The following is a 56464-nucleotide window of genomic DNA, read 5'->3' as shown; positions in this document are numbered from 1 at the left end:
TGGTGACCTCGTGGGTTTCAGCGTACTGGTGCAGGTTCATGGTGGGCCTCCTGGATCCGGACGTGTCTGAAATTTCAGTGAATCACGCCCCGCCCCCTGCTCAAAGTGACAAAAACGCCTAACTAGCTGCGATTTAACCCCTGCCGGCTCAACGCTTGCGGCTGGCTCAAGGCCAGGCTCAGCCCGAGTTCGAAGCGACTGCCGAGGCCCGGATTGGACTCATGCTGCAAGCGTGCGCCCATCAGCTCGGCCAACTGCCGGCAGATCGCCAGGCCAATGCCCAGGCCGCCATACTGTCGTGTCATCGAGCCATCGACCTGGAAGAAGCGCTGATAGAGGTTGGCCTCATCGAGGCTGTCGAAACCGATGCCACTGTCGCTGACACTGATGGTCAAACCGATCAGGTGAGGCCCCAGCAGTTGCCCCCTGACCTGCAGCATCACCCCACCCTGATGGGTGAACTTGATGCCGTTGTCGAGCAGGTAGCTGATGCACAGCGCCAGCTTGTGCCGGTCGCCGACCACCATATCGGGCAGGTCAGCCGGGGTATCCAGGCTCAGGTACAAGCCCTTGGCCAGGGCAGATGCTGCGTACTTGGCACGCAGGTCCTGCACCAGTGCGCGCAAGCAGAAGGGCGCGTTGTGTGCGCTCAGTCGCCCGGCCTGCAGCTCGGTAAGGATCAGGATGTCGTCGACCATGCCCATCATGTCCTGGGCCGCGGCACTGGCGGTACGCTGGTACTGGGCCAGTTCCCGTTCCAGCGGCAGCGTCTGCATCAATTCCAGCGAGCCGATCACGCCATTCATCGGCGTACGCAACTCGTGGGTCACGGTGGCCAGGAACTCATCCTTCAGGCGGTTGCTATGGGCCAATTGCTGGTTCAGGCGTTCCAGGGTCTGGCCGGTCTCGCGCAGTGCCTGGGCCTGCTGGTCGCGCATGCTGTTGATCCGATCGGCCAGGGCAAGCGACAGCAGGCCCACCTCCAAGGCCGAGCCGATCTGGCTGGCATACATGGTCAGGAACACATTGGGCAGGTAGCCAAGCACCATCAGGGTGTTGACCAGCCCCCCGAGCAGGAACGCCGACCAGGCGATGATGAAGTAGCGCGCTACCCGCAGGCCCCGGCGCCAGGCGAACACCCCGGCGGCGAAGATACTCACGGTAAACAGCAGGGCCAGTGCGGTAGCCAGGCGCAAGGCAATGGCGTAGCTGCTGGTGAGCGACAGCAGCATGACCAGCACACCGCCGGCCATCAGTACCTTGAGGAGGTTATCGAATACCCGGCTGTGCTGGCCCAGTTGCAGGAAACTGCGGGCGAACTGGCAGCCGAACAGACCTGCCGCCCCAATGAACATCGGCGTGGCGGCGTTGGCCCACCAGGGGTTGTCGGGCCAGAAATAGGCCACGCCCGCACCATTGACCGATACCTGGTACAGGCCGAACGAGGCGATATAGAGGATGTAGTAGAGGTAACTGGTGTCACGTACGCTGAGGTAGATGAACAGGTTGTACACCAGCATGCCCAGCAACACGCCGTAGATCAGGCCGAGGACATAGAGACGGGTGGGTTGTTCTTCCAGATAGGCCTTGGCAGACCACAGGGTCAGCGGTGCCTGTACCGAGCCCTGGCTGTGCAGGCGCAAATAGGCGGTGGTGGTTTGCCCGGGGACAAAGGGCAGCTCGAAAAGGAAGTTGTTCTGCTCGATCTGGCGACTGGCATAGGGCAAGGCATCGCCAGTGCGCTGCGCCAGGCGGAAGGTACCGCCAGCATCCGGCAGGTAGAGTTCCAGATGGTCCAGTGGCGGATAGGCCAGCTCCAGCAACCAGCTGCGCGGGGCGGCCGAAGGCAGGGCGGTATAGTGCAAGTCGAGCCTGATCCAGAACACCGATTTTGAATAACCGGCATTGAGCACGTCAGCCTGGTGCCGACGAAAATGCTCGCTGAACGCCGGAGCGCTCACCTGCGCGATGCTGGAATTACCCTCGCGGTCCTCGAACACGTGCATTTCCCGACCCAGGGGCAGGCTGCGCGTTGAATCGTCGAAATCGACCGCCCCGGCCAGCAGTGGCAACCAGCCCAGCACAACAATCAGCAAATAGCGCATACAGCCCCAGCATGGTCTGTCCCGGTCATGTCGCAATGGCCTCCCATCCGTTTGAGGCGACGCAATCCGGCAGTAACCGTTATCGGTAGATTCGAGCACTCTAGCATAGCTTTTCAGGGCTGCCAGAGGCTACCTAAAAATTTGAACGAAAGGCTCTAGAACGGCACTTTCAGCGATTTACAACCACACTTCCTGACCACTTGATCAAAAAACCTGGCTGCAGGGACAGACCCGACAAAAGCGTTTGGTGGTAAGCTCGCGCACCATGAATAACTACAGCTCCCGCCCCGTTGTCCTCTGTCTCTCCGGCCACGACCCCAGTGGCGGCGCCGGCTTGCAGGCAGATATCGAAGCCCTGATCGCCCAAGGCTGCCACGCCGCTCCCGCCGTGACCGCCCTGACCGTGCAGGATACCGTCAATGTCAGTGACTTTCGCGTGCTCGACCGCGAGTGGGTACTGGCCCAGGCTAACGCCGTGCTCGCCGATTCCACGGTAGCGGCGGTCAAGCTGGGCATGCTCGGCTCGCTCGACATGGTCGACACCGTCGTCGAACTGCTCAGCGCCCACCCTCACCTGCCCCTGGTCTGCGACCCGGTGCTGCGCGCCGGTGGCGGTGGCCGCCTGGGCAAGGACGAGGTCGGCTACGCCATGCGCGAGCGGCTGTTGCCACTAGCGACCATTGCCACGCCGAACCTGCCAGAGGCCCGCATACTCGCCGAACTGCCCGAAGGCACTGCCGACGAATGCGCAGAAAAACTCCTGCCCTTCGTCAGACACCTGCTGATCACCGGCGGTCACGGTGACGAACACGAAATCCACAACCGTCTTTATAGCCGCGATGGCCAGCGTCATACCTGGACCTGCCAACGCCTGCCCGGCAGCTACCACGGCTCGGGCTGTACCCTGGCCAGCGCCCTGGCCGGCCGCCTGGCCCTGGGTGAGCAGTTGCAAAGCGCCGTGCGCTCGGCCCTGGACTACACCTGGCGCACCCTGCGCGATGCCGAACAACTGGGCAAGGGCCAATACGTGCCGCGTCGCCTACCCCTGGATTTCTGTTCCTGAACCCGAGGCCCCGAGATGAAGCTACGCGGTCTGTATGCCATCACCGACAGCCAACTGTTGGCCGGCAAGTTCCTGCCTTACATCGAAGCGGCCCTAGACGGCGGTGTGGCCTTGCTGCAATACCGCGACAAAAGCCAGGACGAGGCTCGCCGCCTACGTGAAGCCGAGGCCCTGGCCAACCTGTGCAGCCGCTACAAGACCCGCCTGATCATCAACGACGATGCCGAGCTGGCCGCACGCCTGGGTGTCGGCGTCCATCTGGGCCAGACCGACGGCCCGCTGACCCCAGCGCGCACCTTGCTCGGGCGCGAGGCGATCATCGGTTCGACCTGCCATGCACAACTGGAGCTGGCCGAACAAGCCGCCCGTGAAGGTGCCAGCTATGTCGCCTTCGGCCGTTTCTTCAACTCCGTGACCAAGCCGGGCGCGCCAGCCGCCGACATGGTCTTGCTGGAGCAAGCCCGTACCCGGCTCAAGTTGCCGATCTGCGCGATCGGCGGCATCACCCTGGACAACGCCGCCCCGCTGGTCGCCCACGGCGCCGACCTGCTGGCGGTGATTCATGGCCTGTTCGGCGCCGATAGCACGCAGGAAGTCACCCGCCGTGCCCGCGCCTTCAACGCCCTGTTCGCATCTGCCTGATTGAGAGAGCCCATCATGTCTCGTTCCGAAACCCTGTTTGCCAACGCCCAGAAGCACATCCCCGGTGGCGTCAACTCGCCGGTGCGGGCATTCAAGAGCGTTGGCGGCACGCCGCTGTTCTTCAAGCATGCCGAAGGCGCCTATGTCACCGACGAAGACGACAAGCGCTATGTCGACTACGTGGGTTCCTGGGGCCCGATGATCCTCGGCCACAGCCACCCTGACGTGCTCGACTCGGTGCGCAAGCAGCTGGAACACGGCCTGTCCTACGGCGCGCCTACCGCCATGGAAACCGAAATGGCCGACCTGGTCTGCTCGATCGTGCCGTCGATGGAAATGGTGCGCATGGTCAGCTCCGGCACCGAAGCGACCATGAGCGCCATTCGCCTGGCCCGTGGCTACACCGGCCGCGACAGCATCATCAAGTTCGAAGGCTGCTACCACGGCCACTCCGACAGCCTGCTGGTCAAGGCCGGCTCCGGCTTGCTGACCCAGGGCGTTCCCAGCTCCGCAGGCGTGCCGGCAGCCTTTGCCAAGCACACTCTGACCCTGCCGTTCAACGACATCGACGCCGTCGAGAAAATGCTGGCTGAAGTGGGTCAGGAAGTGGCGTGCATCATCGTCGAGCCTGTGGCCGGCAACATGAACTGCGTGCCACCGGCACCGGGCTTTCTCGAAGGCCTGCGTACCCTGTGCGACAAGCACGGCGTAGTGCTGATCTTCGACGAAGTGATGACCGGTTTTCGCGTTGCCCTGGGCGGCGCCCAGGCGCACTACGGCGTGACCCCGGACCTGTCGACCTTCGGCAAGATCGTCGGTGGCGGCATGCCGGTTGGCTGCTTTGGCGGCAAGCGCAAGATCATGGAGCAGATCGCGCCACTGGGCCCGGTCTACCAGGCTGGCACCCTGTCGGGCAACCCGCTGGCCATGGCCGCCGGCCTGACCACCCTCAAGCTGATCAGCCGCCCGGGCTTCCACGACGAGCTCAGCGCCTACACCAGCAAGTTGCTCGACGGCTTGCAACAGCGCGCCGATGCAGCCGGCATTCCGTTCGTCACCACCCAGGCGGGTGGCATGTTCGGCCTGTACTTCAGCGGCGCCGACGACATCGTCACCTTCGATGACGTGATGGCCAGCGATGCCGAGCGCTTCAAGCGCTTCTTCCACCTGATGCTCGAGGGCGGCGTGTACCTGGCGCCAAGCGCCTTCGAAGCCGGCTTCACCTCGATCGCCCACGGCGAAACCGAGCTGAAGATCACCCTGGATGCTGCCGAGCGGGCGTTCGCCAAGCTCTGATCGCTTGAACCATCGCGGGGCACGCCCGCTCCTACAATTACCGGTGTAGGAGCGGGCGTGCCCCGCGATAATGCCTCTCATCACAGAAAATCGAGTAAAGACTTTGTAAGGTAGGCGTTGCTTATCCCATAATGTGCCACCAGACACTTTGGCCGCAGCTTTGCAGAGGTAAGTCGATCCCCATGAACCGCACCGGCCGCGCCCTCGCCCTGGGCTGCCTGTTGCTTCTTCAGCCCCTGCTGGCCTCGGCAGGCGGCAACTCGTTGCTGATTCCGGCAACGGGCCGCTGCACCCTCGATTCCCAACCTGAAGACCTGCCCCAGGCCCTCGCCGCGTGCCAGCAAGCCGCCCAGGCAGGCGATGCCCAGGCCCAATACGAATTGGGTGAGTTCTATTACCAGGGCACCTACACCCCGCGCGACCTCAATCAGGCGCTGAGCTACTTCGAGCAGGCGTCGCTGCAAGGCCACGCCGAAGCGCAATATCGTCTGGGGACCATGTTCTACAAGGGTGAAGGCGTTGCGGCCAACAATGTACAGGCGTACATCGTGCTGAAAATGGCCGCGGTCAACGGCGCCGAAGACGCCCTGGACCTGGCCGACGAAGTGTCGGAAAAAATGCCGCGCGATGAGCTGGAAATGGCGACCCAGGTACTGGGGCAGATTTTCCGCAAGTACCTGCTTGAGCTGCAGACCGCCGAAGGGCGCACCCCTTTTTCACCACTCCCCTGAACAGCCCGCCTACTTCTCCGGCATCGGCATCGGAAACGGCATCACGTTGCCCACGCCCCGGGCCTCGCTGATTTTCGGCGTTCCCAAGCGCTCGACCTCATCAATGCGCACGATCGAATGCATCGGCACGAAGCTGCGCACCACGCCTTCGAACTGGGCCTTGAGTTTTTCTTCACTGGGATCGACCACGACTTGGGTGCGCTCGCCGAAGACAAACTCTTCTATCTCCAGGAAACCCCACAGATCGCTCTGGTAGATCTGCTTGGCATACATCTCGAATACCTGGCCCTGGTTGAGAAAGATCACTTTGTAGATAGGCGCTTCACGTTTGGTCATTTCGAAGGGGCAGTCACAGGTTGTAAAGAAAGCGCAAACTATAACATAGGGCCCGGACCGACAATGCTAGGATCCGCCGCCTCGGCACCCTATAATGCGCGGTTCTTCGAATTACCAGATGATCTCCCATGGCCAAGAAGCTTTATATCGAAACCCACGGTTGCCAAATGAACGAGTACGACAGCTCGCGCATGGTCGATCTGCTGGGCGAACATCAAGCCCTGGAGGTCACTGCGCGTGCCGAAGACGCCGATGTGATCCTGCTCAATACCTGCTCGATCCGCGAACGCGCCCAGGACCGGGTCTACTCCCAGCTGGGCCGCTGGCGTGAACTAAAGGACCAGAACCCGGACATGGTCATCGCCGTCGGCGGTTGCGTGGCCAGCCAGGAAGGCGAGTCGATCCGCAAGCGCGCGCCCTATGTCGATGTGGTGTTCGGCCCGCAAACCCTGCACCGCCTGCCCGAAATGATCGACGCTGCGCGGACCACGCGCCTGCCCCAGGTCGACGTGTCGTTCCCTGAAATCGAGAAGTTCGACCACCTGCCCGAACCCCGCATCGACGGCCCGACCGCTTATGTCTCGGTCATGGAAGGCTGCAGCAAGTACTGCACCTTCTGCGTTGTGCCCTACACCCGCGGCGAAGAAGTCAGCCGCCCGTTCGACGACGTGCTGGCCGAGGTGATCCACCTGGCCGAAAACGGCGTGCGCGAAATCACCCTGCTGGGGCAGAACGTCAACGGCTACCGCGGCCAGACCCACGACGGCCGGCTAGCCGACCTGGCCGAACTGATCCGCGTGGTCGCCGCCGTCGATGGCATCGACCGCATCCGCTACACCACCTCGCATCCGCTGGAGTTCTCCGACAGCCTGATCCAGGCCCACGCCGAAGTGCCGGAGCTGGTCAAGCACCTGCACCTGCCCGTGCAATCGGGTTCCGACCGCGTGCTGGCGGCGATGAAGCGCAACCACACCGTCCTCGAATACAAGTCCAAGCTGCGCAAGCTCAAGGCTGCCGTGCCGGGTATCTGCATAAGCTCGGACTTCATCGTCGGCTTCCCGGGCGAAACCGAGAAGGACTTCGAACAGACCATGAAGCTGGTGGCCGATGTCGGCTTCGACTTCTCCTACTCCTTCGTCTACAGCCAGCGCCCGGGCACCCCGGCCTCCGACCTGCCCGACGAAACCTCGGAAGAGGTGAAAAAAGAACGACTCAAGGCCCTGCAGCATCGCCTCGACACCCAGGGCTTCGAGATCAGCCGACAAATGGTCGGCACGGTCCAGCGCATCCTGGTCACCGACTACTCTCGCCGCGACCCGGGCCAGTTGCAGGGGCGCACCGAGAATAACCGTATCGTCAACTTCCGCTGCGACAATCCGAAGCTGATCGGCCAGTTCGTCGACATCCATATCGACGACGCACGCCCTCACTCGCTGTTCGGCTCGCTGGCCCATTGACCTGTCCAGCCGGGCCGCAACACTGGCCCGGCGACCCTTGATCGTTTCAGCGCTTTCGCCCTGCAGCGGCTAGGGTTATCCTTGAGACCATATCCATTGCCGTCGGGCGGCTGAAAAACAACCTTGAACGCACCCATAGAACCTCATCGTTTCATCCTCGAGCCCTTCGAGGCCCATCGCTTCGCCAATCTGTGCGGGCAATTCGACGAGCATTTGCGCCTGATCGAACAACGCCTGGCCATCGAAATCCGCAACCGCGGCAATCAGTTCGAACTGATCGGCGAACCCAAGCACACCTCCTCTGCCGAGCAACTGCTGCGCCGTCTCTATCGCGAGACCAAGGCAACCGAGCTCTCGCCGGAAATGGTCCACCTGTTCCTGCAGGAGTCTGCAGTCCAGGAGCTGGAAAACCCGGCGGTGAACGAAGTCAGTGTTTCCCTGCGCACGCGCAAGGGCATGATTCGTCCGCGCGGGCTGAACCAGCAGCGCTACGTCAAGGAAATCCTCGGCAACGACATCAACTTCGGCATCGGGCCGGCCGGCACCGGCAAGACCTACCTGGCCGTTGCCTGCGCGGTCGATGCGCTGGAGCGCGAACAGGTGCGCCGCATCCTGCTGGTGCGCCCAGCGGTCGAAGCGGGCGAAAAGCTTGGCTTCCTGCCAGGCGATCTGGCCCAGAAGATCGACCCGTACCTTCGCCCCCTGTACGACGCGCTGTATGAAATGCTCGGCTTCGAACACGTGGCCAAGCTGATCGAGCGCCAGGTGATCGAGATCGCCCCGCTGGCCTACATGCGTGGCCGCACCCTGAACAACAGCTTCATCATCCTCGACGAAAGCCAGAACACTACCGTCGAGCAGATGAAAATGTTCCTGACCCGTATCGGCTTCGGCTCCACGGCGGTGATCACCGGTGACATCACCCAGGTCGACCTGCCGCGCGGCACCAAGTCGGGCCTGGCTCATGTGATCGAAGTGCTCAAGGGCGTGCCGGGTATCAGCTTCACCCACTTCCAGCCCAAGGACGTGGTTCGCCACCCGCTGGTACAGCGTATTGTCGAAGCCTACGAGCGTTTCGACAGCCAACAGCAGGGCAACAGTGAAGGCACCCGACGCGATGCTTGAACTTGACCTGCAACGGGCCACGGATGCCGCTGCCCCTGATGACGCACTCTTTCGCCGCTGGTGCGAGCTGGCTTTGCGCCAGCGCACTGCCGACTCGGAAATGACCATCCGCCTGGTGGACGAAGCCGAAGGCCGTGAGCTCAATCACACCTACCGGCACAAGGACTACGCCACCAACGTGCTTTCCTTCCCCGCCGATGTTCCCGACGACCTGCTCGACATTCCCCTGCTCGGCGATCTGGTGATCTGCGTGGCCGTGGTCGAGCGCGAGGCCGCCGAACAAGGCAAGACCCTCGAGGCCCATTGGGCACATCTGGTGATTCACGGATGCCTGCACCTGCTGGGCTACGACCACATCGACGACGATGAGGCCGAGGAAATGGAAGCACTGGAACGAGAGTTGCTAGCCGAACTGGGTCACCCGGATCCGTATGCCGACGACGAACACGACGCACCCCACACTGATATCAGCAAGGAACACGAGTAACCGCCATGAGCGAAGATCGATCGAGCAACGGGCAAAAGTCCTGGCTGGGCAAACTGACCCAGGCTTTTGCCCATGAGCCGAAAAACCGCCAGGAGCTGCTTGAGCTGCTGCGCGAAGCCCACCAGAACAAGCTGCTCGACAGCGAGGCGCTGACCATTGTCGAAGGTGCCATCCAGGTGGCAGACCTGCAAGTACGCGACATCATGGTGCCGCGCTCGCAGATGATCAGCATCAAGGCCACGCAGTCGCCACGCGAGTTCCTGCCGGCGGTGATCGACGCTGCGCACTCGCGCTACCCGGTGGTCGGCGAAAGCCATGACGATGTCCTGGGCGTGCTGCTGGCCAAGGACCTGCTGCCACTGATCCTCAAGGAGAATGGCGACAGCTTCAACATCAAGGACCTGCTGCGCCCGGCCACCTTCGTGCCCGAGTCCAAGCGCCTGAACGTGCTCCTGCGCGAGTTCCGCGCCAACCACAACCACATGGCCATCGTCATCGACGAGTACGGCGGCGTGGCCGGCCTGGTTACCATTGAAGACGTGCTCGAGCAGATCGTCGGCGATATCGAAGACGAACATGACGTCGAGGAAGACAGCTACATCAAGCCACTACCAAGCGGCGACTTCCTGATCAAGGCACTGACCCCGATCGAGAACTTCAACGAGTTTTTCGACAGCCAGTTCTCCGACGATGAGTTCGACACTGTCGGCGGCCTGGTAATGAGCGCCTTCGGCCACCTGCCCAAGCGTAACGAGACCACCGAAATCGGCCCGTATCGCTTCCGCATTCTCAACGCCGACAGCCGCCGGATACACCTGCTGCGTCTGACCCCTATCACCCGTTAAGGACAACCATGCGCTGGATCACCCGCCCCGGCTGGCCCGGTAACCTGCTGGCCGTGGCGGCTGGCGCAATCACCACCCTGGCCCTGGCGCCGTTCGACATCTGGCCGCTGGCATTGCTGGCGGCCGGCCTGTTCTACCTTGGCCTGCGCGAGCTTAGCCCACGCCAGGCCCTGGGCCGCGGATGGTGCTTCGGCTTTGGCTTGTACGCCGCTGGCACCAGTTGGATCTATGTCAGCATCAACACCTACGGCGGCGCGACTCCGCTACTGGCAACCGGTCTGCTGGTGGCGTTCTTTGCCGCTATCGCCTGGTTCTTCGCCCTGCCCGCCTGGGTCTGGACACGCTGGCTGCGCCGCAACGAGGCGCCCCTGGCCGATGCCCTGTGCTTTGCGGCCTTGTGGGTAGGCCAAGAGGCATTCCGCGGCTGGTTCCTCACTGGCTTCCCGTGGCTGTACTCCGGCTACAGCCAACTCGATGGCCCACTGTCTGGCCTGGCCCCGATCGGGGGCATGTGGCTGATCTCCTTCTGCCTGGCCCTGTGTGCAGCCTTGCTGTGCAACTTGCCACGCCTGCGTGAACGCAAGTCCTTCCTCGTGGTGGCCATTGCCTTGCTCCTGGCGCCCTGGGCCATCGGCCTGGCCCTGAAGAATCACGCCTGGACTGCACCTGCCGGCAAGCCCCTGACCGTCGCCGCCCTGCAAGGCAACGTCGAGCAGGAAATGAAGTGGAACCCCGAACACGTCAATGCTCAACTGGCCCTGTACCGGGACATGAGCTTCAGCTCCAAGCCCGTCGACCTACTGGTCTGGCCGGAGACCGCTGTGCCGATCCTCAAGGACCAGGCGCAGGGTTACCTGGACATGATGGGCAATTTCGCCGCCGAACGTCATTCGGCACTGATCACCGGCCTGCCGGTACGGGAAATCGTCCACCAGCAGCGTCGCTACTACAACGGCATTACCGTGACCGGCGAAGGCGATGGCACCTACCTCAAGCAAAAGCTGGTGCCGTTCGGTGAGTACGTTCCCTTGCAGGACATGCTCCGTGGCCTGATCGCCTTCTTCGACCTGCCCATGTCGGACTTTGCCCGGGGCCCGTCGGATCAACCGCTGCTGCAAGCCAAGGGCTATCAGATTGCCCCGTACATCTGCTACGAAGTGGTCTACCCGGAATTCGCCGCCAGCCTGGCAGCGCGCAGCGACATTCTCCTGACCATCAGCAACGACACCTGGTTCGGCACCTCGATCGGCCCGCTGCAACACTTGCAGATGGCGCAGATGCGCGCGCTGGAAGCGGGTCGCTGGATGATCCGGGCCACCAACAACGGCGTCACCGGCCTGATTGATCCGTTCGGGCGTATAACGGCGCAGATCCCGCAGTTCGAACGCGGGATCCTCTACGGCGAAGTGGTACCGATGCAGCAGCTCACTCCGTACCTGCAGTATCGCTCCTGGCCCCTGGTGATCCTCTGCGCGCTGTTGCTGGGCTGGGCCTTGCTCGCCAGCCGCATCGCCAAGACCGTCTAGTAAAACATCCGGTAGCCGAGCAGGCCGACTGCCTCGTTGAGCAGTTGGCCGCTCCGCCAGATCGACCTGCTCTCTGGCAGCCAGCCACCGAACGGTCGCGCATGATCGCGCCCAAGAAAGCCCACCGGGGCCGGCACCACCTCGAAGCCGGCCCGCTCGAAGCTCCAGCGCGAGCGTTGCATATGCCAGGCCTGAGTCACCACCACCACACGCTTGATACCCAGGGGCTGAAGCATTTCGGCGCTCATCTGTGCATTTTCCCAGGTTGTGCGGCTGCGCCCTTCCTGCCAGCGCACCGAGACACCCAGATCGCGCTGCAGGGCATCGGCCATCAACTGCGCCTCGCTGGGCGGGGTACCAAAATGCAGGCCACCGCTGGTCAGCAGTGGCAAACCTGACGCCTTGGCCAGTTGCGCGGCATAGCGCATGCGCTCCATCGCCACGTCGGTAGGCTGGTCGACATCGCCCCAGGCCGGATCGCCGCGCTCGCGCCCGGCGCCCAGAATGACAATGGCATCTGCCCGCTCGGCCAGATGTGCCCACTGCGCCAGGCCCAGCGCAGGCTCGGTCTCCAGCAAACGCGCCGACCGCTCGACGACCACCGGCAGGCTCATCAGCCACAATCCACCCAGGCCCAGCGCAAAGCACAGGGCAGACAGGCGCGGCCACGACCTGCGCAACCACCAGGCGGCAAGCAGCAGCAGGAACAGGATGCCAGGCGGCAGGATGAGTTGTTTGATCAGGTAGCGGATCGGCACGGGACACCTCCATGGAGGTGCGCAGCCTAAGACGATCGGCACCTGGCAACAAGCGTAGTCAGGCGCCGATCATCATAGATTTTTCGAAATTGGCGCACTCCGCATTGCGCCTGGGAATCCGAACGGCTATTTGAATTGCAGCGTCCTGGATTTTGCCGTGGTAGTGGAGCGCGTCTTGTCCTTGAGCCAGACGACTCTGGCCGAAGGTGGCGGCTCCGGTGATAGCTGTGCGCCAGCGCGTCCATGCCCGCCCTCTGGAAGGGAGTCCAGATAGGCTTTGATAACATCGAATTCAGCGCGGCTAAGACCACGCAACTCCAATTCAGCAGGCACTTCATCGCGTAACCGAACGGCGGTTCTAGCGACATCCAGGGCCAGCCCCAGACGGTCGATCAGCCGTTCGTAAAGCTCCGGTTTTGTTGCTTGTAGCTGCGACTCTCCCATCCGTTCACCTCATTGAAGATAAATATATCTCCCCCACTCCTGAGCTTAGCGTCACTCGCAAAAGCAGCAGGGCGCCGCGACCAACGGCCCGCAGCGCCGCGCCCAGTGCAATCAGGGTTTCCCTCGGTGGACGGCGGTCATGTATGCTAGGGCGTTCACCCTTTTGACACCGGATTGCCGATGCAGCGTTTTTTCGCTGCCTGGATAAGGTCTCCCATTTCTCAGCGCAAAGTAGCCATGCACGAACTCTATCAGCCCCGCGAAATCGAAGCCGCCGCCCAATCGTTTTGGGACGAGCGAAAGTCTTTTGAAGTCAGTGAACAGGAAGGCAAAGACACGTTCTACTGCCTATCGATGTTCCCGTACCCAAGCGGCAAGCTACACATGGGCCACGTGCGCAACTACACCATCGGTGACGTGATTGCCCGCTACCAGCGCATGCTGGGCAAGAACGTCATGCAACCGATGGGCTGGGACGCCTTCGGCATGCCGGCCGAAAACGCCGCGATGAAGAACAACGTCGCTCCGGCCAAGTGGACGTACGAAAACATCGACTACATGAAGACCCAGCTCAAGAGCCTGGGCCTTGCCTTCGACTGGTCGCGCGAAGTCACCACCTGCAAGCCTGACTACTACCGCTGGGAACAGTGGCTGTTCACCCGCCTGTTCGAAAAAGGCGTGATCTACCGCAAGAACGGTACCGTGAACTGGGACCCGGCCGACCAGACGGTACTGGCCAACGAGCAGGTCATCGACGGCCGTGGCTGGCGTTCGGGCGCGCTGATCGAGAAGCGCGAAATCCCGATGTACTACTTCAAGATCACCGACTACGCCGACGAGCTGCTGGAAAGCCTCGACGAGCTGCCGGGCTGGCCTGAACAGGTCAAGACCATGCAGCGCAACTGGATCGGCAAGTCCCGCGGCATGGAAGTACAGTTCCCCTACGATCAAGCCAGCATCGGCCACGCCGGCGCACTGAAGGTGTTCACTACCCGTCCCGACACCCTGATGGGCGCCACCTACGTGGCCGTTGCCGCCGAGCATCCACTGGCCACCCAGGCCGCCCAGGGCAACCCGCAGCTGCAAGCGTTCATCGACGAATGCAAGAGCGGCAGCGTCGCCGAAGCCGACGTCGCCACCCAGGAGAAAAAGGGCCTGGCCACCTCGCTGTTCGTCGAGCACCCGCTGACCGGTGAAAAACTGCCGGTATGGGTCGCCAACTATGTATTGATGCACTACGGCGATGGCGCGGTAATGGCCGTTCCGGCCCATGACGAACGTGATTTCGAGTTCGCCAGGAAGTACAACCTGCCGTTCAAGGCAGTCATTCGCACCAGCCTGGGCGATGACGTGCCGGCCGAGTGGGATGCTGCCTGTGGCGAACACGGCATGCTGATCAACTCCGGTGAGTTCGATGGCCTGGACTTCCCGGGTGCCTTCGATGCCATCGAAGTGGCCCTGATCAAGAAGGAACTCGGCAAGTCGCGCACCCAGTTCCGCCTGCGCGACTGGGGCATCAGCCGCCAGCGCTACTGGGGCTGCCCGATCCCGATCATCCACTGCCCGTCCTGCGGCGACGTGCCGGTCCCTGAAGACCAGTTGCCGGTCACCCTGCCTGAAGACGTGGTACCGGACGGCGCCGGTTCGCCATTGGCACGCATGCCTGAGTTCTACGAGTGCACCTGCCCTAAATGCGGCACGGCGGCCAAGCGTGAAACCGATACCATGGACACCTTCGTCGAGTCGTCCTGGTACTTCGCTCGCTACGCCTCGCCAAACTACGAAGGCGGCATGGTCGATCCGAAGGCTGCCAACCACTGGCTGCCGGTAGACCAGTACATCGGCGGTATCGAACACGCCATCCTGCACCTGCTGTATGCGCGCTTCTTCCACAAGCTGATGCGTGACGAAGGCCTGGTCACCTCCAACGAGCCGTTCAAGAACCTGCTGACCCAGGGCATGGTCGTTGCCGAAACCTACTACCGCGTTGCCAGCAATGGCGGCAAGGACTGGTTCAACCCGGCCGACGTCGAAATCGAGCGCGATGCCAAGGCCAAGATCATTGGCGCCCGCCTGAAGACCGACGGCCTGCCGGTCGAGATCGGTGGCACCGAGAAGATGTCCAAGTCCAAGAACAATGGCGTTGACCCACAGGCGATGATCGATGCCTACGGCGCCGACACCTGCCGCCTGTTCATGATGTTCGCATCGCCGCCCGACATGAGCCTGGAGTGGTCCGACTCCGGGGTGGAAGGCGCCAACCGCTTCCTGCGCCGCGTCTGGCGCCTGGCGCAGGCCCATGTGACTCAGGGCTTGCCAGGCAAGCTCGACGTCACGGCCCTGGACGACGCCCAGAAGGTGATCCGCCGCGCCATCCACGCGGCCATCAAACAGGCCAGCATCGATGTCGGCCAGCACCACAAGTTCAACACCGCCATTGCCCAGGTAATGACCGTGATGAACGTACTGGAAAAAGCCCCGCAGGCGAGCGAGCAAGACCGCGCCCTGCTCCAGGAGGGCCTGGAAACCGTCGCCCTGATCCTCGCCCCGATCACACCGCACATCAGCCATGAGCTGTGGCTGCGCCTGGGTCACCAGGATGCCGTGATCGATGCCGCCTGGCCGACACTGGACGAAAACGCCCTGGTCCAGGACAGCATCGTTCTGGTCATCCAGGTCAACGGCAAGCTGCGCGGGCAGATCGAAATGCCGGCCGGCGCCAGCCGTGAGGACATCGAAGCCGCCGCCCGCAGCAACGAGAACGTCGTGCGTTTCACCGAAGGCCTGAGCATCCGCAAGGTCATCGTGGTACCGGGCAAGCTGGTCAACATCGTCGCCAACTGACAGGACTGCGGGCCCGCATGAACGGCGGGCCCGCACACAGAATCGGCCCAAAAGGGAGCTACAAGATGATCAAACGCAATCTGCTGGTGATCGGCCTGGCCGTCATGCTCAGCGCCTGCGGTTTCCAGCTGCGCGGCACCGGCCAGACCGAACTGGCCATCAAGGAACTGGACCTTAGCGCACGCAACGCCTACGGCGATACCGTGACCCAGCTGCGCCAGGCCCTGCAGAGCAGTGGCGTCAACGTACACGCCGGCGCACCGTACAAACTGATCCTGACCAATGAGCAAGAATCGCAGCGGGCAGCCTCCTACGCGGGCGGCTCCGGTCGCTCTGCTGAATACGAGCTGACCACCGTGCTGAGCTACTCCATCGACGGTCACAACGACACCAACCTGCTGAACGACAAACTCGAAGTGCGCAAGATCTACGTGCACGACGGCAACAACATCACCGGCTCCCAGCAGGAAGCTTCGCAGGCCCGCAAGGAAATGCGTCGTGAACTGGTGCAGAACATGCTGGTTCGCCTGCAACTTCTGACCCCGACCCAGCTCGAGGTGCTGCAGCACAAAGCCGACGAGCGCGCCCAGGCCCAGGCCGACGCCGTGGAAGCGGCCCGCCGCGCCCAGGAAGAGACGCCTCAGCAGTCGCCTCTGCAGTTGCCGGCCAACTGAGCCTGAACGGGGCACTTCGGTGCCCCGACTGCGACCATGAAACTCTCTCCCGCCCAACTCAGCAAGCACCTGCAAGGTAGCCTCGCACCGGTCTACGTGATCAGTGGCGACGATCCGCTGCTGTGTCAGGAAGCTGCCGATGCCGTGCGCGGTGCCGCGCGCCAGCAAGGCTTCGATGAACGCCAGGTATTCAGTGCCGACGCCAACTTCGACTGGGGCACCCTGCTCCAGGCCGGCGCCAGCCTGTCACTGTTCGCCCAGCGCCGCCTGCTGGAGCTGCGACTGCCCTCCGGCAAGCCCGGCGACAAGGGGGCTGCAGCCCTGATCGAATACTGCTCCCGGCCGGCCGAAGACACCCTGCTCCTGATTAGCCTGCCCAAGCTCGACGGCAGCGCGCAGAAGACCAAATGGGGCAAGGCGCTGATTGAAGGCCAACAAGTCCAGTTCATCCAGATCTGGCCTGTCGATGCCCAGCAACTGCCGCAATGGATCAATCAGCGCCTCTCCCAGGCCGGGCTCTGCGCCCAGCGTGATGCAGTGGACCTGATTGCCGCCCGGGTCGAAGGCAACTTGCTGGCCGCCGCGCAAGAGATCGAAAAGCTCAAGCTGTTGGCAGAGGGCAACCAGATCACGGTCGAAACCGTACAAGCAGCCGTGGCCGACAGCGCCCGCTTCGATGTCTTCGGGCTGGTCGATGCGATCCTCAACGGGGAGGCGGCTCATGCCCTGCGCATGCTCGAAGGCTTGCGCGGCGAAGGGGTCGAGCCACCGGTGATTCTCTGGGCCCTGGCCCGTGAGTTGCGCCTGCTGGCCAGCCTGGCCCAGCAGTTCAGCCAGGGCGTGCCGCTGGACAAGGCCTTCAGCCAGGCGCGGCCACCGGTCTGGGACAAGCGCAAACCACTGATGAGCAAAGCCTTGCAGCGCCATTCGGCGCAGCGCTGGAGCCAGCTGTTACAGGATGCCCAGCGCATCGATGCGCAAATCAAGGGCCAGCTCCAGGGTTCGCCCTGGACCAGCCTGGCGCGGCTTTCCTTGCTGATGGCGGGGCAGCGGCTGGCATTACCGGCCGAGTGAAAGCAAATCGCCCGATGGGAGCGGGCTTGCCCCGCGATACTTTCACCCCTATATTCGCGCTACCACCCACCCGGAGGTCTCCCCAATGAGCAAGAAAACCAGGCCCAACAAGGCCAAGTCACTCATCGCCCAACCCCTGTTCCGCTCCCGTCAGGAGCAACCAGGCAAAGGCAAAGGCAGCTACCGCCGCGAAGCCTTCCAATCGAGAGATTGGGAGGCTTCTTACTTTTTGGCCGCATAAAGGCAAGAATCCGGCAGGCATGATATGGTCGGCACCTGACCTGAAATACCTGGACCTGTGCATGCCCCTTTGTCTTTCCCGTCGTTGGCAGCCTCGCCAACTGATTGCCGCCTCCAGCCTCATCTTCCTTGTCGCCTGCGCGGAAAAACCCACCGCCGCCGATGCGCTGCCGCTGGCTCCCGCCCAGCCCGCCCCGGTCGTGACCGTGCCCAACCCCGCCGTCGACACCAGCAGCGAAATCCAACCGCTGCAAACCTTTGGCCAATGGCAGGCAGGCTTCCGTCAGCAAGCCCTGCAAGCAGGCATCAAGCCCACGACCTTCGACAGCGCGTTCCTTGGCGTCACGCCGGACATGGACGTGGTCAAGGCAGACCGTAGCCAGCCGGAGTTCACTCGCCCTGTATGGGAGTATCTGGACGGTGCGCTGTCGCCCCTGCGCGTTCGCAATGGCAAGGCGTTGCTGGAAAAACATGCTGCCCTGCTCAGCCAGATCGAACAACGCTATGGCGTCGACCGCGATGTCCTGGTTTCGGTCTGGGGCATGGAAAGCAACTTCGGCCAGTTCCAGGGCAACAAGTCGGTAATCCGCTCCCTGGCCACCCTGGCCTATGAAGGCCGTCGCCCGGCCTTTGCCCAGGCCCAGCTGATCGCTGCCCTGCAGATTCTGCAAAACGGCGATATCCAGCCCGATGCCATGCGCGGTTCCTGGGCTGGCGCCATGGGCCAGACCCAGTTCATTCCCACCACCTACAACACCCATGCCGTGGATTTCGACGGCGACGGGCGCCGGGATATCTGGAACAGTGCGGCTGACGCCCTGGCTTCCACCGCTCATTACCTGCAGAGCTCCGGCTGGAAACGCGGCGAGCCCTGGGGCTTCGAGGTGCAACTGGAGCCCGGCTTCGATTACTGGCTGGCCGATGGTGCCCAGCGCAAGAGCGTAGCCGAGTGGATGCAGCTGGGCCTGAAGCTGCCTGCCGGCGTACGCCTGCCCGCCGGCAGCGAGCAGCTCTCCGCTGCCCTGCTGCTGCCTGCGGGCTATCGCGGCCCGGCATTCCTGGTGCTAGACAACTTCCGCGCCATTCTCAAGTACAACAACTCGTCGTCCTACGCGATGGCGGTCGGCCTGCTCAGCCAGCGCTTCACGGGCTCGGGCTATATCGCTGGCAGCTGGCCGAAGGACGATCTACCCCTCAGCCGCAGCGAGCGTGTCGAGCTGCAGACCCTGCTCAGCGCCAAGAACTACGACGCCGGCACTGCCGACGGCATCATCGGCGCCAACACCCGCAAGGCGATCCGAAGCGCTCAACAAGCACTGGGCTGGCCCGCCGACGGCTATCCGACCCACAAGTTGCTGGAAAGCCTGCGCCAGCGCTGAACAAAAACGCCCCTTCAACGGGGCGTTTTTTATTGCGCGAACAGATCTTGTCGCAGTTGCAGTCGATGACGGTCGGCATCCAGGTGCACCTGGGCGCCCAAGGGCAGGGTCAGGTTGGGATCGCAGTGCCCGCTGCGCCAGCCGGCCAGCACCGGAATCTGCAACGGCTCGAACATCTGCCTGAACAGCGGCGCGAGTTGCGCCGGATCCAGGCCTGCAAAATCACCCACCAGCACCCCGCGTAGCCCCTCGAACTTGCCGGCCAGGCGCAACTGGGTCAACAGCCGGTCGATGCGGAACAACGGTTCGTTGACGTCCTCGATGAACAGGATGCCGCCCTGGCTGTGCAGTTCGGCCGGTGTGTTCAGGGTGGCGCAGATCATCGCCAGATTACCGCCGATCAGACGGCCTGTAGCAGCCCCAGGAACGATTGTGCTCAACGGGTAGGCCTTGGGGTGCTCCAGGGAGTCACCGCGCCCGAAACGCCCACCGATCAGCTTGAACAGTGAGGACACCGTCGGCTCCTGCTTGTCGGCCAACAGCTCGGACTTGAGCATCGCGCCATGGAACGTTACGAAGCCGGCATGCCGGGCGATGGCACTGTGCAAGGCGGTGATGTCGCTGTAGCCCACCAGCGGCTTGGGATTGCGTCGCAGCAGCTCATAGTCGATGCCGTCGAGCAGACGCATGCTGCCATACCCCCCTCGCAGGCAGATGATGGCGTCGACATCCGTGGCGGCAAACGCTGCATGCAGGTCTTCCAGTCGTCGGGCGTCACTCCCGGCGAGATAGCCCTCGGCTTCAGTCACACCTGGGTAAACCCGGCACTGGTAGCCCCGCGCCTTGAACCACTGGATGGCCTTGAGCGTATCGAGCTGGGCGGGACCGGCCGGGGCGATGATCGCGATACGGCCATCGTCGGGCAGTGCCTTGGGCAACCGCAGGCTGCAGGCCTGCGACTCCTGTTGATAATCGGCGGGAAGGTTCATCCAGACATCTCCTTGCATGGACCGGGCAAACAAAAATGCCGATGTCGCTGGTCAGCGGACATCGGCATTCGGGGCGCCAGCATTCGATCAGAGCTTGATCTTGGCCTCATGTGCCTGCTGGTCGGCATGGTACGAGGAGCGTACCAACGGACCGGAAGCCACGTTCTTGAAGCCCATCTTGTAGCCTTCCTCGGCGAACCAGGCGAAGGTGTCCGGATGCACGAAGCGCTGCACCGGCAGGTGGCTGCGCGAAGGCTGCAGGTACTGGCCCAGGGTCAGCATATCGATGTTGTGCTCGCGCATGCGGTGCATCACTTCGATCACTTCTTCGTCGGTCTCGCCCAGGCCCAGCATCAGGCCAGACTTGGTCGGCACGTGCGGCACCAGTTCCTTGAACTTCTGCAGCAGGGTCAGCGACCACTGGTAGTCGGAGCCCGGACGCGCGGCCTTGTACAGGCGCGGTACGGTTTCAAGGTTGTGGTTGAACACATCCGGTGGTGTTTCGGCGGTAATGGCCAGGGCCACGTCCATGCGTCCGCGGTAGTCCGGCACCAGGGTCTCCAGCTGCACGCCCGGCGACAACGCACGGATCTCGCGGATGCAGTCGGCAAAATGCTGGGCACCGCCGTCGCGCAGGTCGTCGCGGTCCACCGAGGTGATCACCACGTACTTCAGGCGCAGGTCGGCAATGGCGACGGCCAGGTTCTTCGGCTCGTCCACATCCAGGGGCTTCGGACGACCATGGCCAACGTCACAGAATGGGCAACGGCGGGTGCAGATGTCGCCCATGATCATGAACGTCGCGGTACCACCGGAGAAGCACTCGCCCAGGTTCGGGCAGGAAGCCTCTTCACACACACTGTGCAGTTTGTGCTTGCGCAGCAGTTGCTTGATGCGGTCGACCTCTGGCGAAACCGGGATACGCACGCGGATCCAGTCAGGCTTTTTCGGCAGTTCGTCGGTGGGGATGATCTTTACCGGGATACGCGCAACTTTCTCTGCGCCACGCAGCTTGACGCCCGCTTCGACCTTGGGGCGTGGCGCTGGTGTCACGGTTTGCACTGGTTCTTGCACAACAGTAGTCATATTCAGAAGATTCCGCCCGTAAGGGTCGTCTGCTCAGCATAGTCGAGGTGCTTGACCAGCTGCCCGCGCAGCCTTGCCCTTACCTCAGAGAGTTCGATCGGGCCTGCCTGGTCGCTCAGCTGGGTCATGGCCAGCCCCGCATACCCGCAGGGGTTAATCCGGTGGAATGGCGCAAGGTCCATGTCCACGTTCAGGGCAAGGCCATGGAAGGAACAGCCATTGCGAATCCGCAAGCCGAGGGAGGCGATTTTCGCCCCATCGACATAAACGCCCGGCGCATCGGCCTTGGCCGCCGCCTCGACGTTGTAACTGGCGAGCAATTCGATCAGGCAGCGCTCCATGCGACTGACCAGATCGCGCACACCGAAACCCAGTCGGCGCACGTCCAGCAACAGGTAGGCCACCAACTGGCCCGGCCCGTGATAGGTCACCTGGCCTCCGCGATCAGTCTGCACCACCGGGATGTCACCCGGTATCAGCAGGTGCTCGGCCTTGCCCGCCTGGCCCTGGGTGAACACCGACGGGTGTTCCACCAGCCAGATTTCGTCGCCTGTTTCAGGGCCGCGCTGGTCGGTGAACCGACGCATGGCCTCGAGCACAGGTTCGTAAGGCAGCAGGCCGAGTTCGCGAAAGCCGAGGCTCGCCGGCATCACAGCACCATTTTCACGATTCCGGTAGCGCGCAAGGCGCTATTGATATTGTGCAGCTGGTCTTCACCGGTAGCGACGATGTGCAGCTGCACGGTGGTGTACTTGCCTTCCTTGCTCTGGCGTTCGGCCAGGGTCTTGAGATCGACCTCGGCGTACTTCTTGAGGATCTCGATCACCGTGTCCTTGAAATTGACCACGGTGTCGCCGATTACCTTGATCGGGTAATCAGCGCAGGGGAATTCGATTTTGTGCGACTTGACGTCAGGTTCGGTCATGGCGGTAACGGCCTCGTAAGCCGTGGCAACAACAACGCCCCCGCGTGTGTTGGCGGGGGCGTGGCAGGTCACGATATCAGTTGAACAACCCGTAGAAGAATAGCCGAATGCTATCCCAGACTCGACGGAAGAAACCACCTTCCTCCACAGGCTCCAGTGCGATCAGGTCAGCGCTGTGAACCACTTTGTCATCCAGTTTGACTTCCACTTTACCAATCACGTCACCTTTGGCGATCGGTGCCATCAGTTGTGGGTTCATGGTCATGCTTGCGGCCAGGCGTTTCAATTGGCCTTTAGGCAAAGTCATGCTCAGGTCGTTGGCCAGACCGGCCTTGACCTGGCTGGTGGTGCCCTTCCAGACCGGCGCCTGGGCAAGCTCGGTACCCTTCTGGTAGAAGGTCTGGGTTTCGAAGAAGCGGAAACCGTAGGTCAGCAGCTTCTGGGTTTCGGCGGCACGCGATTGCTCGCTGTTGGTGCCGAAGACCACGGCGATCAGGCGCATGCCATCACGTACGGCCGAAGACACCATGCAGTAGCCGGCTTCGTCGGTGTGGCCGGTCTTCAGGCCGTCGACGGTCTTGTCGCGCCACAGCAGCAGGTTGCGGTTAGGCTGCTTGATGTTGTTCCAGAAGAACTCCTTCTGCGAGTAGATCGCATAATGAGCCGGGTCTTCGTGGATGATCGCGCGGGCCAGCACGGCCATGTCGTGAGCCGAGGAGTAATGCTCGGGGTTCGGCAGACCGGTCGGGTTCATGAAGTGGCTGTTGGTCATGCCCAGGTCAGCGGCGGTCTTGTTCATCATGTCGGCGAACGCGTCTTCGCTGCCGGCAATGTGCTCGGCCAGGGCGACGCTGGCATCGTTGCCCGACTGGATGATGATGCCGTGCAGCAGGTCGCTGACGCTGACCTGGGTGCCGACCTTGATGAACATGCGCGAACCACCGGTACGCCAGGCGTTTTCGCTGACGGTGACCGGGTCGTTCTCGCCGATTTGCCCGCGACGGATATCCAGGGTCGCGATGTAGGCAGTCATCAGCTTGGTCAGGCTGGCCGGCGGCAAACGCTCGTCACCATTGTTCTCGACCAGGACATTACCGCTGGAAGCTTCCATGAGCACGTAGGACTTGGCTGCCAGTTGCGGCGGCGACGGCATCATCTGCTCTGCCGCAAACGCAGCAGGGGTGATCATCAGCGGTACAAGCAGGCAAAGGCGTTTGGCAAAGCTGGTTATGTTCATCCGTCTCTCGAAATGGCTAATGGGCTCATGCCCTTATGGGCAAAACGTCTTCAGGCGCTGGGCCTTGCGAGCAAAACCGCCATTGTACATGGCGGTCAGGCCCGCTTGCATGACAAACCGACCAGTCCCCCCGGTCAGTCCGCCGTCACAACTTTTGGCTGGCCAAGGTTGGCCAGGCGCACACTGTCCTGCATCTGCTGGGCTTCGCCCTGGCTGTTGATCGGCCCCAGGCGCACCCGATGCAGGGTCTGCTGGTTACGCACCACCGAACTGATGAAGACCGGCGCGCTGACCATGCTGCTCAACTTGGAGCGCAACAACTCGGCGGCGTCCGGGTTGGCGAAGGCGCCGACCTGCAAGTAAAGACCATTGGCGGCCTGCGTACTGTTACGGGCGACCTGGAGCGGTACCACCGCGGCGGCATGCTGCTGCGGTGGCGGTGTCCATTGCTCGACCGTGCCGGTGCTGGCTGGCAGCGACTGGGTCTGGGCCACCTGGGGCTGATTGAGCACCATCGGCGCCGGCTGGCCGCGCTGGGCCCACCATTGTTGGGGGTCGATGCCCTCGACACGCACGCGAGCGGTACCGGTTTCGGCATAGCCGAGCTTCTTCGCCGCCGCATAGGACAGGTCGATGATGCGATCGGAGTAGAACGGACCACGGTCATTGACCCGCAGGATCACACTGCGCTGGTTGTCCAGGTTGGTGACCTTGACGTACGCCGGCAGCGGCAGGGTCTTGTGTGCCGCACTCATGCCATAGAGGTCGTAGACCTCACCGTTGGCGGTGTTCTGGCCGTGGAACTTGGTGCCGTACCAGGAGGCCGTACCTTCGGCGCGGTAGTTGCGCGACTCCTGGATCGGGAAGTAGGTCTTGCCCAGCACGGTGTAGGGGTTGGCCTTGTAGTTGCCAGTGTGCACGGTCGGCGTGGCATCGGGAATCTTCGACACGTCGACGTCCCACCAGGGCGCACCATCCTTGTGGGCACGGTTGATGTCCAGGCCTGGCTTGGCCTTGACCACCGTGGTGCTTTGAGGTGCCGGCTTGCTCGAAGAGCAACTGGCCAGCAACAGGCCCAGGGCCGCACAGCCGATCAGTTTGAGAGAGGTATCAGAAAACAATACGCGCATTACTTGGCGCCCCGTGCTTGAACCAGCAGGTCCGATAGCTGATGTACCGCCATGGCGTACATCACGCTGCGGTTGTAGCGAGTGATCGCGTAGAAGTTCTTCAGGCCCAGCCAGTATTCAGGGCCATTGTCACCTTCGAGCCGAAAGGCGGTGACCGGCAGATCATCGCGCAGCGCATCATGACTCGACCAGCCCAGTGCCCGCAACTCCCCGACAGTCTTGACCGCCTCTATACCGGGGCTCAGCCCCTCATCGACGCGTGTGCCAGTGACGCTGGCGCGGCTGACCACCTGCTCGCCCGCTACCCAGCCGTGACGCTTGAAATAGCTGGCGACACTGCCGATGGCATCGTCCGGGTTGTTCCAGATGTTGATGTGGCCATCACCGTCGAAGTCCACGGCATAGGCGCGAAAGCTGCTCGGCATGAACTGCGGCAGGCCCATAGCGCCGGCATAGGAGCCCTTGAGCGTCAGCGGATCGACCTGCTCTTCACGAGACAACAGCAAGAACTCGCGCAACTCCTTGCGGAAAAACTCGCTGCGCGGCGGGTAGTCGAAACCCAGGGTCGACAATGCGTCGATCACCCGATAGTTGCCGGTGTTGCGGCCAAAGAAGGTTTCAACGCCGATGATCGAGACGATCACCTGGGCCGGTACGCCGTACTCTTTCTCGGCGCGTGCCAGGGTTGCCTCGTGCTGGCGCCAGAAGTCGACACCGCGCGCCACACGGGCGTCGGTGAGGAACATCGGGCGATAGTCCTTCCAGGGCTTGACCCGCTCGGCGGGCCGGGAAATGGCATCGAGGATCGACTGCTTGCGCTGAACATCGCGAAACACATCCATCAGCTGTTCGCCGGCAAAACCGTAGTCGCGGGTCATCTCGCCGACGAACTCGGCCACCTGGGGTGAGCCGTCATAGTCCCCGGCGGTCGCCTGCTGTACCCCTCCGAGCAGGCCCACCAGGCCAACCCAGGGCGCGCAACGTGCGGCCCAGCCACGCATAAATTGCATGTAATTCTTCACCTTATTCAAACCTGTGCAATCCATTTGCGGTGCGTGTGGATCGACATTAAAACCCCAAACGCTGACAGCAGCGTCACTAACGAAGTTCCGCCATAACTAATGAAGGGCAACGGCACGCCCACCACGGGCAACAAGCCGCTGACCATACCGATATTGACGAACACATAAACAAAGAAGGTCATGGTCAGGCTGCCGGCCAGCAACTTGCCATAGAGCGTCTGGGCCTGGGCGGTAATCACCAGGCCACGGCCGATCAGTAGCAGGTAGATCAGCAGCAGCGCGCAGATCCCGACCAGCCCGAACTCCTCGCCCAGCACTGCGATAATGAAGTCGGTATGGCTTTCCGGCAGGAAGTCCAGGTGCGACTGCGTACCCAGCAGCCAGCCCTTGCCGAACACGCCACCGGAGCCGATGGCGGCCTTGGACTGGATGATGTTCCAGCCGGTGCCCAACGGATCGCTCTCTGGGTCGAGAAAGGTCAGCACCCGCTGCTTCTGGTAGTCGTGCATGACGAAGAACCACATGGCCACCGCCACCGGAACCGCAGCGGCAACCACGCTGACGATCCAGCGCCAGCGCAGCCCACCCATGAACAATACGAAGGCGCCCGATGCCAGGATCAGCAAGGCTGTTCCCAGGTCGGGCTGGCGGACGATAAGAATGAATGGCACGCCGATCATGATGAGGCTGATCACCACATGCTTCAGGTGCGGCGGCAGCGAGCGCTTGGCCAGGTACCAGGCGATGGTCGCCGGCATGATGATCTTCATGAACTCCGAAGGCTGGAAGCGGATCACCCCGGGGATGTTGATCCAGCGCGTGGCGCCCATGGCGTTGTGGCCCATGACGTCCACTACCACCAGCAGAATCACCCCGCAGACATACGCCAACGGCACCCAGCGGGCCATGAAGCGAGGCTCAAGCTGGGCAATGACGAACATCGACACCAGGCCGATACCAAAGGAGCTGGCCTGCTTGAGCAGCAAGTCCCAGTTCTTGCCACTGGCCGAATAGAGGACGAACAGGCTGCCGGCCGCCAGGGTCAGCAGCAAGATCAGCAAGGGACCGTCGATATGAATGCGCTGCAGGAAGCTGGCGCGACGGCGCATCACGTCCTCGCTGGAGAGCATGCGGTCGAAATTACTCTTCACGGGGCCGATTCCTGGGCAATGGGCGGGTTGGCGTATTCAGGCTTGAGGCGGCCATCGGGGCCCAGCAGCCAGGCATCCATGACCTGACGCACCACGGGCGCTGCAACGCCGGAGCCGGACTCACCGTTCTCGACCATCACCGACACCACGATCTTGGGGTTGTCCGCCGGGGCGAAACCGACAAACAAGGCGTGGTCGCGATGGCGCTCCTGCAACTTGTTGCGGTCGTACTTCTCACCCTGCTTGATCGCCACCACCTGGGCGGTACCACTCTTGCCGGCGATCCGGTACTGCGCGCCGATCGACGCCTTGCGCGCCGTACCGCGGGCACCGTGCATCACCTGCTCCATGCCGTGGGTGACCTTGTTCCAGTCGGACTTGTCACGCAGCACGATATCCTCGATAGGGTTCTCATCCACAGGCGGCAAGCCCTCGATGGTCTTGGCCAGGTGCGGACGGTTCCACTTGCCCTTGCTGGCAATCAGCGCGGTGGCCTGTGCCAACTGCAACGGCGTGGCCTGCATGTAGCCCTGGCCGATCCCCAGAATCAGGGTTTCGCCGGGGAACCAGGCCTGCCGGCGGGTGGCACGCTTCCATTCGCGCGACGGCATCAGGCCAGGCGACTCTTCGAACATGTCCAGCGACACCTTCTGGCCGATACCAAAACGGTTCATGTAGGTCGACAAGCGGTCGATGCCCATCTTGTGGGCCAGGTCGTAGAAGTAGGTGTCGTTGGAGCGCATGATCGCCGTATCCAGGTCGACCCAGCCGTCACCACTACGGTTCCAGTTACGATACTTGTGATCGTAATTGGGCAATTGGTAGTAACCGGGGTCGAACACCCGGCTCGAAGCCGTCACCACGCCGCTGTCCAGGCCGGCAATGGCCACCGCCGGTTTGATCGTCGAGCCTGGCGGGTACAACCCGCGCAGCACGCGGTTGAACAGTGGACGGTCGATGGAGTCACGCAGCTCGGCGTAGGCCTTGAAGCTGATGCCGGTCACGAACAGGTTCGGGTCGAAGCTTGGCTGGCTGACCATCGCCAGGACTTCCCCGGTGTTCGGGTCGAGCGCGACAATTGCACCACGGCGCCCGGCCAGTGCAGCTTCAGCGGCCTCCTGCAGCTTGATGTCCAGGCTCAGGACAATGTCCTTGCCAGGAATCGGGTCGGTGCGCTTGAGCACCCGCAGCACCCGGCCACGGGCGTTGGTCTCGACCTCTTCATAGCCCACCTGGCCGTGCAGTTCCGGCTCATAGAAGCGCTCGATACCGGTCTTGCCGATATGGTGAGTGCCGCTGTAGTTGACCGGATCCAGGGTCTTGAGCTCTTTCTCGTTGATCCGCCCGACATACCCCACCGAGTGCGCGAAATGCGCGCCTTGCGGGTAATGCCGCACCAATTGGGCGACCACCTCTACGCCGGGCAGGCGGAACTGGTTCACGGCGATACGAGCGATCTGCTCTTCAGTCAACTCGAACAGGATAGGTACCGGTTCGAATGGCCGACGCCCCTGACGCATGCGCTTCTCGAACAGGGTACGGTCGTCGGGCGTCAGCTCCAGCACTTCGACGATAACGTCCAGCACCTGCTGCCAGTCGCCGGAACGCTCCCGGGTCATGCTCAGGCTGAAGCTTGGGCGGTTATCGGCGATGATCACCCCGTTGCGGTCGAAGATCAGCCCACGGGTCGGCGGAATCGGCTGCACATGCACCCGGTTGTTTTCCGATAGCGTCGAGTGATACTCGTACTGGATCACCTGCAGGTAATACAGGCGCGCGATCAGGACGCAGATCAGCAGGACGATCGCCACGGCACCGACCACGACGCGACTGCGCACCAAACGGGCGTCTTTCTCGTGATCCTTGAGGCGAATCGGCTGCGTCATTGAAAGGCTTACAGGTTCATTTGTGGTAAGGGTGCCCGGACAGCACGGTCCAGGCGCGGTACAGCTGTTCGCCGATCAGTATCCTTACCAATGGGTGCGGCAGGGTCAGCGGCGACAGCGACCAGCGCTGCTCGGCACGTGCGCAGACTTCCGGCGCCAGCCCTTCCGGGCCGCCGACCATGAAGTTCACGGTACGCGAGTCCAGCCGCCAGCGATCCAGTTCGACCGCCAGTTGCTCGGTACTCCAGGGCTTGCCATGGACCTCCAGGGTGACAATCCGTTCCCCTGGCTGGACCTTGGCGAGCATGGCCTCGCCCTCCTGACGAATCAGGCGGGCGACATCGGCATTCTTGCCCCGGGTATTGAGCGGTATTTCCACCAGCTCCAGCGAAAGCTCCGAGGGCAGGCGCTTGGCATACTCATGCCAACCGTCCTCCACCCACTTGGGCATGCGCGAGCCGACCGCGATCAGACGCAGACGCACGACGCTTCCTTATTCCCGGTCTTTGAGGTTTTCGGAGTAGGCGTGGGTGTTGTCCGGGCTGTGGTGCTTGCCATCGGCGGCGCGGCTCTGCTCGGCCCCCATCCACAGGCGCTCCAGGTCGTAGAACTGGCGGGCAGCGGCGGTCATCATGTGAACGATGACGTCGTTCAGGTCCAGCAGTACCCAGTCGCTGTCGCCCTTGCCTTCTTCGCCCAACGGCTGAACGCCCTTGGCCTTGACCGCTTCACGGACCTTTTCCAGCATGGCGCTGATCTGGCGGTTGGAGGTACCGGTGGCGATGATCATGTAGTCGGTCAGACTGTGTTTTTCACGCACGTCGATGACCTGGATGTCCTGGGCCTTGACATCGGACAGGGCGACCTTGGTCAGCTCGACCAGTTCTTCGGCACTGATGGCACTGTGTTTTTGCTTGGTCATATAAAACTCATTCAACTCGTAATGTAGGGGGTGCTTCGCAGCACCCTCAGTTCGGCGCACGGTAGAGGTTGTGCGCATCGATGTAGGCCAGTACTGCGTCCGGCACCAGAAACCGCACCGACTTGCCGCTGGCCAGCAGCTGTCGGATCTGCGTGGCTGACACCGCGAGCGGGGTCTGCCAGACGAATGCAATATGTCCCGCCGGCCCTACCAGGGCCTGCGGATCACTGACTGAGCGTGCGGCCAGCAGGTTGCGCAGGGCATCCGGTGGCTCGACGTCGGCATCCGGGCGTTGCAGCACCAGGATGTGGCAGTGTTGCAGCAATTCTTCCCAACGGTGCCAACTGGGCAGGCCGCAGAACGCGTCCCAGCCCAGCAGCAGAAACAGTTGATCCGAGGCGGCCATTTCGGCGCGCATCGATTCCAACGTTTCAATGGTGTACGACGGCGTATCGCGCAACAGCTCGCGGGCATCGACCGTCAGTGTCGGTACCCCCTCGACCGCACAGCGCACCATCGCCAGGCGATCCTCGGCCGATACCTGCGGGGTATCGCGGTGTGGCGGACGAGCGTTGGGCATCAGCCGCAACTCATCCAGCGCCAGCACCTCGGCCACCTCTAGCGCGCTGCGCAGGTGGCCGATGTGCACCGGGTCGAATGTCCCGCCGAGCACGCCGATACGCCGGGCGAGCGACATCGTCGAGACAGGGGCGAGCGGTTTGCGCTCGGCCAAGTCAGAGCGACTCCTGTCCGCGTAGTTGACCGTCGCCGATCACTACGTACTTTTCACAGGTCAAGCCTTCCAGGCCGACTGGGCCACGAGCGTGCAGCTTGTCGGTGGAAATACCGATCTCCGCCCCCAGGCCGTACTCGAAGCCGTCGGCGAAGCAGGTCGGGGTGTTGATCATGACCGAGGACGAATCGACCTCGGCAGTGAAACGCCGGGCCTGGCCTTGATGCTCGGTGACAATCGAGTCGGTATGGTGCGAACCATAGTGATTGATATGCTCGATGGCCTGGTCCAGCCCATCGACCACACGGATCGACAGGATTGCCGCCAGGTATTCGGTATTCCAGTCTTCTTCGCTGGCCGGTACGGCATCGATGATGCTGCACGTGCGTGCACAACCGCGCAGTTCGACGCCTTTTTCGCGGAATTGGCGGGCCATTTCCGGCAAGAACTCGGCAGCAACCGACTGATCGACCAATAGGGTTTCCATCGCGCCGCAGATGCCATACCGGTAGGTCTTGGCGTTGAAGGCGATGCGCCGGGCCTTGTCCAGCTCGGCATGCTCGGCCACATAAACATGACAGATGCCGTCCAGGTGCTTGATCACCGGCACGCGCGCGTCGCGGCTGATACGTTCGATCAGGCCCTTGCCGCCGCGTGGCACGATCACATCCACATACTCGGGCATGCTGATCAGCGCACCGACCGCTTCGCGATCAGTGGTTTCGACCACCTGCACCACGGCCGATGGCAGGCCGGCCTCGGCCAGGCCGCGCTGAATGCAGGCGGCAATGGCACGGTTGGAGTGGATGGCCTCGGATCCGCCACGCAGGATGGTGGCGTTGCCGGACTTGAGGCACAGGCTGGCGGCGTCGATGGTCACGTTCGGACGGGATTCGTAGATGATCCCGATCACACCCAGCGGTACGCGCATCTTGCCGACCTGGATACCTGACGGCCGATAGCTCATGTCGCGGATCGCCCCAACCGGATCCGGCAGGCTGGCCACCTGGCGCAGGCCGACGATCATGCCGTCGATACGGGCGGGAGTCAGCGCCAGGCGCTCGAGCATGGCCGGCTCGAGGCCATTGGCACGGCCGGCGGCCAGGTCAAGCTCGTTGGCAGCCGACAACTCGTCGCGGGCAGCATCCAGGGCATTGGCGGCCGCTTGCAGCGCGCGGTTTTTCTGCGCGGTGCTGGCACGGGCAATAACGCGCGCGGCCTCACGGGCGGCGCGACCCAGGCGGGTCATGTAGTCAAGAACGGACTCAGTCATGGGCTCAGTGGTCTTGGCGAAGGGGAAAATCGGATGATTATAACTGTCGCGCCGCCCCGCGCCCAGCAGTGACAGGCGGATGGTCAAAAACAGTGCCAGGCGGGGGCGGGCCTGGCCCGAGATCGTGGGGTGTCAGGTGCGTCCAATCGCGGGGCAAGCCCGCTCCGACAGGCCGCGATGCTATCATCCAGCCCCTGCCAACCACTGAACCACCAGCATGCCCGACTCCGCCCCCTGCCCGTCCCGGGCCTTGCCCGACAGCTTTTTCGACCGTGATGCCCAGGAACTGGCCAAGTCGCTGCTGGGCAAGATCATCCGTCATCGCCACGGCCCCTACTGGCTGTCGGCGCGGATCATCGAGACCGAGGCCTACTACTGCAGCGACAAGGGCAGCCATGCCTCCCTCGGCTACACGGAAAAGCGCAAGGCACTGTTTCTCGATGGCGGGCACATCTACATGTACTACGCCCGCGGCGGCGATTCGCTGAACTTCAGCGCCCACGGCCCGGGCAATGCGGTACTGATCAAGTCGGCCTTCCCCTTCGTCGATGCCATCTGCGATGCCAACGGCCTGGCGCAGATGCACCTGAACAATCCCGATGCCAGCGGCCAGCCACGCCCCATCGAGCGCCTGTGCGCCGGCCAGACCTTGCTGTGCAAGGCCCTGGGCCTGAAAGTGCCGCAGTGGGACGCCAAGCGCTTCGACCCGGAGCAGCTGTTCGTCGAAGACTGCGGTATCAATGTGAAACACATTATTCAGACCACCCGCCTGGGCATTCCCAACGGCCGCGATGAACATCTGCCCTACCGATTCGTCGATGCCGAATTCGCCCGCCATTGCACACGGAACCCGATGCGTCGGGGCCAAGTCGAAGGCCGGGACTACTTTCTACTGACACAAGGAAACTGACACGATGGGCCAATGGCTCGACAGCCTGACGAGTTGGCTTGGCGCCAACCCGCAATGGCTAGGCTTGGCGATTTTTCTGGTGGCCTGCGTGGAATGCCTGGCGATTGCCGGCATTATCGTGCCGGGTACCGTATTGCTGTTCGCCGTGGCGGTGCTGGCCGGCAGTGGCGCCTTGTCACTGGGTGAAACCCTGATGCTGGGATTCTTCGGCGGCCTGCTGGGTGATGCGATTTCCTACACCCTGGGACGCAAGTTTCACCAGAACATCCGCCGCCTGCCCTTGCTGCGCCACCACCCGGAGTGGATCGGCGGTGCCGAAACCTATTTCCAGCGCTATGGCATTGCCAGCCTGCTGGTTGGGCGCTTCATCGGGCCCCTGCGGCCCATGCTGCCAATGGTCGCCGGCATGTTCGACATGCCCCTTCCCCGTTTTATCGCCGTCAGCCTGATTGCCGGAGCCGGTTGGTCGGTGGCGTATCTGCTGCCGGGCTGGGCGACCGGTGCAGCCATGCGCCTGCCCCTGCCCGAGGGTTTCTGGCTCGACGCCGGCATCATCGCCGCCGGCCTGGCCGTGCTGCTGGGCGCGAGCATCAACTGCAGCCTGCGCAGCATGCGCCGCGGCACCCGGGTGATTGCCGGGCTCAGCCTGCTGGCCCTGACGGGACTGTTTGTCGGCTGGCCGTACCTGCATGAATTCGACCAGGGCCTGATGACCTTGATCCAGGAGCATCGCAGCAGCGTCATTGATGGCAGCGTGGTACTGATCACCCGCATGGGCGATTTCCGCACCCAGTTCTTCCTCGGCGGCCTGCTGGTCGGCCTGCTGCTCCTGGCGCGCCAATGGCGCCCGGCGATCTTTGCCGGCGCCACCCTGATCGGCACCGCCCTGGCCAATGGCAGCCTGAAATGGCTGTTCGCCCGGGCCCGTCCTGAGGTCCTGACCGATCCGCTGACCACCTACAGCATGCCCAGCGGGCACAGTTCGGCAGCCTTTGCGTTCTTCCTTGTGCTGGCAGTGCTGGCCGGGCGCGGCCAACCTGCGCGCATGCGCCTGACCTGGATTCTGTTGGGCTGCCTGCCTGCGCTGGCGATTGCGCTATCGAGGGTGTACCTGGGCGCTCACTGGCCGACCGATATCCTTGCCGGAGCCATGCTCGCCTGCTGCGTATGCGCTACCAGCCTGACCCTGATCCAGCACCGTGAGCCGCTTGCAGCCCTGCCGTTGAAGGTCTGGTGGTTGATCCTGCCGGCCTGCGTTGCCTTGCTGGCCTTCTTCAGCCTGCACGCCCTGCCCCATGCCTTGGTGCGCTACCAGTACTGAGGCTCAGGCGAACAGCTCGCCCTGCAGTCGATCGAGCAACGCCTGGATGGCATCCAGGCGTTGCTGCGCAGCGTCGATGGCCAAGAGATCGAGTTTGTCTTCTTCAACGAATGGCAGCAGGTAGGCCAGCTGGTTGGCCAAGGATTGCTGGCCCTGGACCTGGGACGGCATGTCCAGCGCGGCCACCATCGGATGCTCGCCCAAGGCCTTGAGCAAGGCCAACAGATCGTCGTCCTGATCGCGCAGCGGCGTATCGGGCAGCTCTTGCAGCCAGTGCACCTGCGCCAGCAACAGCTGGTCTTTTTGCACCTGCGCCTGCTCTACGCGAAAACGCCGAGTGCCCTCGACCCGAATGCCGAGCAAGCCGTTGTCCTGCTGCTGAAAGTCACGAATCAGCGCCTCGCATCCAATCGAGGCATAGCCTTCAGGTGCCTTGCCGACCTGCTCGCCTTCGAGAATGCAAACAACACCAAACCCGCCGCCCTGCTTCATGCAGCGACCGATCATGTCCAGGTAGCGCGCCTCGAAGATCTGCAGATCGAGAAAGCAGCCTGGAAACAACACTGTATTGAGCGGAAACAGGGGTAACGTCATTGCAACTCCTTACACAACCAGGCTGACCGCCAGGGGCAGGAACACCGCGGTGGCGACCCCCATCAGGCTCATCGCGAGTGCCGCAAAGGCCCCGCATTCATCACTTTCCTGCAGCGCCACCGAGGTACCCACCGCATGGGCGGTCACCCCCAGGGCCATGCCCCGGGCCTCCGGGCTGTGCACGCCACAACGCGACAACAGTCCGGGACCGAAAATCGCCCCGATCACCCCGGTGATCAGCACGAATACCGCGGCCAGGGCCGCCACGCCGCCAATCTGCTCGGCCACCAGCATGGCGATCGGCGAGGTCACCGACTTGGGCGCCATGGTCATCAGGATCATGTGTTCGGCGCCAAACCACCAACCCAGCAGCAGACAGGCGCCCGTGGCAAACACCCCTCCGATTACCAGCGTAGTAAAGGTCGGCCAGAACAGTTGGCGAATCCGCCGCAGGTTGAGGTAGAGCGGTACCGCCAGGGCAACCGTCGCCGGGCCGAGGAGAATGCTCATGATTTCGGTGCTTTTGCGGTATTCGCTGTAGGTCACGCCACAGGTCACCAGTACGCCAATGACCACGAGCATCGACACCAGTACCGGTTGCAGGAAGATCCAGCGCGTTTTCTCGTAGGCGGCCAGCACCAGTTGGTAAGCCCCCAGGGTGATGCCGATACCGAACAGCGGATGGTGAATGACGGCGTCCAGGGCGCCGCTCCAGTCCAGGTTCATGGCTGCTCCTCGCGCTTGCCCTGACGGGCGATGAGCTTTTGCATCAGCACACCGACAAATGCCAGGGTGAACAACGCCGAAAGCACCAGGGCACCGACGATGGCCCAGAAGTCGGCGGCGATATCCGCGGCATACACCATCACCCCCACCGCCGGCGGCACCAACAGCAACGGCAGATAGCGCAACAGGCTGTTGGCGGCCTCGCTCAGCGGCGCCCCCACCTCGCCGCGCACCATCAAGAACACCAGCAAGAACAGCAATCCAAGAATCGGGCCGGGCAGAAAAGGCACAAACAGGTGATTGATCGCCGTCCCAAGCAATTGAAACAACACCAGCCAGGTCAAACCACGCAACAGCATAAGTATCTCCTTCGGGCCTGGCGGCCATTATAAGCACGCTAACGACCTGTCTATAACCTGATATTCGCCGAAAACATGCCGACTTGACCGCTTTCTGCAGGCGTGCTGATCTTAGGCCGTTCGAATCTGCCTACGTCATAAGAAATCCAAAGACAATCAGGAGAGTCACAATGCCCTTTGTACCTGTTGCAGAGCTTTCGCAGTACGTTGGAAAGGAACTGGGACGTTCCGAATGGCTGACCATCGATCAAGAGCGCATCAACCTGTTCGCCGAGGCCACAGGCGACTTCCAGTTCATCCATGTAGACCCGGTGAAGGCGGCAAAAACGCCATTTGGCAGCACCATTGCCCATGGCTTTCTCACCCTGTCGCTGATCCCCAAGCTGATGGAAGACATCCTGGTCCTGCCGGAAGGCCTGAAAATGGTCGTCAACTATGGTCTCGACAGCGTGCGCTTCATCCAGCCCGTCAAGGTCGACAGCAAGGTCCGACTCAAGGTCGACCTGGCCGACGCCACCGAGAAAAAACCCGGCCAGTGGCTGCTCAAAATCACCGCCACCCTGGAAATCGAAGGCCAGGAAAAGCCCGCCTACATCGCAGAACCCCTGACCCTCTGCTTCGTCTGAGCCTGCCCGGTACTGAAACAGCCCAGGTGGCTGTTTCAGTCGGCGCATTCTGCGGCATACTCGGGGCCTCACCCGCCTGGACCCCGTCATGCGCCCACTTGTTCCTCTTGCCCTGACCTTGCTGCTCGCCGCCTGTGGCGATGGCGAGCCCCTGTCTCCACCGGATGCACGCCTGCCCGATGGTGGTCGCTTCCGGGGCCAGGTGGTCGAGGGTCTGCTGCAAGGCGAAGGACGTATCGACTACCCCAACGGCAGTTGGTATGCCGGCAACTTCCTCAACGGCCAGTGGCACGGCCAGGGCGAATGGCACGGCAGCAATGGCGAGGTCTACCGCGGTCAGTTCAAGCAAGGCCTGTTCCATGGCCTGGGCACCCTGAAAACTCCAGGCAGCAGCTATACCGGCGGCTTCAAGCTCGGCCGGCGCGATGGCGAAGGTACCCTGAAGGAAAATGGCCTTCTGTACCGCGGCCAGTTCAAGGACGACCAGTACAACGGTGCGGGTCATCTGGAGCTGGCCGACGGCAGCCAGTACCAGGGCCTGTTCGCACGCGGCAAACCCAACGGCGAAGGCATTCGCAGCGATGCCAGCGGCAACCAGTTCAGCGGGCGTTTCGTCAACGGCCAACTCGAAGGCAGCGGCACGTTCAACAGCGCCGAAGGCGACCAGTACATCGGTGCCTTTCGCGACAACCGCCTGGAAGGTCGTGGCCGCTATGAAAGCGTCGACGGTGATGTTTGGATCGGGCAATTCAAGGACGGCACCCTCAATGGCAAGGGCGAACTGATCGGCAGCGATGGCAGCCATTACAAGGGCAACTTCCGTGACTGGCGCTTCTCCGGCAACGGTCGCTTGCAGTTGGCCGATGGCAGCCTGTATGTCGGCGGCTTTGACAATGACACCTACCATGGTCGCGGCCGCCTGACCCTCACCGACGGCAGCAGCCAGAGCGGCGACTGGATCAACGGCCTGCGTGTGCGCGACGAGCAGGGCCGGCTGCTGCCCGACCCGCTGGAGCTGGCGCTGCTCAATCAAGGACCGCTGCTGGAGCAGGCCTTGACCGGGGTGCCGGCATCCACCCCGCAGATCGAACTGTACAGCCTGACCCTGGCCGGCGACGGCAAGCAAAGCGTATTCCTGCGCGAGGCCGACTACGTCAGCAACATGCTCAAGAGCCGCTTTGGCGCGACAGGGCAGATCAATCTGGTCAATCATCGCGACCACCTCGCGGATCGGCCCATGGCCACCCGGGAAAACCTTGCCCGTGCCGCTCGCACCCTGGCCGAACGCACGGGCCCCGAAGACCTGGTGTTCATCTACCTGACCACCCACGGCAGCCACGAGCACGAACTGGTGCTCGATCAGCCACGCCTGCAACTGGCCGACCTGCCCGCCGATGCCCTCGCCAGTACCCTGGCGCCATTGAAAGATCGCGACAAGATCATTGTCATCTCGGCCTGTTATTCAGGGGGCTACATTGATGCGCTCAAAGACGACAAGACGTTGATCATGACCGCCTCACGAGCGGATCGGGTGTCGTTCGGCTGTTCCGAAGAAGCCGATTTCACCTACTTCGGCGACGCCCTGTTCGCCCAGGCCCTGAACCAGACCGACGACCTGCAACAAGCCTTCGACCTCGCCAGCGCCAGCGTTGCCGAGCGCGAAGCGGTCGAGGGCTTCGAAGCCTCCGAGCCGCAAATCTGGGCCCCCAAGGACGTAGTGGCACATTGGCAACGGCTGCGCCAGCAGCAGGCGCGCAAAGCCCTGCAGAGCAAAACGACAAATGAGACAGGGCATGCAAAAAATGCCAGCTACCACTAAGCTGACTGTATCAAGGGAGAGACATCATGTACTTGACGCCTCAGCATATCCTGCTTGCCGGAGCCACCGGTCTAACCGGTGAACATCTGCTCGATCGGTTGCTCAACGAGCCGACCGTCAGTCGAGTACTGGCCCCTACCCGCCGTCCGCTGGCCGAGCACCCGCACCTGGAAAACCCGGTGGGAGATCCGGCGATCTTCCTCCCGCAACTGGCCGGTCGCGTCGACATCGCGTTCTGCTGCCTGGGCACCACCATCAAGCAGGCGGGGTCCGAATCGGCCTTTCGCGCCGTCGACCTGGACATGGTGGTGGCGTTCGGCAAGCGTGCCCGGGAAATGGGTGCACGGCACCTGCTGGTGTTGAGTGCGCTGGGTGCCGACCGCCGCTCCCCAATCTTCTACAACCGGGTCAAGGGCGAAATGGAAGCAGCCCTGAAGGCCCAGGACTGGCCGCAACTGACTATCGTCCGCCCGTCCTTGTTGCTCGGTGAACGCGTGGAGCCTCGGCTGGCCGAAAGGGTTGCCGGGCCGTTGTCCAAACTGATTCCCGGTAAATACCGTGGCATCGAAGCCTGCCAACTGGCTCGCGCGCTGTGGCGCCTGGCGCTGGAAGAACAGGACGGGATTCGCATTGTCGAGTCCGACGAGTTGCGCAGGCTCGGGAAGTAAAACCAATCGCGGGGCAAGCCCGCTCCTACCCAACGTAGGAGCGGGCTTGCCCCGCGATGCTACAACCCTCCCGTCGCCTGAAACCCGATCCCGAGCGCCGTCAACACCGACAGCGGCAACAACAAGGTATCAAGCAACAGGCTACCTGGCAGATCCAACCCCGGATACCGCGGAGCCTCGGCGCCAAAGCGATCCATCGCACAACACCCACCCTGCATTGCGTACAGGTCGAGCCGCGTACCGCTATAGACCAGCGGCGCCCCTGGCTTGGCGGCATCGAGCGTGCGTACGCTGGCACAACCACTAACCAGCACACACAGCGCGACCACGCCGAGCAGCCCCTTCATTCATCGGCGCCGAAATGATGCTCGCCCCAGCGCGGCAGCATGTCCTGGGGGATATCCAGAAGATTGAGGATCCGCGCCACTACAAAGTCGATCAAATCATCGATGGTCTGCGGCTGGTGATAGAACCCGGGCGCCGCAGGCAGGATCACCGCGCCCATGCTCGACAGCTTGAGCATGTTCTCCAGGTGAATGGTGGAGAACGGCGCCTCGCGCGGTACCAGGATGAGCTGACGACGCTCCTTGAGGGTGACGTCGGCAGCCCGCTCGATCAGATTGTTGCAGGCACCCGTGGCGATTGCCGACAGCGTGCCGGTAGAGCACGGCACCACCACCATCGCGGCAGGCGCACCGGAACCGGAGGCCACCGGCGACATCCAGTCTTCCTTGCCGTACACGCGAATCTGCCCGGCGGCGGCGCCGGTGTACTCGGTGAGAAACGTTTGAATCGCCTGAGGCTTGGCCGGTAGCACCACGTCGGTTTCGGTCGACATCACCAGTTGCGCGGCCTTGGAGATCAGAAAATGCACCTCCCGATCCTCACGCACCAGGCAGTCGAGCAGGCGCAACCCATACTGCGCCCCCGAAGCCCCGGTCATGGCCAGGGTGATGCGTTCCGGCCCGCTCATTTCAGCGCCTCGGCCAGCTTGCCGTGCAGCCCGCCAAAACCGCCATTGCTCATGATCACCACCTGAGTGCCGGGCTTGGCCTGGCTCTTGACCCGCTCGATGATCGCTTCAAGGCTGTCGGCGACCACGGCAGGTACCTTGCATTCGGCGGCAGTGGCGGCCAGGTCCCAACCAAGGTTGGGCGGCGCATACCAGATGACCTGGTCGGCATCGTTGACGCTTTCCGGCAGCCCGTCGCGGTGAGCTCCCAGCTTCATCGAGTTGGAGCGGGGCTCGATCACAGCGATCAAGGGAGCATCGCCGATGCGCTTGCGCAGGCCGTCGAGGGTGGTGGCAATGGCGGTCGGATGGTGTGCGAAGTCGTCATAGATGGTCACGCCCTGGACTTCGGCAACCTTCTCCATGCGACGCTTGACGCTCTTGAAGGCGCTCAAAGCGGCAATACCCATGGCCGGTACCACGCCAACATGGCGGGCCGCAGCCAGGGTCGCCAAGGCGTTGGCAACGTTGTGCTGGCCGGTCAGTTCCCACTCGACCACACCTTGGGTCTCACCTTCGAAGCTGACTTCAAAACGCGAACCGTCGGCGCTGAGCAGCTTGACCTGCCACTGTCCGCCTTCGCCGGTGGTTTGCACCGGGGTCCAGCACCCCATCTTGATCACCCGCTCGATCGCAAGCTCGGTGGTCGGATGGATAACCAGGCCCTCGCTGGGAATAGTACGCACCAAGTGGTGGAATTGGCGCTCGATCGCTGCCAGATCAGGGAAGATATCCGCGTGGTCGAACTCAAGATTGTTGAGGATGGCGGTACGCGGGCGGTAGTGGACAAATTTCGAGCGCTTGTCGAAGAAGGCGCTGTCGTATTCGTCGGCCTCGACCACGAAGAATGGCGTGCCGCCCAGGCGCGCCGACACCGAGAAGTTCTGTGGTACACCGCCAATCAGGAAGCCCGGGCTCATGCCGGCATGTTCCAGCACCCAGGCCAGCATGCTGCTGGTAGTGGTCTTGCCGTGGGTACCGGCCACCGCCAGTACCCAGCGACCTTGCAGCACGTGGTCGGCCAGCCACTGCGGGCCCGACACATACGGCAGGCCCTTGTTGAGCACGTACTCCACCGCAGGATTGCCGCGCGACAGCGCGTTGCCGATCACCACCAGGTCTGGCGCCGGGTCCAGCTGGGCCGCGTCATACCCTTGGGTCAGCTCGATGCCCTGGGCCTGGAGCTGGGTGCTCATGGGCGGATAGACATTGGCGTCGGAGCCGGTGACGCGATGACCGAGTTCTTTGGCCAGCACTGCCAGCGAACCCATGAAAGTGCCGCAAATACCGAGAATATGAATGTGCATGATCGACCTCGCAAAACGTCGAGGCAGGGTAGCCCAGCGCACAGGAAATCGCATCCTGTGTTTCGCTCAAAGACTGCGGGCGATGCCGTGCTTGCGAAGTTTTCGATACAAGGTATTGCGACTGACGCCCAACTGCGCAGCGACATGGGTCATGTGCCAGCGTTGTTGCTCGAGGGTGGCCAGCAACGCCTCGCGCTCGGCATTCTGCAGGAGCGGTGTTTCCGGCAGACCGCTATCGCGGGGCAAGCCCGCGCCCGCAGTCACGGTGCCTGGCAGGTCGGCCTGCCTGATGACGCCGTCATCACACAGCGCCACCAAGGTGCGCAGCACATTACGCAGTTGCCGCACGTTCCCTGGCCAGGTATACGCCAACAGGGCCAGGCGTGCCGAAGGCTCGAGGCTGACGGGCTGGCCACCCGCCTCTTCATTCAGAATGAAATCGAGCAACTGGGATTTGTCGCTACGCTCACGCAAGGCAGGCAATTCGATCTCGAGGCCATTGAGACGGTAATAAAGGTCTTCCCGGAAGCTGCCATCCTCCACGCGGTCGAGCAGGTTGCGGTGGGTGGCGCTAATGATGCGCACGTCGACTGCCTGCGGCTCCCCCCCAATCGGCACCACCATGCGGTCTTCCAGGACCCGCAACAGGCGGGTCTGCAGGGCCAGCGGCATGTCGCCGATCTCATCGAGCAGCAAGGTGCCGCCGTCAGCCTGCTGCAGCTTGCCGCGCATGCCCTCCTTGCGCGCGCCGGTGAAGCTGCCGCCGCGGTAACCGAACAGCTCGCTCTCGATCAGGCTTTCAGGGATAGAGGCACAGTTCAGGGCCACAAAGGCTTTGTCGCAACGCTGGCTGGCCTGGTGAACGGCCTTGGCGAAGGCCTCCTTGCCACTGCCGGTCTCGCCGTTGATCAACAACGGCACATCGCGCTCGAACACTCGCACGGCTCGCCGGAAATCGTTCTGCAGCAACGGATCGAGCAGGCAGATCGCGCCGGCCTTTTCCACTTTGACAGCAGGCATCGGGGGTAGCGATACAGGTGCTGCCGGCGTGCGGACCTGGCCTCGCAGGCAGGCGAACAACAGGCGACCATCACGGGTGCGCAGTGGCCAACTGGTACTGGCCTGGGCCGTGGAGCGGCTGAACAGCTCATCCAAGGCACAATCGAAGAACATTTCCACCGGCTTGCCCAGCACGCCGGCGCGGATAGAGCCGAGCAGGTTCAGGGCGCTTTGGTTGACCGCGCAAATCCGACCGTCGCCATCGAAGGCCAGCAACCCTTCACTGAACAGCCCGACCGATTCGGCCTGTAGGTGAAAGCGCAGCAACCATTGGTTCTCGAAGTAGCGCAGGAAATAACAGCTCTCGATCATTTTCGCCGACAGGTTGACCAGCGCCATGGTGTGGAACTGGCTCTGCCGCGATATATCAGGGCGGGCCGACGACACATCGAGCACCGCCAGCAATTCGCCATGCGGATCGAAGACCGGGCTTGCAGAGCAGGTGAGACCGGTGTGCCGGCCACGGAAATGTTCATCCTGGTGAATGGTCAGCGCCTGGCGCTCGACCAGGCAGGTACCAATGCCATTGGTGCCCTCGCGGGCCTCGCTCCAGTCGGCACCGAGCCACAGCCCGGCGCGTTCGAAAATCCGCCGCTCGGTCGGCGCGGTAACGCAATTGAGGATCACCCCGCGGGCATCGGTGAGCAGCACCGCATGCCCGGCGCCAGACAACTGCTGGTGAAGGCTGTTCATTTCAGTGCCGGCGATCTGCAGCACCTGCTGCAGGCGCTCGCGGCTCTCCAGCACGCGGCCATGCTCGAGCACGGTCGGCGCCATGCTCTGGGCCGGGTCAAGATGGTAGTCCTCAAGGCAGCGCAGCCATGAACGGGCAATCGACGGATCGCTGCCGGGTCCCTGCGTGTGCGCCCTGCCCTGGGTCACCGTGAGCACTTGCCGAGCATGCCGGCTGAGGTGATTGTTCTGCACTTTTTATTGTTCTCCGCAGACGAGATAAGCCCAGCATCCTCCACCCGTCCACGCATTGCAATGCCGGCTTGACCGCTGGGTCACGGCCTGTGCCATTAGCGGTACAAAGTGTCACCCAGGCTGTATCGACCGTGCCACACAGCCCTCTTCAATGGCCACACGAATCATCGCAAGCCCTTGATTTACATGGCACCCAAAACACTGGCCCAACCCTTGCTCTATGCTTCATATCCTCCCCAACAAGCACAATAGCCAGGAGACACACCATGCGTTATGCACATCCAGGTACCGAAGGCGCGAAGGTTTCCTTCAAGAGCCGATACGGGAACTACATTGGTGGCGAGTTCGTTGCGCCGGTGAAAGGGCAGTACTTCGAAAACATCTCGCCAGTGAACGGCCAATTGATTGCCGAATTCCCGCGCTCCGGTCCCGAAGACATCGAAAAGGCCCTGGATGCCGCCCATGCCGCCGCTGACGCATGGGGCACCACCTCGGCCCAGGCACGCTCGCTCATTCTGTTGAAGATCGCCGACCGCATCGAGCAGAACCTCGAACTGCTGGCCATCACCGAAACCTGGGACAACGGCAAGGCCATCCGTGAAACCCTGAACGCCGATATCCCGCTGGCCGCCGACCACTTCCGCTACTTCGCTGGCTGCCTGCGCGCCCAGGAAGGCGGTGCCGCAGAAATCGACGGCAACACCGTGGCCTATCACATCCATGAACCCCTGGGCGTGGTCGGTCAGATCATTCCGTGGAACTTCCCGATCCTGATGGCCGCCTGGAAACTCGCCCCGGCCCTGGCCGCCGGCAACTGCGTGGTCCTCAAGCCCGCCGAGCAGACCCCACTGGGCATCAGTGTGCTGCTGGAAGTGATCGGCGACCTACTGCCACCCGGCGTACTCAACGTAGTGCAAGGTTATGGTCGCGAAGCCGGTGAAGCCCTGGCCACCAGCAAGCGCATTGCCAAGATCGCCTTTACCGGCTCCACCCCGGTGGGCTCGCACATCATGAAATGCGCCGCCGAGAACATCATCCCGTCCACCGTGGAGCTGGGTGGCAAATCGCCGAACATCTTCTTCGAAGACATCATGCAGGCCGAGCAATCGTTCATCGAAAAGGCCGCCGAAGGCCTGGTGCTGGCGTTTTTCAACCAGGGTGAGGTGTGCACCTGCCCGTCGCGGGCACTGGTGCAGGAATCGATCTACCCGGCGTTCATGCAAGAGGTGATGAAGAAGATCAAGCAGATCAAGCGCGGCGACCCACTGGACACCGACACCATGGTCGGTGCCCAGGCCTCCGAACAGCAGTTCGACAAGATCCTCTCGTACCTGGAGATCGCCGAGAAGGAAGGCGCCGAACTGCTAACCGGCGGCAAGGTGGAAAAACTCGAAGGCAGCCTGTCGACCGGCTATTACATCCAGCCGACCCTGCTCAAGGGCAACAATCAGATGCGCGTGTTCCAGGAAGAAATCTTCGGCCCGGTGGTGAGTATCACCACCTTCAAGGACGAAGCCGAAGCCCTGGCCATTGCCAACGACACCGAGTTCGGCCTGGGTGCCGGCGTGTGGACCCGCGACATCAACCGCGCCTACCGCATGGGCCGCGGCATCAAGGCGGGCCGCGTGTGGACCAACTGCTACCACCTGTACCCGGCCCATGCCGCGTTCGGTGGCTACAAGAAGTCCGGCGTCGGCCGTGAAACCCACAAAATGATGCTCGATCACTACCAGCAAACCAAGAACCTGCTGGTGAGCTACGACATCAACCCACTGGGCTTCTTCTAACCCGGCAACAGGGCGGTCCCTCCCCGGGACCGCTCTGGCTCGCTTTCTGCAAGACCATCACCACAGGCCGGTATCCGCCGGTGACGATAAAAAAAACAGGTGAACCCTATGCCAAGCGATCACACCGGCAGCGCGCCGGCAGGCTCTTCTGTCGACTTCGAGAAAGTCGGCTCCGACTACTTCCAACAACGTGAGCTGAAAAAGGGCGCGGCAGGCTGGGTCCTTCTGGTGGGGCTGGGGGTCGCCTATGTGATTTCCGGCGACTACGCCGGCTGGAACTTCGGCCTGGCCCAGGGTGGCTGGGGCGGTATGTTCCTGGCCACATTGCTGATGGCCACCATGTACCTGTGCATGTGTTTTTCGCTGGCCGAGCTGTCTTCGATGATCCCCACTGCCGGTGGCGGCTACGGCTTTGCCCGTAGCGCGTTCGGGCCCTGGGGTGGGTTTTTGACCGGTACTGCGATCCTGATCGAGTACGCAATTGCCCCGGCCGCCATTGCCGTGTTCATCGGTGCCTACTGCCAGTCGTTGTTCGGCATCGGCGGCTGGATGATCTACCTCGCCTTCTACATCATCTTTATCGGCATCCACATTTTCGGCGTGGGTGAGGCGCTCAAGCTGATGTTTATCATCACCGCCGTGGCAGCCATTGCCCTGGGCGTATTCCTGGTGGCGATGGTGCCGCACTTCGACGTGAACAACCTGTTCGACATCGCCAAGACCGACGCCGTCGGCGCCAGCAGCTTCCTGCCGTTCGGCTACGTGGGCGTGTGGGCGGCAATCCCCTACGCGATCTGGTTTTTCCTCGCGGTCGAAGGCGTGCCCCTGGCCGCCGAAGAGACCAAGAACCCCAAGCGCGACCTGCCACGCGGCCTGATCGGCGCCATGCTGGTGCTGCTGGCGTTTGCCTTGCTGATCCTGGTGGTGGGCCCGGGCGGCGCCGGTGCCGAAGCCCTGAAAGCCTCCGGCAACCCGCTGGTCGAGGCGCTGGCCAAGGCCTACGGTGGCAATACCTGGATGGGCGGCTTCGTCAATCTGGTGGGCCTGGCTGGCCTGATCGCCAGTTTCTTCTCGATCATCTACGCCTACTCGCGGCAGATCTTCGCCCTGTCCCGTGCCGGCTACCTGCCGCGCAAGCTCTCGCAAACCAACAAGAGCAAGGCCCCGGTGCTGGCCCTGGTGATTCCGGGGATCATCGGTTTCGGCCTGTCGCTGACCGGCCAGGGTGACCTGTTGATCCTGGTGGCGGTGTTCGGCGCTACGCTGTCTTATGTACTGATGATGGCCGCGCACATCACCCTGCGCATTCGCCGCCCCAAAATGGAGCGGCCGTATCGCACCCCAGGCGGCATCTTTACCTCGGGTGTGGCCCTGGTGCTGGCCTGTATTGCGGTGGTCGCGGGCTTCCTGGTCGACCCACGGGTAGTGATTGGCGCTGCGGTGATTTATGGGGTATTGATTGCCTACTTTGCTTTCTACAGCCGGCACCACCTGGTAGCCGGGACACCGGAAGAAGAATTCGCCGCGATCCAGAAGGCCGAAGAGGCCCTGCACTGATCGATGCCACCTCCGCCGCAGGCCCGCCCTGCGGCGTTCTGGAGATTCTGTATGGCAAGTTTTGTACACACGGCAGGTCAGCAGACCTACCGCTTCGACAGCCTCAAAGAGGTCATGGCCAAGGCCAGCCCCGCCCGCTCGGGCGACTTTCTCGCCGGGGTGGCCGCCAGCAATGACGGTGAGCGGGTCGCGGCGCAGATGGCGTTGGCCGACATCCCCCTCAAGCATTTTTTGACGGAAGCGCTGATCCCCTACGAAGAGGATGAAGTCACCCGGCTGATCATCGACACCCATGACGCCCAGGCCTTCGCCCCGGTCAGCCACCTGACCGTGGGCGGCCTGCGCGACTGGCTATTGAGCGAAGCCGCCGACGAAGACAGCCTGCGCACGCTGGCTCCGGGGCTGACCCCGGAAATGGCCGCCGCAGTATCGAAAATCATGCGTGTGCAGGACCTGGTCCTGGTGGCCCAGAAGATCCGCGTGGTCACCCGTTTTCGCGGCACCATGGGCCTGCGCGGGCGCTTGTCGACCCGCCTGCAACCCAACCACCCCACCGATGAGCCCGCCGGTATCGCCGCGAGCATCCTTGACGGCCTGTTGTACGGCAACGGCGATGCCATGATCGGCATCAACCCGGCCACCGACAGCATCGCCTCGATCTGCGCCCTGCTGGAAATGCTCGACGCCATCATCCAGCGCTATGACATTCCCACCCAGGCCTGCGTGCTCACTCACGTGACCACCTCGATCGAAGCGATCAACCGCGGCGTGCCGCTGGACCTGGTGTTCCAGTCGATTGCCGGTACCGAGGCGGCCAACGCCAGCTTCGGTATCAATCTGAATGTACTGCAGGAAGGCTACGAGGCAGGCCTGAGCCTCAAGCGCGGCACCCTGGGGCAGAACCTGATGTACTTCGAGACCGGCCAGGGCAGTGCCCTGTCGGCCAACGCCCACCATGGCGTCGACCAGCAAACCTGCGAAACCCGCGCCTACGCCGTAGCCCGGCATTTCAAGCCGTTCCTGGTGAACACCGTGGTCGGCTTCATCGGCCCGGAGTACCTGTACAACGGCAAGCAGATCATCCGCGCCGGCCTCGAGGACCACTTCTGCGGCAAGCTGCTGGGCGTGCCCATGGGGTGCGATATCTGCTACACCAACCATGCCGAGGCCGACCAGGACGACATGGACACGCTCCTGACCCTGCTAGGGGTTGCCGGTATCAACTTCATCATGGGCATCCCCGGCTCCGACGACATCATGCTCAACTACCAGACCACCTCCTTCCACGACGCGCTGTATGCCCGCCAGACCCTGGGCTTGAAGCCGGCGCCGGAATTCGAAGCCTGGCTCGCGCGCATGGGCATCTTCACCCAGGCCGATGGCCGGGTCCGCTTTGGTGACAACCTGCCACCGGCCTTCCGCCAGGCCCTGGCGCAACTGGGATAAGCGAGTCGAACATGGCCAACACTCCACAACACGACAACAGCGCCAATCCCTGGCTGGAACTGCGCCGCCTGACCCCGGCGCGCATCGCCCTCGGACGCACCGGCACCAGCCTGCCGACCGGCGCCCAGCTGGATTTCCAGTTCGCTCATGCCCAGGCACGCGATGCCGTGCACCTGGCCTTCGATCACCAGGGCCTGCGCGCCCAACTGCATGAGCGCGGCCGCGACAGCCTGTTGCTGCACAGCGCGGCCGCCGATCGCCACAGCTACCTGCAACGTCCCGACCTGGGCCGACGCCTCCACGAGGACTCGGCCCGGCAACTGCGCGAGCATGCCCAGGCCAATCCGGGTGGGGTCGACCTTGCCATCGTGGTTGCCGATGGCCTCTCGGCGCTGGCCGTACACCGCCACACCATGCCGTTTCTGGCACGTTTCGAAGAGCAAGCTGCTGCCGACGGCTGGTCCACCTCGCCCGTGGTACTGGTGGAACAGGGCCGGGTCGCGGTAGCCGACGAGGTAGGCGAGCTGCTGGGTGCGAAAATGACCGTGATCCTGATCGGCGAGCGCCCGGGCCTGAGCTCACCCGACAGCCTGGGGCTGTATTTCACCTACAACCCCAAGGTCGGCCTGACCGACGCCTACCGCAACTGCATCTCAAACGTACGCCTGGAAGGCCTGAGCTACGGCATGGCGGCGCATCGCCTGCTGTACCTGATGCGCGAAGCGTGTCGGCGACAGCTGTCCGGCGTGAACCTGAAGGACGAAGCGCAGTTACACACGCTCGAGTCAGAAGCAGGCACACCCAGCAAAGGCAACTTCCTGCTTGGCAAAACGTGAAAGCGCAGGGTTCGTAGATTGCACTTTCTAATTGCCTTCAGGCAGCATCTGCCAAGGCTGCCGGCGATTCGCCGCACACTCCCATGGACCCTGAGGCCTGCTTATGCGAATCATCAAAGCCACCCTGGAACATCTGGACCTGCTTGCCCCACTGTTCGTCAAATACCGGGAGTTCTACGGGCAACTGCCCTTCCCGGACTCCTCGCGCAAATTCCTTAAAAAGCGCCTGGAGCGCGGCGAGTCGGTGATCTATCTGGCCCTGCCGGATGATGACGACAACAAGTTGATGGGGTTCTGCCAGCTTTACCCGAGCTTTTCGTCGCTTTCGCTCAAGCGCGTGTGGATCCTCAACGACATCTACGTGGCCGAAGACTCCCGACGCATGTTGGTGGCCGACCACCTGATGCGCGAGGCCAAGCAGATGGCCAAGGACACCAATGCCGTGCGCATGCGGGTCTCGACCAGCAACGACAATGAAGTGGCGATGAAAACCTACGAATCCATCGGCTTTCGTGAAGACACCGAATTCAAGAGCTACATCCTGCCCATCAACACAGACTGACGCCCCCTCATGGCAGGCCCCAGGCCTGCCTAGCGTTTTTTGGAAATCCGCCGCTACAAACTGCGCAGGCACATTCTTGTTGCCGCCGTATAATGCGCCTCCCCATTATGTGTGAAACTTTACCCATCCCTTGGGTATGCCACCTTGCACATACGCATTACCCGTCATTACCAGCCCGCCGCTCGGGTCAAGAACACAGGTGCTGTACATGGACTTCAACCCGCTGGACCTTATCCTGCATCTCGACGCCTATCTCGATTTGCTGGTCAACAACTACGGCGGGTGGATCTACGCCATTCTGTTCCTGGTGATCTTTTGCGAAACCGGCCTTGTGGTCATGCCGTTCCTGCCCGGTGATTCCCTTCTGTTCATCGCCGGTGCCGTTGCGGCGGGCGGCGGCATGGACCCCGTGCTACTCGGCGGCCTGCTGATGGCGGCGGCCATCCTCGGTGACAGCACCAACTACGTGATTGGTCGAACAGCGGGCGAGCGCCTGTTCCGCAATCCCAACTCGAAGATATTCCGCCGCGACTACCTGCAGCAGACCCACGAATTCTATGAGCGCCATGGCGGCAAGACCGTCACCCTGGCGCGCTTTCTGCCCATCCTGCGCACTTTCGCACCGTTCGTCGCCGGCATCGCGAAAATGCACTACCCACGCTTCCTCGGTTTCAGCGTGGCCGGCACCGTGCTCTGGGTGGGTGGCCTGGTGACCCTGGGCTACTTCTTCGGCAACGTGCCGTTCATCAAGCAGAACCTGTCGCTGATGATCGTGGCCATCATCATCCTGTCCCTCGTGCCGATGATCATCGGCCTGGTGCGCAGCCGACTGCACCGCACCGCCAAGGTCAACTAAGCCAGGCCATGTGGTCTCTCAGCGCCTGGCGTCGCCGCCGCACCCTGGCTCGCCACCCCGTTGACCCGCAGCGCTGGCAGCGGGTTCGCGAGCGCCTGCCGATCCTCGACGGCCTAAGTGCCGCCGAAGACCGTTGGCTGCTTGAAGCCTGCGTGCTGTTCCTCGACGAAAAGCACCTTAGCCCCCTACCCGGGGTAGCGCTCGACGGCGAGCAACGCCTGTTCCTCGCCGCGCAAGCGCAATTGCCGCTGCTGCACCTGGGTGAACTGAACTGGTATCAGGGCTTTCACGAGATCATCCTCTACCCCGACGACTTCCTCAGCCCTCAGCGCCATCGCGACGCCAGCGGCATCGAGCACGAGTGGGACGGCGAGCACAGCGGCGAAGCCTGGCAACAGGGCCCGGTCATTCTGGCCTGGCCGGGTGTGTTGGCGAGCGGCGGCTGGGAGGGCTACAACCTGGTCATCCACGAGCTTGCCCACAAGCTCGACATGCTCAACGGCGACGCCAACGGCCTGCCGCCCCTGCACAGTGACATGCGCATCAGCGACTGGGCCCAGGCCATGCAGGACGCCTACGACGACCTCAACCGCCAACTCGACCGCAACCCTGACGTCGAGACCGCCATCGACCCCTACGCCGCAGAAAACCCGGCCGAATTCTTCGCCGTTACCAGCGAGTATTTCTTCAGCGCCCCGGACCTGCTCAACACAGCCTACCCGGCGGTATACCAGCAGCTGCGCGGTTTCTATCGCCAGGATCCACTGGCGCGCCTGCAGTTATTGCAGCGCGATCACCTCCACTACCAGCTGGCGCCGGACTGACACAGCCGGACATCCGGGCGAACGTGGCAAGCTCGGCGGAATGTGCCTATAATCGCGCCCAATTTTTGGCCAAACATGGGGGCACTGCCCAATGAGCTACAGCAAGATTCCGGCTGGCAAAGACCTGCCGAACGACATCTACGTCGCCATCGAGATTCCAGCCAACCACGCGCCGATCAAGTACGAGATCGACAAGGACAGCGACTGCCTGTTCGTTGACCGCTTCATGGCCACCCCGATGTTCTACCCGGCCAACTACGGCTACATCCCGAACACCCTGGCCGACGACGGTGATCCCCTCGACGTGCTGGTCGTGACCCCGTACCCGGTTGCTCCTGGCTCGGTCATCCGTGCCCGTCCGGTCGGCATCCTGAACATGACCGACGACGGCGGCGGCGACGCCAAGGTCATCGCCGTACCGCACGACAAGCTGTCGCAGCTGTACGTCGACGTCAAAGAGTACACCGACCTGCCAGCACTGCTGATCCAGCAGATCGAGCACTTCTTCGCCAACTACAAGGATCTGGAGAAGGGCAAGTGGGTCAAGATCGAAGGCTGGGATGGCGCTGACGCCGCTCGCGCCGCGATCACCAAGTCGGTTGCTGCCTACAAAGGCTAAGCAAGCGTCCAACAAGAAGCCCCGCCATTGCGGGGCTTCTTGCTTTTTGGGAACTAGTCCTACAGCGCCCTAAGGCAATGCCTGTAAACCTGCCATTTTCGGGCCTCGAAAATGAACTTCATGTTTATTTCCCGAGCCAGGCACGCCCACTACACTCGGGCACCATGAATACATCCGGTGATCGTCTCAAAGCGCTCCTGAACGAGTGCAACCTGACCCCTTCCGACTTTGCCGCACAGCGCAAAGTGACTCCGCAGCACGTCAACAACTGGTTCAAACGTGGAGTCCCCTTCGCTCGCCTGGACGAGATTGCCGACCTGCTCTGCGTACGCAGCCGATGGCTACGCACCGGCGAAGGTCCCAAGCACCCCAACCCCCTGCCCCGCTTGAATGCCGCGCCACGCGCAGCCGATACCGAGCCCGTACCCCCGAGCTTGCTCGCGGCCCACAGTCACGACGACATCCAGCTGCCGTTTTTCAGCATCCAGGCCAAACAACTGAAGCCTATCGCCGACCGCTACCTGCGCCTGCCCATACGCGCCCTCGACAGCCTGGGCGTCGACCCTAACCTGGCCCTGTGCCTGAGCATGCCCGGCTCCAACATGAGCCCCTTGCTGCCTCGCGGCACCAGCCTGGCAGTCGATTGCGGCCTCACCCACGTGGTGGAGGGTGAGATCTACGCCTTGCTGCACAACGGCCGCGTGCGCATCCACAGCCTCAGCCAGCAACCCAGCGGCGCCCTGCGCCTGCACAGCCACAACAGCGACGAGCACCCCACCGAAACCTACAGCCCGGCCCAGCTCAAAAGCCAGAAACTGACCGTGCTCGGCTGGGTATTCTGGTGGGCGCATCTACGCGACAGCCGCCCGGATTGAGCGGGCGCATTGATTTTTTGCTGGGCATTGCGGCTCATTCCCAGTATGCTACGCCGCACATTTCGCCCCCGGCTTGCCATGCACGCCCAGGGGCCCGGCGAGACGACACACAGCTTGTCCGCCGTACCGGTCCCAGCACCGGACAACGTTTTGAAGGCGGTTGCGGCTTACCAAAAATTAGCCAAGGCCGTCCCCGAGAAGCCGGCCACAAGCCGGCTTTTTAATTGTCCAAAATAATCCTATCCCATCCGATGATCCTGCCGATAGCCTAGCTATCACGGGCGTTTGAGGCGTTCCCCTGTCCGATGGTGTTCAACGCCATCTGACCTCATCCGACGATGAGGTGGGGGACAAGTGGGGGGACAAAAGGGACGACAGGGGAAATCCAATGGGTAAGCTAAATCCGAAACAAGTCGAAAACCTGACCGAACCCGGCACCTATGATGATGGTGATGGGCTTCGCTTGGTCGTCAAACCTACCGGGCGCAAATCTTGGCTGCTTCGTTTCCAACTGGCAGGCCGTCGCAGGGAAATGGGCCTGGGCTCATTCCCGGAGGTGGCGAGTTCTAGAGGTGTACCAAGTGAAGAGGAGCGCCACACAGCCGCTGTCGATTAGGTACAGCGCCATGCAGCAAACGACACAGAATGTCGCATGGCTGGTGGAAGATAGCCCTCAACATCCCAGTCAACCAGCGAGGAGTTCCCCATGAAAGAGTTGATCTGCTTTGCAATTGGATTGGTAGTCGGTGCTGTGGTGATGAAGAAAAGCCAGGCGATTGATGAACTGAAGAAGGAGCTGGACCGCGAAAAATTCCGTAGCAGACCTTCGAGCGGGGCTGAGTAGACATAAGGCTACGGCCATCCGCTCTTGGCGAGCAGAACCAATAGTGTTAAAAAGCCATTAAATGGAATGTTCGCCAGATATGTGACGCCAGCGAACCATCAAGGTTGATTCGAGTACAGCTCCCTCATGTCAGATCCCAAAGACAGGCTGTTCAGGCACCTGGCCCTGCTGCGCCTTATCCCGCGCGCGCCCAAGAGCATTTCCACCACCGAACTGCTGCAAAGACTCAAAGCCGAGAATTTCGACATCGACCGTCGAACCTTGCAACGGGACCTCATCGGCCGCCTCGCCCTGGACTTTCCACTGCTCTGTGACGAAAGCCAACGGCCCTATCTCTGGAGCTTTCCCAAGGACACTCCACAATTCGACTTTCCGGCGCTGGACACCCCCACAGCACTGGCCTTCGTCCTCGCCGAAAGCCACCTGAGTAAGCTGCTACCACCCAGTGTGCTGAGCCTGCTAGCGCACCACTTCGACCTGGCGCACCGGCAACTCCAAGGGCTGGAACATAACAACCTGGCGCACTGGGCCAGACGCGTGCGCACCCTGCCTAACGGCAAGGCGCTCCAACCCGCCGAAGTGGACGCGGCCATCTGGTCCCAGGTGGCGACCTCCCTGTTGGAAACGCGGCAACTGGAGATCGTCTACCTAAGCCGCAGCAAGAGCGAGTACAAGACCCTACGCATACACCCCGCCGGCATGATCTCGCGCCACTCCGTCAGCTACCTGATCGGTACTGTCGAAGGTTACACAGACGTTCGCCAATTCGCCCTGCACCGCATCCAGCAGGCAGCGTGCCTCGATGCGCCGACCCGCGAACAACCCGACTTCGAGATCGATCATTACATCCAGAGCGGCGGTTTCAACAGTCCCGGCCCGATCGAACACCACGAACTGATCGCCGACGTATCCCCACAGATCGCCTGGCTGCTGAATGAAACCCCGCTTAGCCCCAAGCAAAGCCTGAAGCCGTTGCCAGGCAGCGATTGGCAACGCCTGCACGCCAAGGTGCCGGACGATCAGGAAACGCTCTGGTGGGTGTTTGGGCTGGGAGAGAGCGTCCGCCTGCATGAACCGAAGCATTGGGTGGATGTAATCAAAGGGAGACTAATCAAAATGGGAGCCCTGTATACGCAGCCCATCCCAAACCACTTGCCCACCATTACCAATGCACACGCCTGCCAGGAGGCTCCATGAAGTCCCAAGATACCTTTGCGCCTGCTTCTACCGCGAGTGTGCAAAACAATAGCAGAGACGAAATTGAACGGGATATCGCCCGCACCGCGACAGCGCTTTCTACGAGTGAAATTGTCAGCCGCTATGGCAGTGCCAATGCCGAGTTCATCAAAGCCTACACTGGTATCGACAACGAAGCCGGCAAAATTCTCAGCAAGGGCCTGAAAGGCATCAGCCAGGAAAAAACCGGCGTCAAACAACGAGCGGGTTGGACGGGCGAAGTGGCGGGCACCAGTCGTGACAATGCCGAAGCCATCATCAACAAATCGTCTGAGCGAACGATTCGCAGCGATGATTTGAAGCATTACGGCATTGAGACCGATTCCAAGTACCGCGAAGCGGTGGATCGCGTCCGCGTGGATGAAAACGGCAAGATCATTTACGAAGCTCAGACCAAGTTGGAGGCCAGCGGAAACAAGGTTGCCAACCAGGTGAGCCATGAGGATCACAAGTACAACAAGTATTTCGGCAAGAAGCTGGAACTGCCCAGCGAACAGGTCGAAGACGCAAAAACTTACTGCCGCAATCGTGCGGAAAATTTAAGAAAACACGCACTGAAGGCAGAGCAAAAAGGAAAACCGGAGCTCGCCGAAAAATTCCGCGAGCGCGCCGACAGGTTCGACAAGCTTGCTAAAGAAGACATCGTTGACCTTGGCATCACGACCGAGCAGGCCATCGACTACGCCGAAAAGCCGCTGCGCGAGACGATGAAAGATATTGCCCGTACCAGCCACCGGGCCGGTATGGAGGGCGCAAAGTACGGCGCGGTTATCGGTGGCGTTATTTCACTGCTGACCAATGCGTTCAACGTCGCCCAAGACAAAAAGCAATTGGGTGAAGCTGCCCAAGATTTGGCCCTCGACACAGTTAAAGCCGGTGCCCTTGGATACACCACAGCTTTCGCTGGCTCCGCGCTCAAAGGTGGCATGCAGCAATCAAGCAACCAAACCTTGCGCACGCTCGCCGGCACCAACGCTCCGGCGTTGGCGATCAACATCTGCCTGTCACTGGGCAGCTCGGTCAAACGTTACGTCACAGGCGAGATCAGCGAGGCGCAATTGCTGAGTGAAGTGGGTGAGAAAGGCGCCGGCATGCTTTCCAGCAGCATGATGGCTGCACTCGGACAATTGGCGATTCCTGTGCCCTTTGTCGGTGCTGCTATTGGTGGGATGATCGGCTACACCCTATCTTCGCTTTTCTACCAAAGCGCATTGGATGCCGCCCGCGGCGTCGAGCTTTCCCGTCAGCAACTGGCGCGCATCCGTGCCATCGAGGCCGCCGCCCGCGACCAGATTGCTGAAGAACAAGCTCAACTGGATGACTTCACGCATCGTGAAATCCCCCAATTGCAGCAAGAAACTCAACGTTTGTTTGCCATTGTGGATGCCGCCGGCAGCGGCAACGTTGATGCCTTGGCAGCCGCTGTCAATCAATACGCCACCTTGCTGGGCAAACAACTGCAATTCCAATCTATTGAGGAACTCGACGACTTCATGAGTTCCGACAGCCCTCTGATGCTGTAATCAACCTTACTTGCCCTGAAGATACCCCTGGATAAAGGACGATACCTGCATGCTGCTCAAACTCTTGTCCGAACCGGACCAAAAACACCTACTTGATCTCGCAAAACTGTTGGCCCTAGCTGACAAGCCGCTGTTGTGGGACGGAAAGACATCAGATGAATTTACCTCCAGCACCGATCTCAGTGCGCTTTCCATTCAAGAAGGCGAAAAAGAGCGCGAAATGATCGCTGAGCTTGAGCAGTCCATCACACGCCCATCGCTCTCCACTAGCATGTTTGGAAGTGCTTCCACCTCCAGTAGCATGTTTGGACGTTCTTCCCCCGCTGCTTTCATGTTTGGGGGAAAGCCGTCCGATGATGTGGCGGCACAACTCATCGAAGCCCTCAAAAAGTATCCAGTTTCCAAAGCGGAAAGGCCTGAAACCCGGGTGCAAGCTGCCACGACCGTTCTGAAAGGGTATTCATAAAAGGTTGTTGATGGTCTCCCGACTCTCCGTTGCTACAACTGCTTTTTGATTTCGAGAAAAGATGTTGACAGTCATGGGGCAAGGCGTTAGAGTTCATCTCAGGTGCTGAACACACCTCTCTAGGCGGAAGCCGCTCCCGAAAGTCAAAGCGGCTTTTTCACGTCCGTAGGTTTTGCGCTGCCTTCCAATGCGGGACAATGCATGCTTATGGCCGGGTGGCGCGCAGCTATACAAGACCCTTCGGGGGAAATCTGCGGGCCGTCCTAGAGCGGTGTTCAAGCGCCCGGCCGCCTCTCTGAACAGGAGGCGAAATTGAACGATCTCT

The 56464-nt window shown here is 62.2% G+C and carries 57 protein-coding genes and 1 pseudogene (1 of these 58 only partly in view); 33 read left to right on the top strand and 25 right to left on the bottom strand.

What is annotated here, in order from left to right; translation table 11 throughout:
* Window positions 1–40: the start of an acyl-CoA dehydrogenase family protein gene (locus NPS58_RS07230; protein ID WP_274114697.1), read on the bottom strand. Its footprint begins 1613 nt before the window's first position; 40 of the gene's 1653 nt are visible here — the first part of the coding sequence; the start codon lies at window positions 38–40; its stop codon lies beyond the left edge, outside the window.
* Window positions 41–122: 82 nt separating this feature from the next.
* Window positions 123–2105, bottom strand: coding sequence for a sensor histidine kinase (locus tag NPS58_RS07225; RefSeq protein ID WP_274114696.1), 1983 nt, complete (start codon window positions 2103–2105; stop codon window positions 123–125).
* Between the two features lie 265 nt (window positions 2106–2370).
* Between NPS58_RS07225 and NPS58_RS07220 the strand changes: the two genes are divergently transcribed.
* The 4 genes from NPS58_RS07220 to NPS58_RS07205 all read left to right on the top strand — a co-directional run bounded on the left by NPS58_RS07220 (window position 2371) and on the right by NPS58_RS07205 (window position 5837).
* The gene (locus NPS58_RS07220; RefSeq protein WP_274114695.1) at window positions 2371–3168 is read left to right on the top strand and encodes a hydroxymethylpyrimidine/phosphomethylpyrimidine kinase; all 798 of its coding nucleotides are present in this window, start codon (window positions 2371–2373) and stop codon (window positions 3166–3168) included.
* Between the two features lie 15 nt (window positions 3169–3183).
* Window positions 3184–3810 (top strand): thiamine phosphate synthase, encoded by a 627-nt coding sequence (thiE, locus tag NPS58_RS07215; RefSeq protein ID WP_274114694.1) that lies wholly within the window; start codon window positions 3184–3186, stop codon window positions 3808–3810.
* A 15-nt stretch (window positions 3811–3825) separates the two neighbouring features.
* On the top strand, window positions 3826–5106 hold the full coding sequence (gene hemL / locus NPS58_RS07210; protein ID WP_274114692.1) for a glutamate-1-semialdehyde 2,1-aminomutase: 1281 nt from the start codon (window positions 3826–3828) through the stop codon (window positions 5104–5106).
* 182 nt (window positions 5107–5288) lie between these two features.
* Entirely contained in the window at window positions 5289–5837 is a 549-nt protein-coding gene (locus NPS58_RS07205) for a tetratricopeptide repeat protein (protein WP_028944385.1), read from the top strand.
* A gap of 9 nt (window positions 5838–5846) precedes the next feature.
* Here NPS58_RS07205 and NPS58_RS07200 read toward each other — a convergent pair whose 3' ends face one another.
* The gene (locus NPS58_RS07200; protein ID WP_028944386.1) at window positions 5847–6173 is read right to left on the bottom strand and encodes a DUF1820 family protein; all 327 of its coding nucleotides are present in this window, start codon (window positions 6171–6173) and stop codon (window positions 5847–5849) included.
* 128 nt (window positions 6174–6301) lie between these two features.
* Here NPS58_RS07200 and miaB point away from each other — a divergent pair, with 128 nt between their 5' ends.
* From miaB to lnt, 5 genes are all read left to right on the top strand, one after another.
* Entirely contained in the window at window positions 6302–7630 is a 1329-nt protein-coding gene (gene miaB / locus NPS58_RS07195) for a tRNA (N6-isopentenyl adenosine(37)-C2)-methylthiotransferase MiaB (RefSeq protein WP_274114689.1), read from the top strand.
* 123 nt (window positions 7631–7753) lie between these two features.
* A complete protein-coding gene (locus NPS58_RS07190) occupies window positions 7754–8755 on the top strand; it encodes a PhoH family protein (protein ID WP_274114687.1) in 1002 nt (333 codons plus the stop codon).
* The gene (gene ybeY, locus NPS58_RS07185) at window positions 8748–9242 is read left to right on the top strand and encodes an rRNA maturation RNase YbeY (RefSeq protein WP_274114686.1); all 495 of its coding nucleotides are present in this window, start codon (window positions 8748–8750) and stop codon (window positions 9240–9242) included. Before NPS58_RS07190 ends, ybeY begins: the two co-directional genes overlap by 8 nt.
* Before the next feature lie 5 nt (window positions 9243–9247).
* Window positions 9248–10087, top strand: a complete 840-nt coding sequence (locus NPS58_RS07180) for an HlyC/CorC family transporter (RefSeq protein WP_028944390.1) — start codon at window positions 9248–9250, stop codon at window positions 10085–10087.
* A gap of 8 nt (window positions 10088–10095) precedes the next feature.
* On the top strand, window positions 10096–11613 hold the full coding sequence (gene lnt / locus NPS58_RS07175) for an apolipoprotein N-acyltransferase (protein ID WP_274114684.1): 1518 nt from the start codon (window positions 10096–10098) through the stop codon (window positions 11611–11613).
* Here the strand turns inward: lnt and NPS58_RS07170 are convergent.
* Both NPS58_RS07170 and NPS58_RS07165 read right to left on the bottom strand, forming a co-directional pair.
* The gene (locus tag NPS58_RS07170) at window positions 11610–12371 is read right to left on the bottom strand and encodes a YdcF family protein (protein WP_274114683.1); all 762 of its coding nucleotides are present in this window, start codon (window positions 12369–12371) and stop codon (window positions 11610–11612) included. The genes lnt and NPS58_RS07170 overlap by 4 nt on opposite strands.
* A gap of 126 nt (window positions 12372–12497) precedes the next feature.
* Window positions 12498–12815 carry a hypothetical protein gene (locus tag NPS58_RS07165; RefSeq protein ID WP_274114681.1) on the bottom strand — a complete coding sequence of 106 codons (318 nt, stop codon included), beginning with the start codon at window positions 12813–12815 and terminating at the stop codon, window positions 12498–12500.
* Between the two features lie 237 nt (window positions 12816–13052).
* Here NPS58_RS07165 and leuS point away from each other — a divergent pair, with 237 nt between their 5' ends.
* From leuS to NPS58_RS07140, 5 genes are all read left to right on the top strand, one after another.
* Entirely contained in the window at window positions 13053–15659 is a 2607-nt protein-coding gene (leuS, locus tag NPS58_RS07160; RefSeq protein ID WP_274114680.1) for a leucine--tRNA ligase, read from the top strand.
* 65 nt (window positions 15660–15724) lie between these two features.
* A complete protein-coding gene (gene lptE / locus NPS58_RS07155; protein ID WP_274114678.1) occupies window positions 15725–16333 on the top strand; it encodes an LPS assembly lipoprotein LptE in 609 nt (202 codons plus the stop codon).
* 36 nt (window positions 16334–16369) lie between these two features.
* On the top strand, window positions 16370–17407 hold the full coding sequence (gene holA, locus NPS58_RS07150; RefSeq protein ID WP_274114676.1) for a DNA polymerase III subunit delta: 1038 nt from the start codon (window positions 16370–16372) through the stop codon (window positions 17405–17407).
* Between the two features lie 85 nt (window positions 17408–17492).
* Window positions 17493–17648, top strand: coding sequence for an alternative ribosome rescue factor ArfA (arfA, locus tag NPS58_RS07145; RefSeq protein WP_274114674.1), 156 nt, complete (start codon window positions 17493–17495; stop codon window positions 17646–17648).
* Between the two features lie 61 nt (window positions 17649–17709).
* Complete coding sequence (locus NPS58_RS07140; RefSeq protein ID WP_274114672.1) at window positions 17710–19026, top strand: lytic murein transglycosylase; 1317 nt, start codon at window positions 17710–17712, stop codon at window positions 19024–19026.
* 29 nt (window positions 19027–19055) lie between these two features.
* On the opposite strand, the gene NPS58_RS07135 is transcribed toward NPS58_RS07140, so the two are convergent.
* The 13 genes from NPS58_RS07135 to NPS58_RS07075 all read right to left on the bottom strand — a co-directional run bounded on the left by NPS58_RS07135 (window position 19056) and on the right by NPS58_RS07075 (window position 31380).
* Window positions 19056–20015, bottom strand: a complete 960-nt coding sequence (locus NPS58_RS07135) for a S66 peptidase family protein (RefSeq protein ID WP_274114670.1) — start codon at window positions 20013–20015, stop codon at window positions 19056–19058.
* Window positions 20016–20102: 87 nt separating this feature from the next.
* Window positions 20103–21101: a lipoyl synthase gene (gene lipA, locus NPS58_RS07130; RefSeq protein ID WP_028944400.1), complete on the bottom strand. Its 999-nt coding sequence runs from the start codon at window positions 21099–21101 to the stop codon at window positions 20103–20105.
* 2 nt (window positions 21102–21103) lie between these two features.
* A complete protein-coding gene (gene lipB / locus NPS58_RS07125) occupies window positions 21104–21751 on the bottom strand; it encodes a lipoyl(octanoyl) transferase LipB (protein WP_274114668.1) in 648 nt (215 codons plus the stop codon).
* The gene (locus NPS58_RS07120; protein ID WP_028944402.1) at window positions 21751–22026 is read right to left on the bottom strand and encodes a DUF493 domain-containing protein; all 276 of its coding nucleotides are present in this window, start codon (window positions 22024–22026) and stop codon (window positions 21751–21753) included. Before NPS58_RS07120 ends, lipB begins: the two co-directional genes overlap by 1 nt.
* Window positions 22027–22102: 76 nt before the next feature.
* Window positions 22103–23263, bottom strand: coding sequence for a D-alanyl-D-alanine carboxypeptidase family protein (locus NPS58_RS07115; RefSeq protein WP_028944403.1), 1161 nt, complete (start codon window positions 23261–23263; stop codon window positions 22103–22105).
* Between the two features lie 134 nt (window positions 23264–23397).
* On the bottom strand, window positions 23398–24393 hold the full coding sequence (locus NPS58_RS07110; protein ID WP_274114665.1) for a septal ring lytic transglycosylase RlpA family protein: 996 nt from the start codon (window positions 24391–24393) through the stop codon (window positions 23398–23400).
* Window positions 24393–25403: a lytic murein transglycosylase B gene (gene mltB, locus NPS58_RS07105; protein ID WP_274114663.1), complete on the bottom strand. Its 1011-nt coding sequence runs from the start codon at window positions 25401–25403 to the stop codon at window positions 24393–24395. The genes NPS58_RS07110 and mltB overlap by 1 nt, the downstream gene beginning before the upstream one ends.
* 17 nt (window positions 25404–25420) lie before the next feature.
* Window positions 25421–26524 carry a rod shape-determining protein RodA gene (gene rodA, locus NPS58_RS07100; RefSeq protein WP_274115373.1) on the bottom strand — a complete coding sequence of 368 codons (1104 nt, stop codon included), beginning with the start codon at window positions 26522–26524 and terminating at the stop codon, window positions 25421–25423.
* 38 nt (window positions 26525–26562) lie between these two features.
* Window positions 26563–28452, bottom strand: a complete 1890-nt coding sequence (mrdA, locus tag NPS58_RS07095) for a penicillin-binding protein 2 (protein ID WP_274114661.1) — start codon at window positions 28450–28452, stop codon at window positions 26563–26565.
* Window positions 28453–28468: 16 nt separating this feature from the next.
* On the bottom strand, window positions 28469–28936 hold the full coding sequence (rlmH, locus tag NPS58_RS07090) for a 23S rRNA (pseudouridine(1915)-N(3))-methyltransferase RlmH (protein ID WP_010222895.1): 468 nt from the start codon (window positions 28934–28936) through the stop codon (window positions 28469–28471).
* Between the two features lie 9 nt (window positions 28937–28945).
* Window positions 28946–29374, bottom strand: a complete 429-nt coding sequence (gene rsfS, locus NPS58_RS07085; RefSeq protein WP_028944408.1) for a ribosome silencing factor — start codon at window positions 29372–29374, stop codon at window positions 28946–28948.
* Between the two features lie 46 nt (window positions 29375–29420).
* Window positions 29421–30071: a nicotinate-nucleotide adenylyltransferase gene (nadD, locus tag NPS58_RS07080; RefSeq protein ID WP_274115372.1), complete on the bottom strand. Its 651-nt coding sequence runs from the start codon at window positions 30069–30071 to the stop codon at window positions 29421–29423.
* Between the two features lie 37 nt (window positions 30072–30108).
* Window positions 30109–31380 carry a glutamate-5-semialdehyde dehydrogenase gene (locus tag NPS58_RS07075; RefSeq protein ID WP_274114659.1) on the bottom strand — a complete coding sequence of 424 codons (1272 nt, stop codon included), beginning with the start codon at window positions 31378–31380 and terminating at the stop codon, window positions 30109–30111.
* 217 nt (window positions 31381–31597) lie between these two features.
* Here NPS58_RS07075 and NPS58_RS07070 point away from each other — a divergent pair, with 217 nt between their 5' ends.
* Window positions 31598–32290 (top strand): DNA-3-methyladenine glycosylase, encoded by a 693-nt coding sequence (locus NPS58_RS07070; protein WP_274114657.1) that lies wholly within the window; start codon window positions 31598–31600, stop codon window positions 32288–32290.
* Between the two features lie 4 nt (window positions 32291–32294).
* Window positions 32295–33611 (top strand): bifunctional DedA family/phosphatase PAP2 family protein, encoded by a 1317-nt coding sequence (locus tag NPS58_RS07065; RefSeq protein ID WP_274114655.1) that lies wholly within the window; start codon window positions 32295–32297, stop codon window positions 33609–33611.
* A gap of 3 nt (window positions 33612–33614) precedes the next feature.
* Here NPS58_RS07065 and NPS58_RS07060 read toward each other — a convergent pair whose 3' ends face one another.
* The 3 genes from NPS58_RS07060 to NPS58_RS07050 are packed head-to-tail and all read right to left on the bottom strand — an operon-like array spanning window position 33615 to window position 35290.
* Window positions 33615–34205, bottom strand: coding sequence for an LON peptidase substrate-binding domain-containing protein (locus tag NPS58_RS07060; RefSeq protein WP_274114653.1), 591 nt, complete (start codon window positions 34203–34205; stop codon window positions 33615–33617).
* Between the two features lie 9 nt (window positions 34206–34214).
* Entirely contained in the window at window positions 34215–34925 is a 711-nt protein-coding gene (locus NPS58_RS07055) for an LrgB family protein (protein ID WP_274115371.1), read from the bottom strand.
* Between the two features lie 2 nt (window positions 34926–34927).
* Complete coding sequence (locus tag NPS58_RS07050; RefSeq protein WP_274114651.1) at window positions 34928–35290, bottom strand: CidA/LrgA family protein; 363 nt, start codon at window positions 35288–35290, stop codon at window positions 34928–34930.
* A gap of 170 nt (window positions 35291–35460) precedes the next feature.
* On the opposite strand from NPS58_RS07050, the gene NPS58_RS07045 reads away from it, so the two are divergent.
* The 3 genes from NPS58_RS07045 (at window position 35461) to NPS58_RS07035 (ending at window position 38403) form a co-directional block, all read left to right on the top strand.
* Window positions 35461–35916: a MaoC family dehydratase gene (locus NPS58_RS07045; protein ID WP_274114649.1), complete on the top strand. Its 456-nt coding sequence runs from the start codon at window positions 35461–35463 to the stop codon at window positions 35914–35916.
* 88 nt (window positions 35917–36004) lie between these two features.
* Window positions 36005–37735 (top strand): C13 family peptidase, encoded by a 1731-nt coding sequence (locus NPS58_RS07040; RefSeq protein ID WP_274114648.1) that lies wholly within the window; start codon window positions 36005–36007, stop codon window positions 37733–37735.
* A 26-nt stretch (window positions 37736–37761) separates the two neighbouring features.
* Complete coding sequence (locus NPS58_RS07035; protein ID WP_274114646.1) at window positions 37762–38403, top strand: oxidoreductase; 642 nt, start codon at window positions 37762–37764, stop codon at window positions 38401–38403.
* Between the two features lie 59 nt (window positions 38404–38462).
* Here the strand turns inward: NPS58_RS07035 and NPS58_RS07030 are convergent, their stop codons facing one another.
* The 4 genes from NPS58_RS07030 to NPS58_RS07015 form a co-directional block, all read right to left on the bottom strand.
* Window positions 38463–38750: a YceK/YidQ family lipoprotein gene (locus NPS58_RS07030; protein WP_274114644.1), complete on the bottom strand. Its 288-nt coding sequence runs from the start codon at window positions 38748–38750 to the stop codon at window positions 38463–38465.
* Window positions 38747–39376 carry a flavin prenyltransferase UbiX gene (gene ubiX / locus NPS58_RS07025; RefSeq protein WP_274114642.1) on the bottom strand — a complete coding sequence of 210 codons (630 nt, stop codon included), beginning with the start codon at window positions 39374–39376 and terminating at the stop codon, window positions 38747–38749. Before ubiX ends, NPS58_RS07030 begins: the two co-directional genes overlap by 4 nt.
* Window positions 39373–40722, bottom strand: a complete 1350-nt coding sequence (gene mpl, locus NPS58_RS07020) for a UDP-N-acetylmuramate:L-alanyl-gamma-D-glutamyl-meso-diaminopimelate ligase (RefSeq protein ID WP_274114640.1) — start codon at window positions 40720–40722, stop codon at window positions 39373–39375. Before mpl ends, ubiX begins: the two co-directional genes overlap by 4 nt.
* Window positions 40723–40788: 66 nt before the next feature.
* Complete coding sequence (locus NPS58_RS07015) at window positions 40789–42708, bottom strand: sigma-54-dependent Fis family transcriptional regulator (protein WP_274114638.1); 1920 nt, start codon at window positions 42706–42708, stop codon at window positions 40789–40791.
* Between the two features lie 266 nt (window positions 42709–42974).
* On the opposite strand from NPS58_RS07015, the gene exaC reads away from it, so the two are divergent.
* From exaC to NPS58_RS06945, 14 genes and pseudogenes are all read left to right on the top strand, one after another.
* Window positions 42975–44495, top strand: coding sequence for an acetaldehyde dehydrogenase ExaC (exaC, locus tag NPS58_RS07010; RefSeq protein WP_274114636.1), 1521 nt, complete (start codon window positions 42975–42977; stop codon window positions 44493–44495).
* A gap of 108 nt (window positions 44496–44603) precedes the next feature.
* Window positions 44604–46052: an ethanolamine permease gene (gene eat / locus NPS58_RS07005; RefSeq protein WP_274114634.1), complete on the top strand. Its 1449-nt coding sequence runs from the start codon at window positions 44604–44606 to the stop codon at window positions 46050–46052.
* 51 nt (window positions 46053–46103) lie between these two features.
* Entirely contained in the window at window positions 46104–47498 is a 1395-nt protein-coding gene (locus tag NPS58_RS07000; RefSeq protein ID WP_274114632.1) for an ethanolamine ammonia-lyase subunit EutB, read from the top strand.
* 11 nt (window positions 47499–47509) lie between these two features.
* Window positions 47510–48334 (top strand): ethanolamine ammonia-lyase subunit EutC, encoded by an 825-nt coding sequence (eutC, locus tag NPS58_RS06995; protein WP_274114631.1) that lies wholly within the window; start codon window positions 47510–47512, stop codon window positions 48332–48334.
* A 103-nt stretch (window positions 48335–48437) separates the two neighbouring features.
* Window positions 48438–48896: a GNAT family N-acetyltransferase gene (locus NPS58_RS06990; RefSeq protein ID WP_274114630.1), complete on the top strand. Its 459-nt coding sequence runs from the start codon at window positions 48438–48440 to the stop codon at window positions 48894–48896.
* A 208-nt stretch (window positions 48897–49104) separates the two neighbouring features.
* Window positions 49105–49752, top strand: a complete 648-nt coding sequence (locus NPS58_RS06985; RefSeq protein ID WP_274114628.1) for a DedA family protein — start codon at window positions 49105–49107, stop codon at window positions 49750–49752.
* Between the two features lie 8 nt (window positions 49753–49760).
* Window positions 49761–50576 carry a zinc-dependent peptidase gene (locus NPS58_RS06980; protein WP_274114627.1) on the top strand — a complete coding sequence of 272 codons (816 nt, stop codon included), beginning with the start codon at window positions 49761–49763 and terminating at the stop codon, window positions 50574–50576.
* A gap of 91 nt (window positions 50577–50667) precedes the next feature.
* Window positions 50668–51195, top strand: a complete 528-nt coding sequence (gene ppa / locus NPS58_RS06975; RefSeq protein WP_007933577.1) for an inorganic diphosphatase — start codon at window positions 50668–50670, stop codon at window positions 51193–51195.
* Window positions 51196–51359: 164 nt separating this feature from the next.
* Window positions 51360–52070: a LexA family transcriptional regulator gene (locus NPS58_RS06970; protein WP_274114626.1), complete on the top strand. Its 711-nt coding sequence runs from the start codon at window positions 51360–51362 to the stop codon at window positions 52068–52070.
* 388 nt (window positions 52071–52458) lie between these two features.
* Window positions 52459–52632, top strand: a pseudogene (locus tag NPS58_RS06965) (Arm DNA-binding domain-containing protein); the annotation flags it as partial.
* A 144-nt stretch (window positions 52633–52776) separates the two neighbouring features.
* Window positions 52777–52914: a hypothetical protein gene (locus NPS58_RS06960; RefSeq protein ID WP_274114625.1), complete on the top strand. Its 138-nt coding sequence runs from the start codon at window positions 52777–52779 to the stop codon at window positions 52912–52914.
* A gap of 126 nt (window positions 52915–53040) precedes the next feature.
* Complete coding sequence (locus NPS58_RS06955) at window positions 53041–54111, top strand: helix-turn-helix transcriptional regulator (RefSeq protein ID WP_274114624.1); 1071 nt, start codon at window positions 53041–53043, stop codon at window positions 54109–54111.
* Complete coding sequence (locus NPS58_RS06950; RefSeq protein ID WP_274114623.1) at window positions 54108–55673, top strand: hypothetical protein; 1566 nt, start codon at window positions 54108–54110, stop codon at window positions 55671–55673. The genes NPS58_RS06955 and NPS58_RS06950 overlap by 4 nt, the downstream gene beginning before the upstream one ends.
* A 49-nt stretch (window positions 55674–55722) precedes the next feature.
* Window positions 55723–56139, top strand: coding sequence for a hypothetical protein (locus tag NPS58_RS06945; RefSeq protein WP_274114622.1), 417 nt, complete (start codon window positions 55723–55725; stop codon window positions 56137–56139).
* The last annotated feature ends 325 nt before the right edge of the window (window positions 56140–56464 follow it).

It is taken from the genome of Pseudomonas putida (genome assembly GCF_028682455.1).
Lineage (GTDB): Bacteria > Pseudomonadota > Gammaproteobacteria > Pseudomonadales > Pseudomonadaceae > Aquipseudomonas > Aquipseudomonas putida_AA.
This window is presented reverse-complemented; position numbering and strand designations above follow the sequence as displayed.

Excerpts from the sequence above, each read along its gene's own strand:
- mrdA (WP_274114661.1), bottom strand. The coding sequence starts at position 28,452 with ATGACGCAGCCGATTCGCCTCAAGGATCACGAGAAAGACGCCCGTTTG.
- NPS58_RS06955 (WP_274114624.1), top strand. The coding sequence starts at position 53,041 with ATGTCAGATCCCAAAGACAGGCTGTTCAGGCACCTGGCCCTGCTGCGC.
- NPS58_RS07035 (WP_274114646.1), top strand. The coding sequence starts at position 37,762 with ATGTACTTGACGCCTCAGCATATCCTGCTTGCCGGAGCCACCGGTCTA.
- lnt (WP_274114684.1), top strand. The coding sequence starts at position 10,096 with ATGCGCTGGATCACCCGCCCCGGCTGGCCCGGTAACCTGCTGGCCGTG.
- miaB (WP_274114689.1), top strand. The coding sequence starts at position 6,302 with ATGGCCAAGAAGCTTTATATCGAAACCCACGGTTGCCAAATGAACGAG.
- NPS58_RS07120 (WP_028944402.1), bottom strand. The coding sequence starts at position 22,026 with ATGACCGAACCTGACGTCAAGTCGCACAAAATCGAATTCCCCTGCGCT.
- NPS58_RS06970 (WP_274114626.1), top strand. The coding sequence starts at position 51,360 with ATGAATACATCCGGTGATCGTCTCAAAGCGCTCCTGAACGAGTGCAAC.
- eutC (WP_274114631.1), top strand. The coding sequence starts at position 47,510 with ATGGCCAACACTCCACAACACGACAACAGCGCCAATCCCTGGCTGGAA.
- NPS58_RS06960 (WP_274114625.1), top strand. The coding sequence starts at position 52,777 with ATGAAAGAGTTGATCTGCTTTGCAATTGGATTGGTAGTCGGTGCTGTG.
- NPS58_RS07200 (WP_028944386.1), bottom strand. The coding sequence starts at position 6,173 with ATGACCAAACGTGAAGCGCCTATCTACAAAGTGATCTTTCTCAACCAG.
- NPS58_RS07050 (WP_274114651.1), bottom strand. The coding sequence starts at position 35,290 with ATGCTGTTGCGTGGTTTGACCTGGCTGGTGTTGTTTCAATTGCTTGGG.
- NPS58_RS07135 (WP_274114670.1), bottom strand. The coding sequence starts at position 20,015 with ATGAACCTTCCCGCCGATTATCAACAGGAGTCGCAGGCCTGCAGCCTG.
- rsfS (WP_028944408.1), bottom strand. The coding sequence starts at position 29,374 with ATGACCAAGCAAAAACACAGTGCCATCAGTGCCGAAGAACTGGTCGAG.
- NPS58_RS07070 (WP_274114657.1), top strand. The coding sequence starts at position 31,598 with ATGCCCGACTCCGCCCCCTGCCCGTCCCGGGCCTTGCCCGACAGCTTT.
- rodA (WP_274115373.1), bottom strand. The coding sequence starts at position 26,524 with ATGCGCCGTCGCGCCAGCTTCCTGCAGCGCATTCATATCGACGGTCCC.
- NPS58_RS07165 (WP_274114681.1), bottom strand. The coding sequence starts at position 12,815 with ATGGGAGAGTCGCAGCTACAAGCAACAAAACCGGAGCTTTACGAACGG.
- NPS58_RS06945 (WP_274114622.1), top strand. The coding sequence starts at position 55,723 with ATGCTGCTCAAACTCTTGTCCGAACCGGACCAAAAACACCTACTTGAT.
- ppa (WP_007933577.1), top strand. The coding sequence starts at position 50,668 with ATGAGCTACAGCAAGATTCCGGCTGGCAAAGACCTGCCGAACGACATC.
- NPS58_RS07075 (WP_274114659.1), bottom strand. The coding sequence starts at position 31,380 with ATGACTGAGTCCGTTCTTGACTACATGACCCGCCTGGGTCGCGCCGCC.
- NPS58_RS06990 (WP_274114630.1), top strand. The coding sequence starts at position 48,438 with ATGCGAATCATCAAAGCCACCCTGGAACATCTGGACCTGCTTGCCCCA.
- leuS (WP_274114680.1), top strand. The coding sequence starts at position 13,053 with ATGCACGAACTCTATCAGCCCCGCGAAATCGAAGCCGCCGCCCAATCG.
- ybeY (WP_274114686.1), top strand. The coding sequence starts at position 8,748 with ATGCTTGAACTTGACCTGCAACGGGCCACGGATGCCGCTGCCCCTGAT.
- NPS58_RS07000 (WP_274114632.1), top strand. The coding sequence starts at position 46,104 with ATGGCAAGTTTTGTACACACGGCAGGTCAGCAGACCTACCGCTTCGAC.
- NPS58_RS07040 (WP_274114648.1), top strand. The coding sequence starts at position 36,005 with ATGCGCCCACTTGTTCCTCTTGCCCTGACCTTGCTGCTCGCCGCCTGT.
- exaC (WP_274114636.1), top strand. The coding sequence starts at position 42,975 with ATGCGTTATGCACATCCAGGTACCGAAGGCGCGAAGGTTTCCTTCAAG.
- NPS58_RS06985 (WP_274114628.1), top strand. The coding sequence starts at position 49,105 with ATGGACTTCAACCCGCTGGACCTTATCCTGCATCTCGACGCCTATCTC.
- NPS58_RS07115 (WP_028944403.1), bottom strand. The coding sequence starts at position 23,263 with ATGAACATAACCAGCTTTGCCAAACGCCTTTGCCTGCTTGTACCGCTG.
- ubiX (WP_274114642.1), bottom strand. The coding sequence starts at position 39,376 with ATGAGCGGGCCGGAACGCATCACCCTGGCCATGACCGGGGCTTCGGGG.
- NPS58_RS07140 (WP_274114672.1), top strand. The coding sequence starts at position 17,710 with ATGCCCCTTTGTCTTTCCCGTCGTTGGCAGCCTCGCCAACTGATTGCC.
- NPS58_RS07065 (WP_274114655.1), top strand. The coding sequence starts at position 32,295 with ATGGGCCAATGGCTCGACAGCCTGACGAGTTGGCTTGGCGCCAACCCG.
- eat (WP_274114634.1), top strand. The coding sequence starts at position 44,604 with ATGCCAAGCGATCACACCGGCAGCGCGCCGGCAGGCTCTTCTGTCGAC.
- lipA (WP_028944400.1), bottom strand. The coding sequence starts at position 21,101 with ATGACTACTGTTGTGCAAGAACCAGTGCAAACCGTGACACCAGCGCCA.
- NPS58_RS07225 (WP_274114696.1), bottom strand. The coding sequence starts at position 2,105 with ATGCGCTATTTGCTGATTGTTGTGCTGGGCTGGTTGCCACTGCTGGCC.
- NPS58_RS06980 (WP_274114627.1), top strand. The coding sequence starts at position 49,761 with ATGTGGTCTCTCAGCGCCTGGCGTCGCCGCCGCACCCTGGCTCGCCAC.
- mltB (WP_274114663.1), bottom strand. The coding sequence starts at position 25,403 with ATGCAATTTATGCGTGGCTGGGCCGCACGTTGCGCGCCCTGGGTTGGC.
- NPS58_RS07030 (WP_274114644.1), bottom strand. The coding sequence starts at position 38,750 with ATGAAGGGGCTGCTCGGCGTGGTCGCGCTGTGTGTGCTGGTTAGTGGT.
- holA (WP_274114676.1), top strand. The coding sequence starts at position 16,370 with ATGAAACTCTCTCCCGCCCAACTCAGCAAGCACCTGCAAGGTAGCCTC.
- NPS58_RS07045 (WP_274114649.1), top strand. The coding sequence starts at position 35,461 with ATGCCCTTTGTACCTGTTGCAGAGCTTTCGCAGTACGTTGGAAAGGAA.
- NPS58_RS07110 (WP_274114665.1), bottom strand. The coding sequence starts at position 24,393 with ATGCGCGTATTGTTTTCTGATACCTCTCTCAAACTGATCGGCTGTGCG.
- lptE (WP_274114678.1), top strand. The coding sequence starts at position 15,725 with ATGATCAAACGCAATCTGCTGGTGATCGGCCTGGCCGTCATGCTCAGC.
- NPS58_RS07060 (WP_274114653.1), bottom strand. The coding sequence starts at position 34,205 with ATGACGTTACCCCTGTTTCCGCTCAATACAGTGTTGTTTCCAGGCTGC.
- NPS58_RS07180 (WP_028944390.1), top strand. The coding sequence starts at position 9,248 with ATGAGCGAAGATCGATCGAGCAACGGGCAAAAGTCCTGGCTGGGCAAA.
- NPS58_RS06950 (WP_274114623.1), top strand. The coding sequence starts at position 54,108 with ATGAAGTCCCAAGATACCTTTGCGCCTGCTTCTACCGCGAGTGTGCAA.
- NPS58_RS07220 (WP_274114695.1), top strand. The coding sequence starts at position 2,371 with ATGAATAACTACAGCTCCCGCCCCGTTGTCCTCTGTCTCTCCGGCCAC.
- thiE (WP_274114694.1), top strand. The coding sequence starts at position 3,184 with ATGAAGCTACGCGGTCTGTATGCCATCACCGACAGCCAACTGTTGGCC.
- NPS58_RS07205 (WP_028944385.1), top strand. The coding sequence starts at position 5,289 with ATGAACCGCACCGGCCGCGCCCTCGCCCTGGGCTGCCTGTTGCTTCTT.
- nadD (WP_274115372.1), bottom strand. The coding sequence starts at position 30,071 with ATGTCGCTCGCCCGGCGTATCGGCGTGCTCGGCGGGACATTCGACCCG.
- mpl (WP_274114640.1), bottom strand. The coding sequence starts at position 40,722 with ATGCACATTCATATTCTCGGTATTTGCGGCACTTTCATGGGTTCGCTG.
- hemL (WP_274114692.1), top strand. The coding sequence starts at position 3,826 with ATGTCTCGTTCCGAAACCCTGTTTGCCAACGCCCAGAAGCACATCCCC.
- lipB (WP_274114668.1), bottom strand. The coding sequence starts at position 21,751 with ATGCCGGCGAGCCTCGGCTTTCGCGAACTCGGCCTGCTGCCTTACGAA.
- arfA (WP_274114674.1), top strand. The coding sequence starts at position 17,493 with ATGAGCAAGAAAACCAGGCCCAACAAGGCCAAGTCACTCATCGCCCAA.